Origin of the sequence: Streptomyces sp. NPDC001750 (assembly GCF_042892615.1) — a bacterium.
GTDB lineage: Bacteria > Actinomycetota > Actinomycetes > Streptomycetales > Streptomycetaceae > Streptomyces.
The window spans coordinates 345,234-389,540 of the sequence record NZ_JBIAUE010000005.1; the positions used below are offsets into that span (position 1 = coordinate 345,234).

General features: G+C 71.5%; 39 protein-coding genes, 1 tRNA gene and 3 pseudogenes (1 of these 43 cut by a window edge). 26 read left to right on the forward strand and 17 right to left on the reverse strand.

Annotated features, from left to right (window positions below):
- The 3 genes from ACFYY6_RS11765 to ACFYY6_RS11775 form a co-directional block, all read right to left on the reverse strand.
- Positions 1 to 299, reverse strand: partial view of an ankyrin repeat domain-containing protein gene (locus ACFYY6_RS11765; RefSeq protein ID WP_351628799.1) — the beginning only. Its footprint begins 1,477 nt before the window's first position; only the first 299 of its 1,776 coding nucleotides appear in the window; the start codon lies at positions 297 to 299; the stop codon falls past the left edge of the window.
- Positions 296 to 1,432, reverse strand: a complete 1,137-nt coding sequence (locus ACFYY6_RS11770; RefSeq protein WP_351628880.1) for a gala protein — start codon at positions 1,430 to 1,432, stop codon at positions 296 to 298. Before ACFYY6_RS11770 ends, ACFYY6_RS11765 begins: the two co-directional genes overlap by 4 nt.
- Before the next feature lie 102 nt (positions 1,433 to 1,534).
- Positions 1,535 to 1,610 (reverse strand) — tRNA-Arg (locus ACFYY6_RS11775).
- A 291-nt stretch (positions 1,611 to 1,901) separates the two neighbouring features.
- Between ACFYY6_RS11775 and ACFYY6_RS11780 the strand changes: the two genes are divergently transcribed.
- Positions 1,902 to 4,190: a glycosyl hydrolase family 18 protein gene (locus ACFYY6_RS11780; protein WP_389192844.1), complete on the forward strand. Its 2,289-nt coding sequence runs from the start codon at positions 1,902 to 1,904 to the stop codon at positions 4,188 to 4,190.
- Between the two features lie 92 nt (positions 4,191 to 4,282).
- Here ACFYY6_RS11780 and aceB read toward each other — a convergent pair whose 3' ends face one another.
- Positions 4,283 to 5,902, reverse strand: a complete 1,620-nt coding sequence (gene aceB, locus ACFYY6_RS11785) for a malate synthase A (protein ID WP_389192846.1) — start codon at positions 5,900 to 5,902, stop codon at positions 4,283 to 4,285.
- A gap of 282 nt (positions 5,903 to 6,184) precedes the next feature.
- On the reverse strand, positions 6,185 to 6,790 hold the full coding sequence (locus tag ACFYY6_RS11790; RefSeq protein ID WP_389192849.1) for an NTP transferase domain-containing protein: 606 nt from the start codon (positions 6,788 to 6,790) through the stop codon (positions 6,185 to 6,187).
- A gap of 282 nt (positions 6,791 to 7,072) precedes the next feature.
- Between ACFYY6_RS11790 and ACFYY6_RS11795 the strand changes: the two genes are divergently transcribed.
- Positions 7,073 to 7,375, forward strand: coding sequence for a DUF5955 family protein (locus ACFYY6_RS11795; protein WP_351518626.1), 303 nt, complete (start codon positions 7,073 to 7,075; stop codon positions 7,373 to 7,375).
- Positions 7,376 to 7,774: 399 nt separating this feature from the next.
- Here ACFYY6_RS11795 and ACFYY6_RS11800 read toward each other — a convergent pair whose 3' ends face one another.
- Positions 7,775 to 8,575, reverse strand: a complete 801-nt coding sequence (locus ACFYY6_RS11800) for an IclR family transcriptional regulator (RefSeq protein ID WP_386609203.1) — start codon at positions 8,573 to 8,575, stop codon at positions 7,775 to 7,777.
- A gap of 426 nt (positions 8,576 to 9,001) precedes the next feature.
- On the opposite strand from ACFYY6_RS11800, the gene allB reads away from it, so the two are divergent.
- On the forward strand, positions 9,002 to 10,393 hold the full coding sequence (allB, locus tag ACFYY6_RS11805; protein ID WP_389192852.1) for an allantoinase AllB: 1,392 nt from the start codon (positions 9,002 to 9,004) through the stop codon (positions 10,391 to 10,393).
- A gap of 158 nt (positions 10,394 to 10,551) precedes the next feature.
- Entirely contained in the window at positions 10,552 to 10,881 is a 330-nt protein-coding gene (locus ACFYY6_RS11810; protein ID WP_351523505.1) for a putative quinol monooxygenase, read from the forward strand.
- A 114-nt stretch (positions 10,882 to 10,995) separates the two neighbouring features.
- Here the strand turns inward: ACFYY6_RS11810 and ACFYY6_RS11815 are convergent.
- Positions 10,996 to 11,127, reverse strand: a pseudogene (locus tag ACFYY6_RS11815) (aldo/keto reductase); the annotation flags it as partial.
- Between ACFYY6_RS11815 and ACFYY6_RS11820 the strand changes: the two are divergent.
- Positions 11,126 to 11,639, forward strand: a pseudogene (locus ACFYY6_RS11820) (hypothetical protein); the annotation flags it as partial. The pseudogenes ACFYY6_RS11815 and ACFYY6_RS11820 overlap by 2 nt on opposite strands.
- A gap of 14 nt (positions 11,640 to 11,653) precedes the next feature.
- Positions 11,654 to 12,073, forward strand: a complete 420-nt coding sequence (locus ACFYY6_RS11825; RefSeq protein WP_389192855.1) for a PaaI family thioesterase — start codon at positions 11,654 to 11,656, stop codon at positions 12,071 to 12,073.
- Positions 12,074 to 12,127: 54 nt separating this feature from the next.
- Here the strand turns inward: ACFYY6_RS11825 and ACFYY6_RS11830 are convergent, their stop codons facing one another.
- The gene (locus tag ACFYY6_RS11830; protein WP_389192858.1) at positions 12,128 to 13,165 is read right to left on the reverse strand and encodes a Gfo/Idh/MocA family oxidoreductase; all 1,038 of its coding nucleotides are present in this window, start codon (positions 13,163 to 13,165) and stop codon (positions 12,128 to 12,130) included.
- Positions 13,166 to 13,354: 189 nt separating this feature from the next.
- Here ACFYY6_RS11830 and ACFYY6_RS11835 point away from each other — a divergent pair, with 189 nt between their 5' ends.
- The 16 genes from ACFYY6_RS11835 to ACFYY6_RS11910 all read left to right on the forward strand — a co-directional run bounded on the left by ACFYY6_RS11835 (position 13,355) and on the right by ACFYY6_RS11910 (position 27,909).
- Positions 13,355 to 14,113 (forward strand): GntR family transcriptional regulator, encoded by a 759-nt coding sequence (locus ACFYY6_RS11835; protein WP_351523501.1) that lies wholly within the window; start codon positions 13,355 to 13,357, stop codon positions 14,111 to 14,113.
- Positions 14,114 to 14,591: 478 nt separating this feature from the next.
- On the forward strand, positions 14,592 to 15,575 hold the full coding sequence (locus ACFYY6_RS11840; RefSeq protein WP_351628821.1) for a sugar ABC transporter substrate-binding protein: 984 nt from the start codon (positions 14,592 to 14,594) through the stop codon (positions 15,573 to 15,575).
- On the forward strand, positions 15,572 to 16,624 hold the full coding sequence (locus ACFYY6_RS11845) for an ABC transporter permease (protein ID WP_351523497.1): 1,053 nt from the start codon (positions 15,572 to 15,574) through the stop codon (positions 16,622 to 16,624). Before ACFYY6_RS11840 ends, ACFYY6_RS11845 begins: the two co-directional genes overlap by 4 nt.
- Entirely contained in the window at positions 16,621 to 17,469 is an 849-nt protein-coding gene (locus tag ACFYY6_RS11850; protein WP_351523495.1) for an ATP-binding cassette domain-containing protein, read from the forward strand. Before ACFYY6_RS11845 ends, ACFYY6_RS11850 begins: the two co-directional genes overlap by 4 nt.
- Before the next feature lie 145 nt (positions 17,470 to 17,614).
- Positions 17,615 to 18,778: an ROK family glucokinase gene (locus tag ACFYY6_RS11855; RefSeq protein WP_351523493.1), complete on the forward strand. Its 1,164-nt coding sequence runs from the start codon at positions 17,615 to 17,617 to the stop codon at positions 18,776 to 18,778.
- 14 nt (positions 18,779 to 18,792) lie between these two features.
- Complete coding sequence (locus ACFYY6_RS11860; protein ID WP_351523491.1) at positions 18,793 to 19,380, forward strand: hypothetical protein; 588 nt, start codon at positions 18,793 to 18,795, stop codon at positions 19,378 to 19,380.
- Between the two features lie 109 nt (positions 19,381 to 19,489).
- Positions 19,490 to 20,428: a GntR family transcriptional regulator YhfZ gene (gene yhfZ / locus ACFYY6_RS11865; protein WP_386609199.1), complete on the forward strand. Its 939-nt coding sequence runs from the start codon at positions 19,490 to 19,492 to the stop codon at positions 20,426 to 20,428.
- Positions 20,429 to 20,530: 102 nt separating this feature from the next.
- Positions 20,531 to 20,905, forward strand: coding sequence for a transcriptional antiterminator (locus tag ACFYY6_RS11870; protein WP_388652138.1), 375 nt, complete (start codon positions 20,531 to 20,533; stop codon positions 20,903 to 20,905).
- Positions 20,906 to 20,937: 32 nt separating this feature from the next.
- Positions 20,938 to 21,297, forward strand: a complete 360-nt coding sequence (locus ACFYY6_RS11875) for a DUF2620 domain-containing protein (protein ID WP_351523486.1) — start codon at positions 20,938 to 20,940, stop codon at positions 21,295 to 21,297.
- A gap of 39 nt (positions 21,298 to 21,336) precedes the next feature.
- A complete protein-coding gene (locus ACFYY6_RS11880) occupies positions 21,337 to 22,686 on the forward strand; it encodes a YhfT family protein (protein WP_351523484.1) in 1,350 nt (449 codons plus the stop codon).
- A gap of 23 nt (positions 22,687 to 22,709) precedes the next feature.
- A complete protein-coding gene (locus ACFYY6_RS11885) occupies positions 22,710 to 23,657 on the forward strand; it encodes a phosphotriesterase (protein ID WP_351523482.1) in 948 nt (315 codons plus the stop codon).
- Positions 23,650 to 24,774 (forward strand): aminotransferase class V-fold PLP-dependent enzyme, encoded by a 1,125-nt coding sequence (locus tag ACFYY6_RS11890; RefSeq protein ID WP_351523480.1) that lies wholly within the window; start codon positions 23,650 to 23,652, stop codon positions 24,772 to 24,774. Before ACFYY6_RS11885 ends, ACFYY6_RS11890 begins: the two co-directional genes overlap by 8 nt.
- A 2-nt stretch (positions 24,775 to 24,776) precedes the next feature.
- Entirely contained in the window at positions 24,777 to 25,943 is a 1,167-nt protein-coding gene (locus ACFYY6_RS11895; protein ID WP_389192863.1) for an alanine racemase, read from the forward strand.
- 12 nt (positions 25,944 to 25,955) lie between these two features.
- Positions 25,956 to 27,185 (forward strand): phosphopentomutase, encoded by a 1,230-nt coding sequence (locus ACFYY6_RS11900; RefSeq protein WP_386609194.1) that lies wholly within the window; start codon positions 25,956 to 25,958, stop codon positions 27,183 to 27,185.
- Between the two features lie 56 nt (positions 27,186 to 27,241).
- The gene (locus tag ACFYY6_RS11905) at positions 27,242 to 27,562 is read left to right on the forward strand and encodes a phosphoenolpyruvate-utilizing N-terminal domain-containing protein (RefSeq protein WP_389192866.1); all 321 of its coding nucleotides are present in this window, start codon (positions 27,242 to 27,244) and stop codon (positions 27,560 to 27,562) included.
- A 68-nt stretch (positions 27,563 to 27,630) separates the two neighbouring features.
- On the forward strand, positions 27,631 to 27,909 hold the full coding sequence (locus ACFYY6_RS11910; protein ID WP_386609192.1) for an HPr family phosphocarrier protein: 279 nt from the start codon (positions 27,631 to 27,633) through the stop codon (positions 27,907 to 27,909).
- Positions 27,910 to 28,061: 152 nt separating this feature from the next.
- On the opposite strand, the gene ACFYY6_RS11915 is transcribed toward ACFYY6_RS11910, so the two are convergent.
- The 6 genes and pseudogenes from ACFYY6_RS11915 to ACFYY6_RS11940 form a co-directional block, all read right to left on the reverse strand.
- Positions 28,062 to 28,472 carry a lasso peptide biosynthesis B2 protein gene (locus tag ACFYY6_RS11915; protein ID WP_351523470.1) on the reverse strand — a complete coding sequence of 137 codons (411 nt, stop codon included), beginning with the start codon at positions 28,470 to 28,472 and terminating at the stop codon, positions 28,062 to 28,064.
- The gene (locus ACFYY6_RS11920) at positions 28,469 to 28,729 is read right to left on the reverse strand and encodes a lasso peptide biosynthesis PqqD family chaperone (protein WP_351523468.1); all 261 of its coding nucleotides are present in this window, start codon (positions 28,727 to 28,729) and stop codon (positions 28,469 to 28,471) included. Before ACFYY6_RS11920 ends, ACFYY6_RS11915 begins: the two co-directional genes overlap by 4 nt.
- The gene (locus ACFYY6_RS11925) at positions 28,710 to 30,404 is read right to left on the reverse strand and encodes an asparagine synthase-related protein (RefSeq protein ID WP_389192870.1); all 1,695 of its coding nucleotides are present in this window, start codon (positions 30,402 to 30,404) and stop codon (positions 28,710 to 28,712) included. Before ACFYY6_RS11925 ends, ACFYY6_RS11920 begins: the two co-directional genes overlap by 20 nt.
- 374 nt (positions 30,405 to 30,778) lie before the next feature.
- Entirely contained in the window at positions 30,779 to 30,922 is a 144-nt protein-coding gene (locus tag ACFYY6_RS11930) for a lasso RiPP family leader peptide-containing protein (protein WP_351523464.1), read from the reverse strand.
- A 305-nt stretch (positions 30,923 to 31,227) separates the two neighbouring features.
- Positions 31,228 to 31,461 (reverse strand): annotated as a pseudogene (locus ACFYY6_RS11935) (MFS transporter); the annotation flags it as partial.
- Between the two features lie 735 nt (positions 31,462 to 32,196).
- Complete coding sequence (locus tag ACFYY6_RS11940) at positions 32,197 to 32,616, reverse strand: PCC domain-containing protein (RefSeq protein ID WP_351628851.1); 420 nt, start codon at positions 32,614 to 32,616, stop codon at positions 32,197 to 32,199.
- 179 nt (positions 32,617 to 32,795) lie between these two features.
- Between ACFYY6_RS11940 and ACFYY6_RS11945 the strand changes: the two genes are divergently transcribed.
- Positions 32,796 to 34,328 carry an FAD-dependent monooxygenase gene (locus tag ACFYY6_RS11945; RefSeq protein WP_351523462.1) on the forward strand — a complete coding sequence of 511 codons (1,533 nt, stop codon included), beginning with the start codon at positions 32,796 to 32,798 and terminating at the stop codon, positions 34,326 to 34,328.
- Between the two features lie 10 nt (positions 34,329 to 34,338).
- A complete protein-coding gene (locus ACFYY6_RS11950) occupies positions 34,339 to 35,022 on the forward strand; it encodes an FMN-binding negative transcriptional regulator (protein ID WP_351523460.1) in 684 nt (227 codons plus the stop codon).
- 100 nt (positions 35,023 to 35,122) lie between these two features.
- On the opposite strand, the gene ACFYY6_RS11955 is transcribed toward ACFYY6_RS11950, so the two are convergent.
- A complete protein-coding gene (locus tag ACFYY6_RS11955; protein ID WP_351524600.1) occupies positions 35,123 to 35,767 on the reverse strand; it encodes a TetR family transcriptional regulator in 645 nt (214 codons plus the stop codon).
- Between the two features lie 140 nt (positions 35,768 to 35,907).
- Between ACFYY6_RS11955 and ACFYY6_RS11960 the strand changes: the two genes are divergently transcribed.
- Together ACFYY6_RS11960 and ACFYY6_RS11965 are read left to right on the forward strand one after the other, a co-directional pair.
- Positions 35,908 to 37,398 carry an MFS transporter gene (locus ACFYY6_RS11960; RefSeq protein WP_351524599.1) on the forward strand — a complete coding sequence of 497 codons (1,491 nt, stop codon included), beginning with the start codon at positions 35,908 to 35,910 and terminating at the stop codon, positions 37,396 to 37,398.
- A gap of 215 nt (positions 37,399 to 37,613) precedes the next feature.
- On the forward strand, positions 37,614 to 38,849 hold the full coding sequence (locus tag ACFYY6_RS11965; RefSeq protein WP_351524598.1) for a cytochrome P450: 1,236 nt from the start codon (positions 37,614 to 37,616) through the stop codon (positions 38,847 to 38,849).
- Here ACFYY6_RS11965 and ACFYY6_RS11970 read toward each other — a convergent pair.
- Positions 38,803 to 41,673 carry an AAA family ATPase gene (locus ACFYY6_RS11970; protein WP_389192873.1) on the reverse strand — a complete coding sequence of 957 codons (2,871 nt, stop codon included), beginning with the start codon at positions 41,671 to 41,673 and terminating at the stop codon, positions 38,803 to 38,805. The two genes, ACFYY6_RS11965 and ACFYY6_RS11970, sit on opposite strands and share 47 nt — an antisense overlap.
- Positions 41,674 to 41,880: 207 nt before the next feature.
- The gene (locus tag ACFYY6_RS11975) at positions 41,881 to 43,974 is read right to left on the reverse strand and encodes a HelD family protein (RefSeq protein ID WP_388652125.1); all 2,094 of its coding nucleotides are present in this window, start codon (positions 43,972 to 43,974) and stop codon (positions 41,881 to 41,883) included.
- Between the last annotated feature and the right edge of the window lie 333 nt (positions 43,975 to 44,307).

Below are 44,307 nucleotides of genomic sequence, written 5' to 3' on the forward strand. Positions count from 1 at the left end.
CGCCCGCCCAGCACGCGCGGCAGATGCCAGCGCACCAGATCCGGCACCAGATGGCGCAGATCCTCTCCGAGCGCCGCGGCCACGTCGGGACCGTGCGTCGAGGCGACCTCCGACAGGTCGAAAGCCACGTCGAACAGGGCCGCCGCGCAGGCCCCCCGCCAGTCACCGGCAGCGCGCCGCTCGGCGGACGCCTCGATCATCCAGCGGGGCACCGCGTACCGGCGCACCTGCCGCAGGCTCGCCGTCTCCTCCGGATCGAAGAAATTCGTCCCCGCGTCCTGCTCCGCCTTCGGGCTCACCGGTAGACGCTCCTGACCGCGAGCAGGTCCGCGTGGGCGCCGCGCTCCGGGCGCAGTCGCGCCGCGAAGGAACGCTTCACCCGGCGGGGCAGACCGGGGCCCAGCCCCACGTACTCCAGGGAGGACCGGGAGTCGACGGCGGCCAGCAGGGTCTTCGCGCCCCGTCCGGTGAGCCCGGTGTGGCGCAGCTCCAGCCGTCGCAGCGGACTGCCGTGCAGCGCCCCTGCCAGCGCGTCGGCGCCGGCGTCACCGGTGAGGTTGGAGCTGGCCCCCAGGGTCCGTTCGGACAGCGGACGGCCCAGATCGAGCGCCTCGATCCCGTCGAGCGCTTCGGCCAGGGCGCGCGCCCCGTCGGGCCCGATCCCGTTGCCGCCGAGGCCGAGCCGGACGGGCCGGGCGGGGTCGGCGGCGGCGGCGAGCACGGCGGTACCGGTGTCACCGAGGTGGTTGGACGGCAGGTACAGCTCCCGCACCCCCGCGTCCCGGATCAGGGCGGCGAGCAGCGGCGCGGCGTCGGGGCCGAGCCCATTGCCGCCGAGGAACAACCGCTCGACCGGCCGGGACCGTTCGGTGAGTACGGAGAGGAGCGCGGCGAGGCCCTCCGTGGAGAGCCCGGTGTTGACCAGGTCCAGGGTGCGCAGCGTGGTGTTGCCGCGCAGCATCGCCGCGAGCGCCCGGACACCGGCGTCGCCCACGGGGTTGCGCTTCAGCCACAGCGCCCGCACGGTGTCGTCCCCGGCGAGCGCGTCGGCGAGCGCCGAGGCCCCGTCGGCTCCGATCCGGTTGCAGCCGAGGTAGACGGTGCGCAGTCCGTGCCCGTCGGCCGCGAGCGCGTCGGCGACGGCCCGCGCCCCCTCGTCGCCCAGCGAGTTGGTGCCGAGCAGCACGTGCGCGGCGTGCGGGGACCGCGCGGTGGCGGGCATCACCCGGGCCGCACCCGCCACACCGAGCCCCTGCTTGCACAGATCGACCCGTCCGTCCGCCCGCAAGGAACCGAGCGCGAAAGTCTCGTCCGCCTCGACCGGACGCGCCGAGCCCAGCCGCTCCAGCAACGGATCCAGCAGTGCCGGGTCGGCGAGCGGAATGTCCGGGTGCTCGATCGCGGGACAGCGCACGGGCATCGGCTGCAACATCACTACTCCCAGGTCCCCGTCGGCACCCGGTCCGGAGGGGACGACCGGGGTCTCCGCCCGCTCGGGACGAACCGACGCCATCGACTCCGCTCCACGAAAAGGTGGCAAGGCCGGTCGGATTCGAACCGACGTCCTCCAGCTCGATGCTAGGGCGCGACGACCTCTGCGCTACAGCCTTGCCATGCGTGATCATAGCGACTGCCGAGCCGAATTCGCACACCAGTCCTGTATTTGGTGCCGGCAGCTGCTGAAGCGCGGGCCGCGCACGGGCTCGGTCGGCCGTCGGACCGCCGTCTGTCGTCCGCTGCCGTCGCCCCCGTGCGGTGTCCGGCGCGCGCCCCCAAATGGTCTGTACCTATTGACGACTTGGTCCAGACCTTTTAGCTTCCCCCGTGCTCCATGGCACCAAGCACGTCTCCGCTCCCCTTCAGGACCGCCTCACCGGTCCCTGCCCCAAGGGAGATACACCATGTTCGAGCACCCGACCTCCAGAGGGAGAACGGCGACCGCCGCAGTCGCCGTCCTCGGACTCCTCCTCGCACTGCTGTCGTTGCAGGCCGCCCCCGCGCACGCGGCGGGCAAGCTGACGGCCACCTTCACCTCCGCCGACAACGGCTCGTGGTGGAAGGGGACGTACGTCCTGCACAACGACACCGACACCGCCGTCACCGGCTGGAGTCTCGAATTCGACCTGCCGGCCGGCGTCACGATCGACACCTCGTACAACGGCACCGTCACCACCCAGGGCAGCCACGTCACCGCGGGCAACGCCCACTACAACGGCACGGTCGCCGCGCACAACACGACCGAGCCGTACAGCTTCTGGTTCGTGGCCAAGGGCCCGGTCTCCGCGCCGACCGGGTGCCGGATCAACGGCGACAAGTGCGACGGGTCACCGGACGTGCCCCCGGGCACCCCCGGCGGGCTGAGGCAGACGGACGTCACCGCCCGCACCGCGTCGCTGTCCTGGACGGCTGCCGCGGCGGGCGACTTCCCCGTGGCCTCGTACGACGTCCTGGCGGGCGGCAAGGTGGTCGGCACCGCGACGGCGACGACCAGCACCACCGTCACCGGGCTCACCCCCGCCACCGCCTACTCCTTCACCGTCCGGGCCCGCGACACCCGCGGCAACACCTCCGCCGAGAGCGCGCCGCTGGCCGTCACCACCGTCGACCCGGCCACCGACACCTCCCCGCCGACCGCTCCGGGCTCGCTGCGCTCCACCACGGCCGACTCCTCCTCCGTCGCCCTGGCGTGGACCGCGTCGACCGACGACCAGCGGGTCGCCGCCTACGACGTCTACCGGGGCGGCGAACTCGCCACCACCGTCTCCGGCGCCACGACCACCGCCACCATCGGCGGGCTCTCGCCCTCGACCTCGTACTCCTTCACCGTCAAGGCCCGTGACGCCGCCGACAACGCCTCCCCGGCCAGCAACACCCTCACGGTGAAGACCGGCGACATCGTCGGCAAGGGCAAGTACGCCAAGGTCGGCTACTTCGTCCAGTGGGGCATCTACGGCCGCCAGTACTTCGTCAAGAACCTCCACGACTCCGGTGCCGCGGACAAGCTCGACATCATCAACTACTCCTTCGCCAACATCGATCCCACCAACCTCACCTGCCTGAACGGCGTCACCAAGGGCACCACCGCCGACCCCCAGGACCCCGACCAGGGCACCGGAGCCGGTGACGCCGACGCCGACTACGGCCGCCCGTTCAGCGCCGCCCAGTCCGTCGACGGTGTCGCGGACGACGGATGGGCCAAACTGCGGGGCAACTTCAACCAGTTGAAGAAGCTGAAGAAGCTCCACCCGAACCTCAAGATCGTGGTCTCGCTCGGAGGCTGGACGTACTCGAAGTACTTCTCCGACGTGGCGGCCACCGACGCCTCCCGCAAGAAGTTCGTCTCCTCCTGCGTCGATATGTATCTGAAGGGCAACCTGCCCGACTACAACGGCGCCGGCGGTCCGGGCACGGCCGCCGGGATCTTCGACGGCTTCGACATCGACTGGGAATGGCCGGGCACCGGCACCGGACACCCGGGCAACCACTACTCGCCGGACGACAAGGCCAACCTGACGCTGCTGCTCGCCGAGTTCCGCAAGCAGATGGACGCCCTCGGCGGCGGCCACCGGCTCCTCACCGCCTTCACGCCCGCCGACCCGCAGAAGATCGGCGAGGGCTGGGAGCTGGACAAGGTCTTCGACTCCCTCGACGTCGCCAATGTCCAGGGCTACGACTTCCACGGCTCCGGCAGCGACAACTCCTGGGAACCGAACCGCACCGGCCACCAGGCCAACCTCTACACCGACGAACAGGACCCGTACGACTTCCACTTCAGCGCCGACGCCGCCATCAAGGCGTACACGGACGCGGGAGTCGAACCCCGCAAACTGACCCTCGGCATCCCCTTCTACGGACGCGGCTGGCAGGGCGTCACGGACGGCGGGGTCGCGGGCGAATGGCAGTCCGCGGCAGGCGCGGCCCCCGGCCAGTTCGCGGAGGAGGCCGGAACGCGCGGCTACGCCAACCTCATCGGCGCCTACCCGGCGATGACGGTCCATCACGACGAACAGTCGGTCTCCACATACGGCTACACCGGCAGCCAGTGGTGGTCCTTCGACGACACCTGGTCCATCGGCAAGAAGACCGCGTACGTCAAGGACAAGGATCTGCTGGGCGTCATGATCTGGGAGATGTCCGGCGACACGCCGCAGGGCACGCTGCTCAACGCGGTCGACTCCGGGCTGAAGTAGCGGACGGACGCGACACGGTCTCCCGGATCCGACGGCTCCGGGAGACCGGTCCCTGCACACCGCCCGCGCCGCCGACGACGCGGCGGCGCGGCTCAGCGCAGCCGCTCGTACGCGGGCAGGGTCAGGAAGTCCGCGTAGTCCTGGTCCAGGGCGACCTGGAGCAGCAGGTCGTGGGCCTGCTGCCACTGCCCGGCGGCGAAGTCCTCCTCGCCGATCTCGGCGCGGATCGCGGCGAGTTCCTCGACGGCGACCCCGCGGGCCAGCTCCGCGGTGGCCCGCTCGCCGTTCTCGAAGACCACGCCCGCGTTGATCCACTGCCAGATCTGCGAGCGCGAGATCTCCGCGGTGGCCGCGTCCTCCATCAGGTTGAAGATGGCGACCGCGCCCAGGCCGCGCAGCCACGCCTCGATGTAGCGGATGCCGACCGCGACGGCGTTGCGCAGGCCGTCGTAGGTGGGCCTGGCGTCCAGGGTGCCGATGGCGATCAGGTCGCCCGCGGCCACCGACACGTCCTCGCGCAACCGGTCCTTCTGGTTCGGCCTCTCGCCGAGGACCGCGTCGAAGGAGGCCATGGCGATCGGGACCAGGTCCGGGTGGGCGACCCAGGAGCCGTCGAAGCCGTCGCGGGCCTCACGGTCCTTGTCCGCCTTGACCTTTTCGAAGGCCACCTTGTTGACCTCCGTGTCCCGGCGCGACGGAATGAACGCCGCCATGCCGCCGATGGCGTGCGCACCGCGCTTGTGGCAGGTGCGGACGAGGAGTTCGGTGTACGCGCGCATGAACGGGGCCGTCATCGTCACCGCGTTGCGGTCGGGGAGGACGAACTCGGCCCCTGCGTCACGGAAGTTCTTGACGATGGAGAAGAGGTAGTCCCAACGGCCCGCGTTCAGCCCGGAGGCGTGGTCGCGCAGTTCGTACAGGATCTCCTCCATTTCGTACGCGGCGGTGATCGTCTCGATGAGGACGGTGGCGCGGACCGTGCCCTGCGGGATGCCGACGTAGTCCTGGGCGAAGACGAAGACGTCGTTCCAGAGGCGCGCCTCCAGATGGGACTCGGTCTTCGGGAGGTAGAAGTACGGACCCTTGCCGAGGTCGACGAGGCGGCGGGCGTTGTGGAAGAAGTAGAGGCCGAAGTCGACCAGCGCGCCCGGCACCGGGGTGCCGTCCAGCTGGAGGTGACGCTCGTTCAGGTGCCAGCCGCGCGGGCGGGTGACGACGGTGGCGAGTTCGTCGGCGGGCTTCAGCGCGTACGACTTGCCGGTGCTCGGGTCCGTGAAGTCGATGGAGCGGGTGTAGGCGTCGATCAGATTGAGCTGGCCGAGGATCACGTTCTCCCACGTCGGGGCGGACGCGTCCTCGAAGTCCGCGAGCCAGACCCGGGCGCCGGAGTTCAGGGCGTTGATGGTCATCTTGCGGTCGGTCGGACCAGTGATCTCCACACGGCGGTCCTCCAGCGCGGCGGGGGCCGGTGCGACCCGCCAGGTGTCGTCCCCGCGGATCGCCGCCGTCTCGGGCAGGAAGTCCAGCGTGGAGGTGCGGGCGATCTCGGCCCGGCGCTCGGCGCGGCGGGCGAGCAGCTCGTCGCGGCGGGGCGTGAACCGGCGGTGCAGCTCCGCCACGAACGCGAGGGCCGCGTCGGTCAGGACCTCGGACTGCCTGGGCAGGGGCTCGGCGTCGACGATGGCCAGCGGTGACGGCGCTGGTGTGGACATGAGCTGTCACTCCTTCAGCGGGCGGTGCGGACGGCGCCACGGTCGCCGGTCGGCCGGCACGGCATGGCGTGCCGGGGTTCCGGGACGTGAGTGCGGGGTGCCTTGCGGAAAGCAGATGGCTTCTGGTCTATGGATATTAGATTCCTCATAGTGGAAGTTCAATGGCTTGTTGATGTCGAGTGTCCGGCGCGGCAGAAGTCGCCGGGCGGTGACGCGGAGTGCCGCCGTCGCCCAGTCCCTCACGCCTCGGCGTTCACTTTCGTGTGCCTCAGGGGTGATTTCTCACGCGAGATGTCTCAGGTCCTCCGGGCCGTCGATGTCGTACGCCTCGGCGACGTCGGAACACTCGACGAGCCCGAGTGCGTCGCGGTGCGCCCGCAGGTACGAGCGCGCGCCCCGGTCGCCCGCCGCCTCCGCCGAGACATCCGTCCATCGGTCGGCCCCGATCAGCACCGGATGACCGCGCTCGCCGCCGTACGCGGCCGCGACGAGACCGGCGCGGGAGCGGCAGGCGGACCGCACCCGGGCCACCGCCTCCGGGCCGATGCCCGGCTGGTCGACCAGGAGCACCAGGGCCGCGTCGGCGTCCGTGGCGGCGAGGGCCCCGAGCCCCGCCCGCAGCGACGAGCCCATGCCCTCCGTCCACCCGGGGTTGACGGTCACCGTGCACCCGGTGAGGTCGGCCCGCTCGCGTACCTCGTCGGCCGCGGCGCCCAGCACCACGTGCACGCGGTCGCAGCCGCCCGCCCGCAGCACCCGCACCATGTGCTCCACCAGGGGACGGCCGCGGTGTTCGAGCAATGCCTTGGGGCGCCCGCCGAGTCGGCGCCCGCCGCCCGCGGCGAGCAGCAGCCCCGCGACCACCGGGGCCCGATCTGTTCGATTCATGCCGAGTTCCTACCCCGGACGCGGTGCCTCGGACGCGCCGGGACGCGCGAGTGGCGGGTGGGGCGGGCAGGGTGGAACAGGAGTGCGATGACCTGGTGCGGCGGGGTCTACACCGCGCCGCGCGGATCACCCGTACGGGACCCCTGGATTCTGTCCGCGGAGTGGCGCACGACACCTTTCATGGCGTTAACTTGCGGGAACCCCCGGAGACTTGGCCGCGATCCGGGACCCGGTCGGACACTGGCACACGGACGTGCGAGGGGGAGTGCTTTGTTGCGAAGCGTGGGACAGGCGCGGGTGACGAGCAGCGGTGAGGACCCGAGGGTGACGGAGCTGCGTACGGCCGTCTCCCGACTCCGCAGGGAGCTGGCGGGACACCCCGCGGAATTCCCCGACCGGGGGATCGCCGAGGACGAGCTGGCGGCCCTGGATGCGATGGCGATCAGTGGTGAGCCCGAGATCCCGCGGCTGCGGCGTTCGCTGCTGCTGATCGCGGGGGCGATCGGATCGGTCAGCGCGCTGGCCTCCGCTCTCCGGGACGTGCGCGTCGCCGTGGACCTCTTCGGCGAACCCCCGCGGGGCTGATCGCACGAGCGGAGCCCCGGCCGATGCGGAGCGTCGGCCGGCCGGGCGGAACGCGTGCCGAGCGAGGGGCGGGCGACGGGGGCGGGGTCGGCCGACGCCCGGCCCCTGGTCGCGTACTCGGCCCGGCCGCCGTGCTGGACCTCCTGGTCACGCCGCCCCGGTGGAGGTCGACGGCGACCGTGCTGGTGACGCACGATCGCACCCCTCTGGATCGCGCGGACCGCACCGGCGAAATGCACGACGGGCGGCTGACGGTTCCCGCGCCGGCCTGAGGGGACGGTTGTCCGTACGACCGTGGGGCTCCGAAACCATCGGGCCCCACCGCCTCTTCGCCATCCGGCCACGACTGGAACCGGGCCCCGGGCCTCCCTCGTGGCCCCGCCCGCTCCGGCGTCCCGCTCAGCCCGAGGAACCGGTGCCCGCCAGGGCGTCGGACAGATCCCTCGCGGCCTGCTGGAGGACCGGCACGATCCGCTCCGTCGCCGCCTCCGTCACCCGGCCCGCCGGACCCGAGATCGAGAGCGCGGCGGCGGTGGGGGAGTCGGGGACGGACACCGCCAGGCAACGCACCCCGATCTCCTGCTCGTTGTCGTCCATCGCGTAGCCGACCCGGCGGACCTGGTCCAGCGCCTCCAGGAAGGCCTCCGGAGAGGTGATCGTCTTCTCGGTGGCGGCCGGCATCCCGGTACGGGCGAGCAGCGCCCGTACCTCCTCCGGGGACGTGTGCGCCAGCAGCGCCTTGCCGACGCCCGTGGAGTGAGGGAGCACACGTCGGCCGACCTCGGTGAACATACGCATCGAGTGCTTGGACGGCACCTGTGCCACGTACACGACCTCGTCGCCGTCGAGCATCGCCATGTTCGCGGTCTCGCCGGTCTCCTCGACCAGCCGGGCGAGATACGGGCGGGCCCAGGTGCCGAGCAGCCGGGACGCGGACTCGCCGAGCCGGATCAGCCGGGGGCCGAGCGCGTACCGCCGGTTCGGCTGCTGGCGCACGTATCCGCAGAGGACCAGTGTGCGGACCAGCCGGTGGATCGTCGGCAGCGGCAGTCCGCTGCTCGCGGAGAGCTCGCTCAGCCCGACCTCGCCCCCGGCGTCGGCCATCCGCTCCAGCAGATCGAAGGCGCGTTCGAGGGACTGCACACCGCCGCTGGAGGCGGCAGGCTTGGAGTCGGATGTGCTGGCGTGGGACGGCGGCACGTCAACGGTCCTTTCGGGACGGAAAAGCGGGTGCCTCGCCTGGGCGAGGCACCCCGCAGCCTACCGGGCGGCCCCCGATCGGCCCACCGCTCCCGGTACGGCGTCCTGGCCGGTCAGAGGCCGTTTGCCCCGGTCTCGTGATCACGGTGGGGCGGTGGTGCGGTCGTTCCGTTCGCGTCGCGAGGTGTTCCGCTTTCCGGGACGCCAGTTTCGAACTGCGGAAATTTTCGGGGGTTGCGGGCGTGCGGGCGATGGTCGGTGCGCGCGGCGGGGCATGGTCTTGACGGGGTCGGATCCCGCATGAAGACTCCTTCAACAGTTCGTTGAATTTCTTGGTGGCCGCGGGATCGGAGCCGAGCCGGAGCCGGGCGTGACCGAGCCGGAGCCGGGCCGACGCCGGGCCGGAGCGAGAAGCGAGGAGCACGGGTGTCCGGTGCGGACGTGAAGGCGGACGTGAATCTGGTGCTGCGCTCGACGCGCGTCGTGACCCCGGACGGGACGCGTCCCGCGTCGGTCGCCGTCTCCGGCGGGACCATCGACGCCGTCCTGCCTCACGATGGCGAGGTGCCCGTCGGCGCCCGGCTGGAGGACCTCGGCGACGACGTCCTGCTGCCTGGCCTGGTCGACACACACGTCCACGTGAACGATCCCGGCCGTACCGAGTGGGAGGGCTTTCGCGCAGCCACCCGGGCCGCGGCGGCGGGCGGCATCACCACCCTGATCGACATGCCGCTCAACTCCCTCCCGCCGACCACCACCGTCGGGCACCTGCGCACCAAACGGCGGGTGGCCGCGCCCGAGGTGCACGTCGACACCGGGTTCTGGGGCGGGGCCGTCCCGTCCAACGTGCGGGACCTGCGTCCGCTGCACGAAGCCGGGGTCTTCGGGTTCAAGTGCTTCCTCTCGCCCTCCGGCGTCGACGAGTTCCCGGAGCTCGACCAGGAGCAGCTGGCCCGCTCCCTGGCCGAGATCGCCGGATTCGGCGGCCTGCTCATCGTGCACGCCGAGGACCCGCGCCACCTGGATGCCGCCCCGATGCGCGGGGGACCCGCGTACGCCGACTTCCTGGCCTCGCGGCCCCGCGACGCCGAGAACACCGCGATCGAGGCGCTCATCACCTTCGCGCGGCGGTTCGACGCCCGGGTCCATGTCCTTCATCTGTCCTCCGCCGACGCGCTGCCGATGATCGCCGCCGCCCGGCGCGACGGGGTGCGGGTCACCGTCGAGTCGTGCCCGCACTTCCTCACCCTCACCGCCGAGGAGGTCCCGGACGGTGCGACGGAGTTCAAGTGCTGCCCCCCGATCCGGGAGGCCGCCAACCAGGACGCGCTGTGGGCGGGGCTGGCCGACGGGACGATCGACTGCGTGGTGTCCGACCACTCCCCGTGCACCGCCGACCTCAAGACCCCGGACTTCGCCTCCGCGTGGGGCGGCATCTCCTCCCTCCAGCTGGGCCTCCCCGTCATCTGGACCGAGGCCCGCAGACGGGGCCACTCGCTCGACGACGTGGCCCGCTGGATGTCGGCCGCCCCCGCCGAGTTGGCCGGGCTGACCCGCAAGGGCGCGATCGAGCCGGGCCGCGACGCGGACTTCGCGGTGCTCGCCCCGGACGAGACCTTCACCGTCGACCCCGCCCGGCTGTTCCACCGCAACCAGGTCACCGCCTACGCCGGCAGGACCCTGTGCGGTGTCGTGCGGTCGACCTGGCTGCGCGGTGCGCGGATCGCGGCGAACGGCGTTCTCGCCGAACCCACGGGCCGCCTCCTGGAAAGGGAGGGCAGGCAGGACCGGCAGGGCAGGCCGGAAGGGAACGGCTGACCACGACGGCGGATGCCGGGCGGGACGTCGCCCCGCCCGGCCGTGGCGCCTGCTGGACCGTGACGCCTCGTCCGGTCGTCACGCGTTGCCCGGCCGTGACGCCTCGTCCGGCCGCGCCTGACGAGTCGATGCTGATTAACGTATGCGAACATGACGTCATGATCTTTATCGCCGTGAAATTCACCGTGCGCAGCGACGAGCGCGACAACTGGCTGCCCGCTGTCGAGGACTTCACCCGCGCCACCCGGGCGGAGCCGGGCAATGTGTTCTTCGAGTGGTCGACCAGCGTCGAGAACCCGGACCAGTTCGTCCTGCTGGAGGCGTTCGCCTCTCCCGAGGCCGGGGAGGCCCATGTGAAGTCGGAGCACTTCACGGCCGCGATGGACCGGATGGCGGATCTCGTCGCAGCGACCCCGGAGATCATCAATGTCGAGGTGCCGGGCGAGGGCTGGTCCCGGATGGCGGAAGTCACCCCGCGCTCGCGGTGAGCCGATGCCGGTGATCCGGCCTCGGTGAACCGGCGCCGGCGCGCCCGCCGGGAGTTCCCCCGGGCCTCTCGACGTACCGCGCCGCCGCCGCCCGGTCCGGTTCCCGGCTCCTCGGAACTCCTCGTGGACCTCGGGGTCCCCTCCGTAGCGTCGCTGCGGCCCGGCGGAGACGCGGGCCGGCTCGTCTGCGGTGAGTTCGAATCCGAACAGGTCCAGGTTCTCGTGCTGCCGTCCCGGATCTGCCGACGAACTCCTCGACGCGATGGTTCCCGCGGGGCGCGCCGATCTCGTGGACGCGCACGCCTTCCCGCTGCCGATGACCGTGATCTGCGAGCTGATCGGTGTGCCGGACCTGGACCGCAACGTCTTCCGTCGGCTGTCGAACGCCATCGTGACCCCGGCCACGCCCGATCAGGAGCGCCAACGACCTGATGAGTGCGCTCGTCAGGGACCCGCGACGAGGAGGGGGACGCGCTGTCGCCCGAGGAACTCTTCGGTATGGCCTTCCTGTTGTTGGTCGCCGGGCACGAGACGACCGTCAACCTCATCTGCTGTCCCGAGCCGGACCGTTTCGACTTCTGTCGTAGACCCAGGGGTATCTGGCCTTCGGCCACGGCTCCCCGTTCTGTCCGGCGGCGTCACTGGCCCGGACGGAGGGTCGGATCGCGATCCGTACGCTGCTGCAACATGCCCCGGCCTCGCGCTGGCTTCTCGGCATGTTGATCCGCGGGATCCGGTCCCCGCTCGTCCGCTGGTGAGAGAGGATTCCGTCATGACCGAACTCGATCTGAACATGGCGCGCAAGGTTCTCGAGAGTCAGCCGTTCAGCGGGCTCGTGGGGGCAAGGATCACCGCCTTCGGGTCCGGCGCCGCCACGCTCGAAGTGGACATGCGCCAGGAACTCCGGCAGCAGAACGGCTTTCTGCACGGTGGCGTCCTGGCCTACGCGGCCGACAACTCGATCACCTTCGCCGCCGGGACGACCCTCGGCCCGGCCGTACTGACCGGCGGCTTCTCCATCCAGTACGTGCGGCCCGCCACCGGTCGCACCCTGGTCGCCAGCGCGGAGGTCGTGCACACCGGACGGCGGCAGGCCGTGGTCCGGTGCGAACTGCTCGCGGTGGGGGAGGACGGGGCGGCGACGCTCTGCGCGGTCGCCCAGGGCACGGTACTCTCCGCCAAGCAGGGGTGACTGCGCGTCACATAGGCGTATGAAAGAGGAGAGTTGGCGCCCCGGGGCGGCGTTTCACCTGGGGGCGCCGCCCTCGGTCCGGTCGGCCGTCCTGTCGGACACCTCCGCGATCGCCACGGGGCGCCGCTCCCTGCGGGACACCTCGCACGCCTCCGCGATCAGCAGCGCGTGCCATGCCTCCCTGCCGTCGCACGGGTTGGGCAGCTCGCCGCGCACCAGCCGTACGAACGCGTCCAGTTCCGCCTCGTACGCCGGGGCGAACCGCTCCAGAAAGCCCGGCCAGGGGTTCGGTGGCGCGGCGGGGCCCAGCGGTTCCGCCGACGTGACCGGTGTGCGGTCGTCCAGCCCGACCGTGATCTGCCCCTTTTCACCCGCCAGTTCCATGCGTACGTCGTAGCCGGCGCCGTTGCAGCGGGTGGCCGTCGCCGTGGCCAGGGTGCCGTCGTCGAGGGTCAGCAGCGCCGCCGCCGTGTCCACGTCACCGGCCGCCCGGAACATCGCGGGCCCGGCGTCCGACCCGACGGCGTACACCTCCGTCACCTCACGGCCCGTCACCCAGCGCAGCATGTCGAAGTCGTGCACCAGGCAGTCCCGGTACAGCCCGCCGGAGAGCGGCAGATACCCGGCGGGAGGCGGTGCCGGGTCCATGGTCGTCGCCCGCACGGTGTGCAGCCGGCCCAGCGCCCCCGAGCGCACCGCCTCGCGCGCCGTGCCGTACCCCGCGTCGAACCTGCGCATGAAGCCCATCTGGAGGACGCTCCCCGCCCGCTCCACCTCGCGCAGCGCGCCGAGCGTCCCCGGCAGACCGAGTGCGATCGGCTTCTCGCAGAACGCGGGGAGCCCCGCCCGCGCGGCCCGCCCGATCAGCTCCGCGTGCGACGACGTGGCCGAGGCGATCACCACGGCGTCCACCCCCGCGCCGAACACCTCGTCGGCGCCGTCCGCGCGCTTCGCGCCGAGGTGGTCGGCGACCCGTGCGGCGCGCGCCTCGTCGGTGTCGGTCACCACCAGGGCGTCCACCCCCGGGTGGCGGGCCAGCACACCCGCGTGGAAGGAGCCGATCCGGCCGGTGCCGATGAGTCCCATGCGCATGGACCCAACGTGCCGCCCACCCGTGACGCTGTCAACCGTATGTCAGGACAACAGCACAACAGCGTGACAGGGCGACAGGGCACCGGGGCAGCAGGACGCCACGACGACCGGATGCCACGACGACAGAACGACGTGACGACAGAACGACATGACTACCGGAGGTTCTGACGTCGGCGTTACCCTCCACGCGTGTCCAAACCCACCGCCGACCCCGCCGCACTCGAACTCGGCGTGGACCGCACGAGCCCGGTCCCCCTGTACCACCAACTGGCCCAGCAGCTGGAAGCGGCCGTCGAGGAGGGCCGACTCGCCCCCGGCACCCTTCTCGGCAACGAGATCGACCTGGCCTCCCGGCTCGGCCTGTCCCGGCCCACCGTCCGCCAGGCCATCCAGTCACTCGTCGACAAGGGGATCATGGTCCGCCGCCGGGGCGTCGGCACACAGGTCGTGCACAGCGAGGTCGGGCGCCCGCTCGAACCGAGCAGCCTGTACGACGACCTGGAGGCCGCGGGCGGACACCCCACGACCCGCGTGCTGCGCAACACGGTGGAGCCCGCCGGTCCCCGGGTCGCCGACGTCCTCGGCGTCGCGGAGGGCAGCGACGTCCACCTCGTCGAGCGGATCCGGTACGCGTACGACGAACCGCTGGCCCTCCTGCGTAACCACCTGCCGCCCGGAACCGTCGACCTGGACACCGCGCGGCTGGAGAGCACCGGCCTCTACCGGATGCTGCGCGGCGCCGGCATCGCCATGCACAGCGCCCGCCAGTCCATCGGCGCCCGCCCGGCCACCGCGGAGGAGGCCGCCGTGCTCGCCGAGACCGAAGGGGCTGTCCTGCTCACGATGGAACGCACCACCTTCGACGACACCGGGCGGGCGATCGAATGCGGGTCCCACCTCTACCGGGCTTCGCGGCACTCCTTCGACTTCCAGCTGCTCGTACGGTGACGGCGTCCCCCGGTTCGCCCGTCCGGTGACAGCTGCTCCCGGCCGGCTCGTACGGTGACGACCGTCACGCCGGGGGCGCCGCCCGCGGGCGCCAGGCCGGCCTCCCGGCAACGGCCGATCGCCGTCGGGCGGATCACCGACGACCGTCACGCGGACCGTTGACGCCGGGGCGGCCCGCCGCTACAACTGCCCTCAGGGCGACCGGACACCCGCGCCTTCCGGCCCGTCCGCCGCCGGTACCACGTACCACCGCGGGAGAGAGCCCACCGAGCACCGCACCCGAAGATCCTCTCGCGGCCCGCACCGCACACCCCGCGCCGACGCCCGTCCCCCGCCCTGCCGGGCGGTCCCGTCGTCGACTCGGGGATACTTGGCCAGCCGGGCCGGGGGCGACATGCCTCCGGCCGACCACAGGGCACAGCGAGCAGCACAAGAAGGGCACGGCGTCGTGGCAAGGGTTCGGACAGGGGTACGTGCGATGGGCGCCGTGCTTGCGGCGGTGCTCGCGGCCTCCCTCGCGGGATGCAGCAGCACCGGTGGCAAGCGGGCGGAGGAGCGCGCGGCCCGGGCCGCCGCCGAGGGCCGCGCCGCGGTGGACACGCCCCGCTGGACCTTCGCCATGGTCACCCACTCCGGTGACGGCGACACCTTCTGGGACATCGTCCAGAGAGGCGCCGAGCAGGCGGCCGTCAAGGACAACATCAAGTTCCTGTACTCGCACCACGACGAGGCCCAGCAGCAGGCTCAGCTGGTCCAGGCCGCCATCGACCAGAAGGTCGACGGGCTGATCGTCACGCTCGCCAAGCCCGATGCGATGAAGGACGTCGTCGCCAAGGCCACCCGGGCCGGGATCCCGGTGATCACGGTGAACTCGGGCTCCGCCGAGTCCAAGCGGTTCGGCGCCCTCACCCACGTCGGCCAGGACGAGTCCATCGCGGGCGAGGCGGTCGGCGACGAGCTGAACGCGCGCGGTCGCAAGAAGGCCCTGTGCATCCTGCACGAGCAGGGCAACGTCGGCCACGAACAGCGCTGTGCCGGGGCGAAGAAGACCTTCGACGGACAGATGCAGAACCTGTACGTCGAGGGCACCAACATGCCCGACGTCCAGGCGTCCATCGAGGCCAAGCTCCAGGCCGACAAGAGCATCGACGCGGTCGTCACCCTCGGGGCGCCGTTCGCGGACGCCGCAGTGAAGGCGAAGAAGACCGCGGGCAGCGCGGCCGAGATCGACACGTTCGACCTCAACGCCAAGGTCGCCACCGCCCTGGAGGACAAGACCCTCGGCTTCGCCGTCGACCAGCAGCCCTACCTCCAGGGGTATGAGGCCGTGGACCTGCTCTGGCTGTACCGCTACAACGGCGACGTGCTCGGCGGCGGGCGCCCGGTCCTCACCGGTCCGCAGATCATCACCGAGAAGGACGCCGCCGCGCTCGCCCCGTACACGAAGCGGGGGACCCGATGAGCGTCGCCGCGGATCCGGCCGCCCCGGCGGGCCCCGACGAACGGCTGCTGCGCACCTCCCCGCTGCGCAGGCTCCTCGGCCGTCCCGAACTCGGCTCGGTCGTCGGCGCCGCTGCCGTGTTCGTCTTCTTCGCGCTCGTCGCCGACAGCTTCCTGCGCGCCTCCAGCCTCGGCACGGTGCTGTACGCGGCCTCCACCATCGGGATCATGGCCGCCCCGGTGGCGCTGCTCATGATCGGCGGCGAGTTCGACCTGTCCGCCGGGGTGCTGGTCACCAGCTCCGCGCTGGTCTCGTCGATGTTCAGCTACCAGATGACCGCCAACGTCTGGGTCGGCGTCCTCGTGTCGTTGCTGGTCACGCTCGCCATCGGTGCGTTCAACGGCTTCATGCTGACCCGTACGAAACTGCCGAGCTTCATCATCACGCTCGGCACGTTCCTGATGCTGACCGGCCTGAACCTCGGCTTCACCAAGCTGATCAGCGGAACCGTGTCGACGAAGACCATCGGAGACATGGAGGGCTTCGATTCGGCCCGCCGGGTCTTCGCCTCGCAGTGGACCATCGGCGGCGTCGAGTTCAAGGTCACGATCCTGTGGTGGGCCGTGCTCGTCGCGATCGCCACCTGGATCCTGCTACGCACCCGTTTCGGGAACTGGATCTTCGCCGTCGGCGGCGAGGCGGACGCGGCCCGCGCGGTCGGCGTCCCGGTGATCCGCACCAAGATCGGGCTCTACCTCGGGGTCGCCTTCGCCGCCTGGGTCTCCGGGCAGCACCTGCTGTTCTCGTACGACGTGGTGCAGTCCGGCGAGGGCGTCGGCAACGAACTGATCTACATCATCGCCGCGGTCATCGGCGGCTGCCTGATCACCGGCGGCTACGGCTCCGCGATCGGCTCCGCGGTCGGCGCCGTCATCTTCGGCATGACCAGCAAGGGCATCGTGTACGCGGAGTGGAACCCGGACTGGTTCAAGTTCTTCCTCGGAGCCATGCTGCTCCTGGCCACCCTGCTCAACGCATGGGTACGCAAGCGAGCGGAGGCGACGAAATGACGGCCCCCCTGGCACCGGCTGGCCGGGAGACGACCCGCCGGGCACTCGTCGAGCTGGACCACGTCAGCAAGTTCTACGGCAACATCAAGGCGCTCACCGACGTCTCGCTGGAGGTCCACGCGGGGGAGATCTCCTGCGTGCTCGGTGACAACGGCGCCGGCAAGTCCACCCTGATCAAGATCATCGCGGGGCTGCACCGGCACGACGCGGGCAGCTTCCTGATCGACGGCGAACAGACCGTCCTCGTCAACCCGCGCGACGCCCTCGACCGCGGCATCGCCACCGTCTACCAGGACCTGGCCGTCGTCCCGCTCATGCCGGTCTGGCGGAACTTCTTCCTCGGCTCCGAGCCGACGACCGGCGCGGGCCCCTTCAAACGCCTCGACGTACGGCTGATGCGCGAGACGACCCGCACCGCACTGCTGCGCATGGGCATCGACCTGCGCGACGTCGACCAGCCGATCGGCACCCTCTCCGGCGGCGAGCGCCAGTGCGTCGCCATCGCGCGGGCCGTCCACTTCGGCGCCAAGGTCCTCGTCCTGGACGAGCCCACCGCCGCGCTCGGCGTCAAGCAGTCCGGGGTCGTCCTCAAGTACGTCGCGGCCGCCCGTGACGCCGGTCTCGGCGTGGTCCTCATCACGCACAACCCGCATCACGCGTACCTCGTCGGCGACCGTTTCGTCCTGCTCAAGCGGGGCGCCATGGCCGGCAGCCACACCCGGGAGAGCATCACGCTGGACGAGCTGACCCGCCAAATGGCAGGCGGCAGCGAGCTGGAGGAGCTCAGCCACGAGCTGGAACGGGCGACGGAACCGGGCCGTCCGCAGGGGCCGGACCAGCCGTAGGACCGCGTCCGCGGTGGACGGACCCCCGGCGGGCGCGCCGTCCGGCGCCGTCCCGGGGGTCCGGGCAGTGGCAGAATCGAGGCCGACGGGCGCAGTCCGCCGCCGGGGGAGCACCCGCCCCCGGCCCCCCGACCCCGCAGGGACGATGAGCACGTACCGCGACTTCACCCACCGCGGCTCCGCCCGCGCCACCGTCCTGCGGACCGTGGGCACCCGCGAGCGCCGCTCGCACCTCACCGCGCCGAGAGTGCCCACCGTCGGCATCGACATCGGCGGTACGAAGGTGATGGCCGGCGTCGTCGACGCCGACGGCAACATCCTGGAGCAGCTGCGCGCCGAGACGCCGGACAAGTCCAAGAGCCCCAAGGTCGTCGAGGACACCATCGTCGAGCTGGTCCTGGACCTCTCCGACCGGCACGACGTGCACGCCGTCGGCATCGGGGCGGCCGGCTGGGTCGACGCGGACCGTTCCAAGGTGCTGTTCGCCCCCCACCTCGCCTGGCGCGACGAACCGCTGCGCGACGCCCTCGCCTCCCGCCTCGTCGTCCCCGTCATGGTCGACAACGACGCCAACACGGCCGCCTGGGCGGAGTGGCGCTTCGGAGCGGGCCGGGGCGAGGACCACCTCGTCATGATCACGCTCGGCACCGGCATCGGCGGCGCGATCCTGGAGGAGGGGCGGGTCAAGCGCGGCAGGTTCGGGGTCGCCGGGGAATTCGGTCACATGCAGGTGGTGCCCGGCGGACACCGCTGCCCGTGCGGGAACCGCGGCTGCTGGGAGCAGTACAGTTCCGGCAATGCCCTCGTCCGCGAGGCCAAGGAGCTGGCCGCCGCAGACTCACCGGTGGCGCACGGCCTCATCGAGCGCGTCAAGGGCAACATCCCCGACATCACCGGACCGCTCATCACCGAACTGGCCCGCGAGGGCGACGCGATGTGCGTCGAGCTCCTCCAGGACATCGGCCAGTGGCTCGGCGTCGGCATCGCCAACCTGGCCGCCGCGCTCGACCCCTCCTGCTTCGTCATCGGGGGCGGCGTCAGCGCCGCCGACGACCTGTTGATCGGCCCCGCCCGGGACGCCTTCAAGCGACACCTCACCGGCCGCGGCTACCGCCCCGAGGCCCGCATCGCCAAGGCACAGCTCGGCCCGGAGGCGGGTATGGTCGGCGCCGCCGACCTCGCCCGGCTGGTGGCCCGCAGATTCCGCCGCACCAACCGGCGCCGGGTCGAACGGTACGAGCGGTACGCACAGATCTACGACCAGGCCGCGAGCACCATCCGAAACACCCGCAGCACCCGCACCTCCTAGGGATCGCCACAGACATGACCGCAGCCGAACACGTCGTCCTGCCGCGCCAGTCCCCGCCTCCCGACGACAAGCCGCCGCAGGACCGGCGCCGGACGATCCGACGTCGTCTGATCACCGCGACCATCATCGTGCTGCTCATCGGCATCCCGGCCGGCTATCTGCTGATCTCCGCCGGGCAGAGCCGCCGAGCGGGCCAGAACAAGGAGGCCGAGGCGGCGGCGCAGGGGCTCCAGGAGGGCTGGCCGTCCCGGTTGCAGCGCCGGATCTACGAGCTGCCGATGCCGGGCAATTCGCTGGACGTCCAGTACTACGAGACCAACAACTGGAAGGTCAGCCGGCTGTACGTGGAGTTCCGCACCACCTCCGCCGGACTCGACCGGTTCCTGAGCCGGCTGGGCAGCGGCCGCGCCGCGCTGGAGCCGGGCAAGGTGACCATCGACGCGCGCGACCAGCAGATCTCCGGGTGGAGCTTCGGCCCCGGCGTCCAGTGGGCGGGCACCACGCACACCAACGAGGGCCCGCGGCCCACCCAGGACATCACCGTGAACATGGCCGACCCGATGAACCCCGTCGTCTACGTCGTGTCCGCGGCGATCCCCTGATCCGGCCCAGCCCGGCCCCGCCTGCCGACGCGCCGCCGGGCGGACCTCGACTCGCACAGGTCCCGGGCCCCTCTAGGCAAAAATCAGAATACTGGTTACTGTCCTGTTCGTGAACGGTATCGACGAGCGCCTCCTGACGCGGAACGGCCTGGCTGCCCGGCAGCTCGCGGTGTCACTGCTCGATCACGAGGAGGACACCCGGCTGCCGCGCCTGCGCGACCTGGCGGATGAGCTGGGAGTGGGCAACGGCACGGTCCAGGCGGCCTTCCATCTGCTGGAGGAAGCGGGCGCGATCAAGACGGTCGCCCGTGGACACCTGGGCACCTTCCTCGTGCATGCCGATCGTGCCGTCCTGTGGCGGCTGGCCGGGCTCGGTACCCTGCTGGCCGCGATGCCGCTGCCGTACTCGCGCCGCTACGAGGGGCTGGCCACGGGCTTGCGCGCGGCGTTCGAACAGGCCGGAGCGCCGTTCGCGGTCACCTTCATGCGCGGCGCTCACTCCCGTGTCTCCGCGCTGTTGGAGGGCAAGGTCGACCTGGTGGTGCTTTCGCGTTTCGCAGCGGACCGGCTGATGTCCGAGCACTCGCTCGAGCTGGTCGCCGACCTGGGGTCGGCCACCTACGTCGGCGCGCATGGTGTCCTGGTGCGCGGTGGCGTCGACCTTGCCTCTCCGGGGCTGCGGGTCGCGGTCGACCGCAGTTCCGAGGACCTCGAGCTGCTCGCTGAGCGCATGTTCGCCGGACGCGCGGACGTGCGCTGGGTGGAGGCTTCCTACATGCAGCTGCGGGACCTGTTCGCCCGTGGCGAGGTGGACGCCAGCGTGTGGAACCTCGACGAGGTGCAGGGCCGGATGGGTGACGGGGTCGACGCCCTGCCGTTGGACGGCGAGATCACCCGCGAGCTGTCCCTGCGTAACTCCTGTGCGGCGATCGTCGGCCGGGCCGGCGTGACCCGGACCCTGAGTGTGGTGCGCAAGGCCCTCGACATCGGCCTGGTGACGACGATTCAGGACGAGGTGCTGCGCGGCGAGCGCATCCCCTCCTACTGACCGCGTCAGACTCCCGCATCACGGGGAACCGACGCATGCACCGATGATCCAGAATCCCGGTTACTGCTGAATGGGCAGTGGTCATGAAAGGACCAAGCGCAGATGGAAGAACGGCTTGCACTGCGGTTGCAGTTGTTCCGCGACGGTGGCCAGGTCGAGTCGCGAGTCGTCGACTTCGTCGCCGGCGAACTCGACGTGTTGGCGGCCGGCGGACAGGTTGTCACCGAGGGCACCGCCGGGATGCTGACCAGCCATCTCGTGATGGCGCTCACCCGCCTGTTGAACGGCGAGGCCATCGAGCAGTTCCTCACCGACGAGCAGGTGGCGGCCGAGCTGGCCGGACACCCCGAGGCCGTGGCCGGGGCCCGCGCCATGGCCGAGCGGGCCCGGGCGGTGCTGGGCGCGGCCCTGCCCGAGTCCGAGATCAACTTCCTCGGCATGCACCTCGCCGCTCTGGCGCAGCGCTCACACGTCTGACCCACCCCGAGCACGGAAGGCAACAAAAGATCATGAAGAAGATCCTCACCGGCGGCGTCGGCAAGGCCGAGGTCGCGCGGACCATCACCGCGATGGCCGTCGACGGCGTCGAGGTCGCCGTCTCCAACGACATGGACGCCGCGATGAAGCTGCGCGCGGGCCAGGCCGACTACTTCCTGGGAACTTGCCACACCGGTGCCGGCGCATCGCTCGGCGTGCTGGTCGGCCTGATGGGCAGGAAGGCCTGTCACACCTTCGGGCGTTCCGTGCCCAGCGAGGACGAGGTCGCCGCGCTGCTGGCGGGTGGCACCAAGGTCTTCGGTTTCAGCATGGACCAGATCGACACCGTCGCCCCGGTGATCACCCGTGCCATCGCCGCGCACTCCGGCTGACCGGCCCCACTTCAGAGCGGTAGGACAAGGGAGTCACCGTTGAGTTCGTATCTCGCCGCGGACAGCACCAGCCTCAGCTTCTCGCTGCCGCAGGAACTCGTCGTCATCGTCCTGTGCGCGCTGACGGCCTTCATCGCCCACCAGGCGCTGGCAGTCTTCAATGACGGGGTCCGGCCCTTCCTCCTCGACTTCATTCGCGGTGAGAGCACGCGCAGCGCCACGACCGCGGTCTCGTTCGGACTGTCCGCCGGGTTCATCTTCGGCCTCGGCGCGCCGATGGCGCTGTCCACCGGCGTGCTCAACCCGTGGCTGCTCTTCCTGCCCACCGACATCCTCGGCATCCTCGCGCCGAGGAAGTGGCTGGCGCCGATCCTCGGCGCGGCTTGGGGCGCCGTCGTGGTCTTCGGGCTCGGCGGGGCCAACACTCTCGCGCACCGTCTGCCGGTCGACTTCCTGACGGCCTTGCAGCAGATGTCGACGCCGATCCTGTTCCTGTTCGCGCTGTTTCCCGTGCTCGCCATCACCAAGCAGTTCGGCAGGCTGCGCGGCGGCATAGCGGGCGTGGTCGAACTGGCCCTGGTCGTCGCCACCATGAAGCTGTGGCCGAAGGTGTTCGCGGGCTCGATCGCGATGGCGGTCGGCGTGCTGATGCTGATCGGCTTCGCCGCCTCCCGCGACATCCGGCAGCGCCGGGCCGAGAAGGCCGACCGTGCCGCCGTCGCCGCGGCCGGTCCGGCCGCCGACGACGATCCGATGGCGTCGCTGTTCGGTGCGAGCGCGGCCCGGCTGCGCAGGCACCTGCCGTTGTTCATGGTGCTTGGCGCGGGCGTGTGCCTGCTGGCCCAGATGCACGTCTTCGGCGGCGGCGAGGCCACCAGCTTCCTGATCGCCAAGCACGACTACAGCGCGGCGGCCCAGGTCGACTTCTATCGCGTCTTCGGCTTCATCCCGCTGATCGCGACGACCGCCCTGGCCTCCGGCGCATACGGCATCGCGGGCTTCACCCTGGTCTACCCGATCGGCTACCTGATGCCGAATCCGTGGCTGGCCTTGATCTGCGGCGCGCTCGTCTTCGCCGCCGAGGTGCTGCTGCTTTCACGGCTGGGCCGGCTGCTGAGCGCGTTCCCGTCGGTCCGAGACAGCTCGGAGCACCTGCGCAGCGCGATCAGCGACACCCTCGGCCTGGCGATCCTCTTCGGCTCCCTCATGGCCGCCAACACCATGGGCGGCGGGCTCGGCATCCTCGTCGTCGGCGGGCTGTACCTGCTGAACGAGGCCATGGGCCGGCCGGTGGTCCGCATGGCCGCCGCACCCGCCGCGGTGGTCGTCGGCGGCATCGTCCTCAACGTCCTGTACTGGCTGCACCTGTTCACCCCGATCAAGGCCTGAACGGGCATCTGGAAGGCACCTGCATGCACACCATTCGGACCGTCACCGGTCCACTCGACCCCTCCAGCATCACCGGCCCCGTCCTCGCCCACGAGCACATCGCCCTCGACCTGCGCCGCGACAGCGACCACGAGGCCGTGCTCGACGCCCGGCACACCGAACCGGTCACCGGCGAACTCACCGCTCTGCGTGAGGAGTTCGGACTGTCGCTGGTGATCGAGCAGACCTGCCGGGGCATGGGCCGCGACACGGACGCGCTGGCCCGTATCTCCGCGGCGTCCCGGGTCGCGGTGGTCGCGGCCACCGGCTGGTACTACGAGCCGTTTCACCCGGACGAGGTGGGCGGGGCCGGTGTCGAGCAGCTCACCGACTCACTCGTGCGGGACATCGAGCAGGGCGTTGGCACCACCGGGATCCGCCCCGGCGTGATCGGCGAGGTCGGCAGCCACGGGGAGCACCCGAGCGAGCCGGAACGGCGGACACTCGCCGCCGCCGCCCGCGCCGCCGTCCGCACCGGGCTGTCCCTGGCCACCCACGCCCACCTCGGCGTGGGCGGCCCGGCCCAGCTCGACCTGCTCACCGCCGAGGGCCTGGCCCCGCACCGGGTGGCCGTCGGCCATCAGGACCTGCTCGACGACCCGGCCGTGCACCGCCGTCTCGCGGCCGAGGGCGCGTACGTCTCCTTCGACACCGTCGGCAAGAACAGCTACCAGAGCGACGCGACCCGGCTGCGGCTGCTGCTGGCGCTGATCGAGTCCGGGCACGCCGACCGGGTGTTGCTCTCCTGCGACGTCTCCCGCCACGGCTACCTGACCGGCGAGGGCGGCACCGGCTACGGCCACCTGTTCCGCTCCTTCCTGCCCGGGCTGCGCGCGGCAGGCATCGACGCGGACCTGATCGACCTGATGACCCGTCGCAACCCGTTGCGCTTTCTGACCGGCGCCGACACGCAGGAGAAGCCCGATGCCTAGCCCGGGGCGGCGGCTGCCGCAGACCTTCCCGCTGCCGACCGTGCCGTTGGCCGACGCCGTCGCCAAGCAGTTCCGGCTGCTGGAGTGCACCGCCCGCCACTTCGAGGGCGAGCAGCTGTTCGCAGCCGATGCGGGCGTCGTGCCCGGGCTGGGCCGTCCGCGTACGACCGCGCGCGTGGAGGCCGTCCTCGCCGACTTCCTCGGCTCCGAGGCCGCCGCCCTCGTCCAGGGCGCGGGCACCGGCGCGATCCGGGCCGGGCTGACCGCCGCGCTCGACGCCGACACCGAGCTGCTGATCCACAGCGCGCCCGTCTACCGCACCACCCAGGTGACATTGCGCGGCCTCGGCGTGCGCACCGTCGCCGTCGACTTCAACGACCCGCACGCCCTGGAGGACGCGTTGGCGTCCGGACGGTTCGCCTGGGCGTATGTCCAGCACACCCGGCAGCGGCTGGCCGACCGCTACGACCCGGGCGAGGTCCTGGCGGCCTGCCGGGCGCACGGGGTGCGGACCGTCGTCGACGACAACTACGCGGTGATGCGCGTTCCGGCGTGCGGGGTCGAGCTGGGCGCGGACGCCTCCTGCTTCTCGCTGTTCAAGCTGCACGGCCCCGAAGGCGTCGGCGTAGTGGCCGGATCCCGGGATCTGGTGGACCGGGTCCACGCCGACAACTACTCGGGCGGCGGCCAGGTCCAGGGCCACCAGGCACTGGACGCGCTGCGCGCTCTCACCCACGTGCCGGTGCTGTGGTCCGTCCAGTCCCAGGTGAGCACGGAGGTCGCCGAGCGGCTGGCCTGCGGCGAGGTGGACGGCGTCGCCGAGGTCCGGATCGCCAACGCCCAGGACCGCTGCCTGCTGGTCCGTCTGGCCCGGCCCGTGGCCCGGGAACTGCCCGCCGTCGCGGCCCGGTACGGTGCCGCGCCCTATCCCGTGGGCTCCAACTCCCGCTACGAGATCGCCCCGCTCTTCTACCGGATGTCCAGTTCGAGCCTCGACGACGTCCCCGAGCTCGCCGACTGGACGATCCGCATCAACCCCATGCGCGCCGGCGCGGACCTGGTGCTGGACATCCTGCGCCGCTCGCTCGCCGACCTGCACCAGCCCAAGGACGACTGACCGTGTTCCTCGACACCGTGCTGGCTCGTAACCCGGAACTGGTGGAAACGGCCGCCGTGTTGCACCGGAGCGGCGCGATCCCGCCCGACACCTACGTCATGGACCTCGACACCGTCGAGGCCAACGCGCGGCTGCTCGCGGCCGAAGCCGAACGGCTGGGCCTGACGCTGTGGTTCGTGGCCAAGCAGTTCGGCCGCAATCCCGAGCTGATCCGGGCGATCGCCCGGCACATCCCGAAGTTCGCAGCCATCGACGCGCCGGAGGCGCGGATCCTGCACGCGGCCGGTGCGCAGGCCGGAAATCTGGGACACCTGGTGCAGATCCCCGGCCGGTCGCTTCAGGAGATGCTCGCCTGGCGTCCGGAGACCGTGACCGTCTACGACGTGGCCAACGCGGAGGCGGTGAGCCGGGCGGCGCAGCGGCTCGGATTCGTCCAGCACCTGCTGGTCCGGCTCCAGGGCGCGCCGGGCGCGGTCTACCCGGGGCAGGAGGGCGGCGTCCCGCTGGAGAGGCTGGACGATTTCGCGGAGCGGGTGGAGCGGCTGCCGGGCGTACGGATCGCGGGTGTCACGGCCTTCCCGTGCGTGCTGTGCGCCCCGGACACCGGCGAGCCGGAACCCACCGCGAACCTGCCGCTGGCCCTGGCCGCGCGCGACCGGCTCGCCGCGCGCGGACACCGCGACCTGAAGCTGAGCGCGCCGAGCGCCAGCTCGGTGGCCACGCTGCCGCTGCTGGCGCGGCACGGCGCCACCCACGCCGAGCCCGGCCACGCGCTGACCGGTACCACTCCGCTGCATGCGGTCGACCCGCGCCAGAGCGAGCGCCCGGGCTACGTCTACATCAGCGAGGTGGCGCACACCCTCGCCGACGGCCGGCCGGCCGTCCACGGCGGCGGCTTCTACCCCCGTGCCAGGATCAAGGACGCGTTCCTGCCGCGCTCCGGGGTGCGGCTGGCCGTGCACGACGCGCCCGCCGAGAACATCGACTACTACCGGCTGCTGGAAGCGCCCGCGACGCCGAGCGACGCCGGGCTCGGCGACACGGCGGTCTTCGCCTTCCGCACCCAGATCTTCGTCACCCGCAGCAACGTCGCCGTCGTCGCCGGACTGTCGTCCGGCACGCCCCGGCTGTGCGGCCTGTACGACGCCCTGGGCCGGGCCCTCGACTAAGGAACGGCACCCATGAGCAAAACCGTCATCGTAGTCCTCGACGGCTTCGGCGTCGGCGCCATGCCGGACGCCGGAGCCCTGCGGCCCGGCGACGCCGCCGCCGACACGTGCGGCCATCTCCTCGACCACTGCCGCCGCATCCGGGGCCGGGCGCTGCACCTGCCCGCGCTGTCAGCACTCGGCCTGGGCCTGGTCCACCCGCATCCGGACCTGGCCGCGCGTACCGCGCTGCCGGTGGCGGTGGGCCGGGCCGCCCTCGGATACCCGGGAGCGGACACCTACGCGGGCCACCAGACCATGATGGGAGCCGACTTCAGCACGGTGACCGTGGCCCGGCTCGCCGACCACCTCGACGCTGCGGCCGCGGCGCTGCGTGCCGCCGGGCACGAGGCGGAGCCGCTGGACGATCTGCCGGTGCTGCTCGTGGACGGCGTGGTGCTGGTGCACGACAACCTGGAAGCCGACCCGGGCATCAACTGGAACGTCTCCGGCCGGCTCGACGACCTGCCGTTCAAGCAGATCCTCTCCATCGCCGCGGCCGTCCGCTCGGTCGCACCGGTCGCCCGCGTCATCGCGGTCGGCGGCCACGCGGACGCGCCGTTGGCCGAGTTCGTCCGCCCCGGCGACGGCGGCACCGTCGGGCTCGACACACCCGCCAGCGGCTTCTACCGCAACGGCGGCCTGCAGGTACAGCACCTGGGCGCGCCGCTGGACCACACCCGGCAGCTGCCGGATCTCGCGGCCCGCGCCGGAATCCCGGTCACGCTCGTCGGCAAGGCCGCCGACATTCTCGCCTGCGATGCCGCGGTGCGCCGCCCGGCGGTGGCGACCGCGGACGTCCTCGCGCACACCCTGGACGCCGTCCGCGCCGACAGGGAGGCCCTGGTCGTCGCCAACGTCCAGGAGACCGACCTGGCCGGGCACCAGCAGGACGCCGACCGCTACGGCTCCGTGCTGGAACGCGCCGACCAGGGGCTGGGTGAACTGATCGCCCTGCTCGACACCCCCGGCGACTGCCTGATCGTCACCGGCGACCACGGCAACGACCCCACCATCGGCCACGCGTTCCACACCCGCGAGTTCGTACCGGTCCTGATGCATCGGCCGGGCGCGGTCCCGGAGCACCTGCCCGATACCGGCAGCCTGGCCGACCTGGGCGCGACCGCGGCCGCGGGCCTCGGCATCGCCCCCGACGGGCTGGCCAACGGGACCGCCCTACGCCCTCCGCGACAGGCCGGCTGACGCCGCGCCGTCGACGCACTGGACATCCCTGACCGCACACCCAGGAGATCTCTGACATGGACAAAACGCTCAAGGGGCTCGGCGTGAGCCCGGGGACGGCGATGGGGCCGGTCCGCCGGATGGGAACGGCCGTGCTGGGGCCCGGATCCGAGCAGATCCCGACCGACCGGGCGCCCCACGAGCAGGAGCGCGCCCGCGATGCGGCCCGGACGGTCGCCGCGGAGCTGACGGCGCGCGGCGCGCGGGCGCCCCACGTCCGCGCAGCTCTCGCCGCCCACAGCCTCGACCAGTGCCGCATGGCCGCCGCAGCGGCACGCGGCGAGGACACCCCCGACCAGGCCCGCGACGCGGCCGCGGCTGTCCTGCACGCCACCTGACCGCCCGTCACAACGCTCCGACCACCGGCCCCTCGCCCTCGCAGCACGGAGATCCGGAAGGACATCCCATGCCCAGCATCCAGGTCACCGTCGGCGCAGCCGACGGCCTGCACGCCCGCCCCGCCTCCCTGTTCGTGCAGGCCGCTGCTCGCCAGCCGGTCAGGGTCACCGTCGCCCGCCCGGGCGCCACGCCCGTCGACGCACGCAGCTTCCTCGCCGTCCTCACCCTGGCCGCCGGCCACGGCGAGACCCTCGAACTCACAGCGGAGGGCGACGCGGCGCCCGCCGTGCTGGACGAGCTTGCCGCCCTCCTCGCCTCCGACCCCGACACCACCCCCGTGCCGTAACGAGCAACCCCGCGCTCGCCTCAGCTCCCGCCCGACTGGACTCCTCAGCACCTGGAACGGGGGAACGCCCCCGCGATCACCCATGCCGACGAGGCCGTCCTCCGCAGGTGGTGCCCGACGGCCCGCCCGGTCGCCCCGCTCGAACGGGCACGTCAGCGCGGGGGGACGGTGAGCAGGGTGCGGTAGGCAGCCGTGTCGTCGGGTTCGCCGACGCGGCGGCCTTCGGCTTCGACCCAGGCGTGGGCGGCGAAGGGCGGAGTGCGCACTCCGGTGGACCAGGTCGGCCAGGTGCCGCCGATTCGGCACAACATCACTGTGGCAAGGGAGCGTTGGAGGCAGTAGCGCCCGGAGCACAGGACACTGACGGCCGTGACGTCCTGCCGGGCCCGCAGGGCCGTGGCGTGGTCGGCGGGCCGTGCTCCTCGGCGCGCGGCCCGCAGGAGGGTTTGCAAACGCTTGGGCGGCAGGTGGGCCAGTAGCCGTGCGGCGGCGACGGCGGTGTGGGCGGCGATGCGGCGGCCGAGCGAGGGACGGTCGTGGCCGGTGTCGAGGATCTGGCTCACGGGGCATCGACCACCAGGCCGCAGCGGGTGAGGCGGTCGAGCAGGGCGGTGACGTCGGCCGCAGCGCGCTCGCGGAGGACGGGGCGGGTGGCGGCGAGTCGGTCGGTGATCTGTTGGGGGCTGGCGCCATCGAGGAGTGCCTGGAGGACGGTTGCGCCGGTGGCGTTGAGTTGCCAGTAGCGGCCGTTGCGTTCGTCGAGCAGGACCATGCCTTCGCTGGTGGGGCAGCAGGCGATGTCAGTGCGCAGCCGTGTCAACAGGGGGCTCCTCGTGTGAGTGGTGGCGAGGGACGAGGTGGGCGGGGTCGGGGTGGGCGGCCAGGTCGCGCAGCCATGCCTCGACGCCCAGCGTGTGCTCCAGTTCCGGGGCGCTGCCGATGTTCAGGCCGGGGCTGATCAGGGCGCGGCGCAGGAGTTCCCGGTCGGCGAGGCCGGCGGCGGCGAGATGTGAGGTGTCGGCGATGTCGGACAGGTGGCCGCGGTGGGTGCGCAGGCCGAGGTACCAGTCGGGGCCGCAGTGGTCCTTGGTGGTGCGGTGCAGGATGTGTTCGGGCACCAGGCCGTGCATCGCGGCGGCCAGCAGAGGTTTGTAGGCCCAGGGGTGGCCTGCTTCGTGGGGGCGGGCGGTCAGGCAGACGGTCAGGACGGCGTCGTCGCAGAAGGGGCTGTCCGTCGGCAGTTCATGGCTGGTGGATGCCTCGTGGAGGAGGGCGGCGCCGCGTCCGGCCTCACGCATCTGGTGGAGCCAGGCGTGTCGGCCGGGGTCGGGGTCCAGCGGCTCGGTGTGTTCGGTTGCGCGGCCCAGGACCGCGGCGACCAGGTCTACGGCTCGGTCGCTGGCCCAAGGCGGCAGGGCTGGCCGGGGCCCCCACGGGGCGGGGCCCGGGCTCGTCCCGGTGCCTTCGCGCAGGTGTGAGGAGGCGCCAGTGAGCCAGGCGGGGTAGGAGCCGGTGCCCAGCAGCATCCGCCTGGTGGCCGACAAGCTCCAACGGCCTCGGGCCCTGAAACCGTTCGTGACCCGCAGCGCGGTGAGGGGCCTACGGCGCCAGAGGGTGTGCAGGTAGGCGTCGGGGGGCACGACGGCGTGGTCGCCTCCGTGCCCCGACAGGCGCAGCTCGGCCCCCCGGGCGCGCAGCGCGTCGGCTGTGTGGCAGTGCCGTGCTCGGTCGCGCAGGAGCCCCGAGGGCTCCTCCAGGGGCTCGCGTCGGTCGTCGAGACCGGCGAAGCACGCAGGCAGGTCGGTGGAGGTGAAGACCAGGGGTTCGACGCGGGGCAGGCAGTCGGCGGCAAAGCGGGCGTAGTGGTGGTCCTGGTTGCCGGGCCTGTTCCAGTGCTGTGTCGAGGTGACCAGATGAGCGCCGGCTTCGGCAGCCAGGAAGCACAGCGAAGTGGAATCCAGGCCGCCGGACAGATCCGCGGCCAGCACCCGGCCCGGACGCACGCGCAGGGCCACGGCTGCTCGCAAGGCCTCACGCAACAGGCCGGCGGCATCCGCCATGGGCAGGTGCGCCGGCGGTGGGCGCCACCAAGCGATGGTGCACGCGCGTCCGTCGGGAGCGACGCGCAGAGCGTGGCCGGGGTCGACGATTTCCACCCCGGTCCACATCGCGACATCGGCCAGCGGGTACGGCAGGCAGGGCGCGGCAAGGCGGGCGGCGACTCGGGCCGGATCAAGGTCGGCACCGGTGAGGTGGGCCAGCGTGCGAGCCCGGTCCGCGCACACCGTCACTCCGTCGACCGTCGCCCGGTACAGGCGCCGGGCCCCGAAGGCGCTCCCGCGCACGTACATGTGGCCGTCCACGGACGCGGCCACGTGGAAGCTGCCGTGCACTCCGTGCAGCGCGGATTCGACATCCGCGACCGTGCGGACCCTCTTCAATCGGGCCGTCAGGTCCACAGGTGTCGTCGACGAGGTGCCCACGACCGCCAGCATCCGCCCGCCCTCCGAAGCCAGAACCGTCCGACCCGGCGGCCAGGAACCCATCAGCCACGGCCGGCCCGACGGATGACACACCACATCGACGGCCCCCTCCCGCACCCGTGCCGCAAACCCCGGCCGCGTCTCCCGATCCGGGAACGCCACGAACCAACACGCCACCATGTCATTCACTCAGCAGCCCACCCCTCGTGCCGCGCGCCAACCCGCTGCCTGGCACTCCTGCCCTGAACTGAGGACGGGTTCCGGCCCGGCCAGCCGGACTCCGGATTCCTCCCGCCGGCGGCTGTCCTGCGAGGACCGGCAGCGGGAATGTGCGGGTGCCGGCCCCGTACCGCATGATGGCCACGCACCAGCACCCGCACAGCGGGTCACGACCAGACGTACCAGGTAGCGCCCGCCTCGGGGTACAGACCGGTATTGCCCTGGGTGAGGTCGGCGAAGTCGCCGACCTCGACCAGCAGCGGGGCCTCGTAGACGTCGGCGGTCTCGATGTTCAGTGTCTCGTTCATCATGGTGACCTCCAGATCACGCAGACGGACAGTGCACCTTCAGCAGGTATCGGTGCCCGCACCGAACACCGCTCATCCTTGCAGGCCGTCATCTTGTGTCCCATGGTGTGGGACGCGCTCCGCGGAACGCGTGTGGGTGACGGCCCTGGTTCCCGCCGGGCGTCGTCCGGAACCGGACAGCGAAAACTGACCGCACCGCGCCCGAACGGTCGAGCCGCCGTCGCGCCCGCCAGGGGCAGGCCCCAAGTACTTCAACACTCCCCGGTCGCCGCCCCATGTGTTCGGGCTGCGTCAGAGGATGTTCCATGTCCGGCTGCGACCTCCCGCACTCCGGCCCGGCGGGTGGACCGCAAGCCCAGTGGCGGCAGCGCGGGAAGCTGGAAGACGGCCCACACGGTGACGCGCAGGGCCACTGCGTCGATCAGGTACAGCTCGGGCAGGCCGATTGTCGGGATCAGTACGCCGGCCGGCAGCGGGCCCGCCACCAAGCCGGCCTGGCCGACCGTTCAGCCGAGGGTGTGGGCTGCGGGCAGTTCCTCGGCCCTGGGCCCCCCGAGGTTCCGGCAGCGCCGGTCCTGTCGTGGCGAGCGGCACAAGAGCCGTTAGGTTGGGACCGGTCATGTGGGATTTTGTGACAGATGAAGGTGTGAACCCGTGAGCGAAGCCAAGACCGAAACGCTGCCATACCGCTTTGACGGGCCAGAAGACGCACCAGTCCTGATCCTGGGACCGTCCCTCGGCACTACATGGCACAGGTTGTAGAAACCGTCTCTGGGCGCCCAAGTCAGTCCGGTGCGGGCGCCTCATAGCAGGTCAGGGCATCGCGGTCCGGGGGAGACACGTAGTTGGTGACAGACATGTGAGAGCGCCGGTGAGAGGTGCGTTCGAAGGTAAGCCCCTACAGGCGCGGCCGGCGGGGGCTTCCGGGCGGGTGTGCTGCAGCTCCGGCGTCGGCACCGTTGCCCTCGGGTTCTCCGCCCTGCGCCCTCGCATCGAGTGCTCGGCACATCGGGCCGGGGCCCTCGGCGACCAACAGTCATGGCCGTCACCCCTGCAAAGTCGAACGCTCTCCGGGAGGTGTCCGAGGCTATGCCTGCCCCCTGTCGAGGGGCGCACGGGCTCCTCGTCCGCAGGCTGTTCAGGGTCGCGGAAGCTGCGACCTGTTCCGCCTGATGGATGCTGCCGACCGACTGCGACACGTGAAGACCCCCGCCGTCTTGCTTCGGCGGGGGGCCTGCGTGGACAGGGATCGCGTCGGCACGCTGATGGCAGGTCGATCAGTGCCGGGCCCAGCTCGGGGCCGTGGACCTCGGCCAAGGCGACCGGGCTGTCCTTGATGACGACCTCCAGCTTCGGCCAGACCCGGCCCTCCAGCAGATGCCCGCCGTGGGGCGTGCCGTCCGCCAGACCCAGTACGGCATGCAGATGCGGAGTCGCCCGTCCTGGCCGACGGCGATGTCGCCCAGCAGGGACAGCACCTCGCACTGCTCGTCCACCGCGAGCCGGTAGTCCTTGGCCACCCGGTCGAACCAGCCCACGGTGGCCCGCGAGAACGCCCCCACCGCGGCCACCTGCAACGCCCCGAGCCCCTGTCGCCGGGCGAACCCGCTGGTCTCCGCGACGGCGTCGTGCCTTCGTCGAGGACCAGCACGAAGACGGCCTCCGGGCACTGCTGCACCTGCTGCCACTTCATGCACGCCGGGTACCCGGGCCGGCCGGTGTCATCCCGGGAACCCCTACGCACGGCGTAGGGCGTCGGGCGGCGGGATCACCTGGCCGTAGGGGATCGCTAGGGGTTAGCCGGAGTCTCGCCTCCTCCATAGTGTGCAGCCCTGACCTGGGCAATCGCCCGACCGACGAGGAATGACAGGGTTGTATGGACAGCGTCAGCGTGCTGATCAGTGGGGCCGGGCCGACCGGGTTGACCCTCGGGCTCGAGCTGGCCCGCCGGGGCGTACCGGTGCGGATCATCGACAAGGAGGAGGGCTTCACGACCGCCTCGCGCGGCAAGGCCGGTATCCAGCCCCGCACCCTGGAGGTGTTCTACGACCTCGGGGCCATCGACGAGGTCCTGGCGTCCGGTACGCAGCGGCTGCCGTTCCGGCGCTACCGCCGTGACCGGCCGATCAACGAGACCATCCCGTACCTCGACAACGCGCCGACCCAGGGCGAGCCATTCCGCCGACTGCACTTCATGCCGCAGTCGCGGGTCGAGGAAATCCTGCGGGAGCGGCTCGCCGAGTACGGGGTCGCGGTGGAACTGGGCACCGAGCTGGTCGAGTTCGAGCAGACGGACGCGGACCGCGTGACGGCCACAGTGGCGACCGCGCAGGGCACGGAGCAGGTATCGGCCGCGTATCTCGTCGGCTGCGACGGCGGCCGCAGCCTGGTCCGCAAGCGACTCGGCATCTCCTTCGAGGGGTTCACCGAGGAGGACAAGCAACTGATCGTTGGGGACGTGCAGGTCGACGGGCTGGCTCCCGACGCCTGGTATCAGTGGCTGGACCTCGACCTCGGTGTGGTCATGCTGTGCCCGCTCAGCGGCACGCGCTCCTGGCAGATCCAGGCCACACCTCCCTTGGACGCGGGCGGCCGGCCCATGGAGCCGTCGGTGGAGGCCCTTCAGCAGGCCGTCGACCGGGCCACCGGGATGCCGATCCGGGTCCATGACGCGACCTGGCTGTCGGCCTCGCGGATCAACGTACGGATGGCCGACCGGCTGCGGGTGGGCCGGGTGTTCCTGGCCGGAGACGCTGCGCACGTCCACCCCGTGCTCGGTGCGCTGGGCGCCAACACCGGTGTCCAGGACGCCTACAACCTCGGCTGGAAGCTCGCGCTGGTTCTCGCCGGGGCGGCGCAGGAGCTGCTGGACACCTATCAGGAGGAGCGGCTGCCCGTGGCGCGCTGGACGCTGGACACCAGCGTCGCCAGCACCAGGGCCGTGTTCGAGGAGATGACCGGCGGCATCGGCGGCGCCGAGGCCGGTCTGACCCAGGAGACCCTGCAGCTCGGTCTGGAGTACCGGGCCAGTTCGCTCAGCCGCGCGATGCTCGGAGAGACCGGTGGTGGCGTACAGGCGGGCGACCGTGCCCCGGACTCGGTGTGTCTGGACATGGCCGGTCAGCTCGTCCGGCTGTTCGACGTGTTCCGTGGCCCGCATTTCACGCTGCTCGGCTTCGGCGCCGGCTGCGGGACGGCCTTGCGCGAGGTGGCGGCCGCGGGCCCGGACGACCTCAGGACCTGCCTGCTCGGCGAACGGCCGGCGGCGTACGGACTCGGCGCCGACACGCTGGTCCTCGTCCGCCCGGACGGATACATCGGGCTCACCGCGCCGTCGGGGGACAGCGCGGCGGTGCTCGGCTACCTCGGCTCGCTGCTCGGCGGCACGGTGTCCGCCGCCACCGCCTGATCAGGCGCAGATGGTCTACCGCCCCGACTACTTCCGGCCGCCGGACCTGGAGACGCAGTGGGACCTCATCGAGGAGTACCCGCTGGGCCTGATGGCGCTGTCGGTGGAGGGCCGGCCCGCCGCCGTCCATGTCCCCTTCGTCCTCGACCGGCACGCCTGGCCGTACGGCAAGCTGCGCGGGCATCTCTCGCGGGGCAACCCGATCTGTGAGGCGCTCGCCGGAAATGTCGAGGTGGTGGTGGCGTTCCTGGGCCCCAGCGCCTATGTCTCGCCCGACCACTACGCCTCCCAGCCGCACTTCCCGACCTGGGCCTACGCCGCCGTGCATGTCATGGGCCGGCCGCGGCTGCTGGACGAGGTGCGCACCATGCGCCAGCTCGACGATCTGATCGAGGACCAGGAGAGCCGGCTCGCGCCCAAGCAGCCCTGGTCCCTGCCGCGCAGGGCGAGTGCGCTGTTTGACGAGTATCTGCGGCTCATCCAGGGCTTCGAGATCCCGATCGGGCGCATCGACGGTGTGTACAAGCTCGGCCAGAACAAGTCCCCGGCCGACATGGCCTCCCAGGCGCGGGCCTTCCGGGAGCGCGGCACGGACAGCATGGAGCGGCTCGCCGACTACATCGAGCGCCACAACGACCTGCCCGGGCAGGAGCCCGGCCACGGTTCAGATCAGCCCGCGGAGGGGGCGGACTGATCCGGCGTAGGACGGGAGCACGGCGAAGGCGCCGCCTCTTCGGAGGCGGCGCCTTCGCCGTGCTTCACTTCTCGTGCCGGTTCTTGTGCTGCTTCTCAGGTCACTTCTGCGGCGCGACGCCCGCCAGGCCGTGGCGCAGCAGGGCGTAGGCGTGGTCGGCGTCGGCGACCGCCTCGGCGTGGACCTCGTCCGCGGACCGGCCGGCGACGATGCGCTGCCAGTTCACCGACGCCAGGATGCGCTCGGTGGCGATCACCTGGCCGGCCAGCAGGGCGGCGGTGATCTCGCGGTCCGAGTCGAGCGCGCTGGCCAAGGTCTCGGCCAGCGCCTCCTCGGCCTGGGCCAGGTACTTGCTGACGCGCGCCACGAGGCTGGGCGTGGAGTACACGAGATGGTGAAAGGCCAGGACGCCCTCGTCGTCGTTGAGCCCCGTGATGGGGTCCCGGGCCGCCAGCCCGTCTAGGAAGTGTTGGTGCAGCGCGTCGATCGCGGACACTCCGGGCGGCCGCTCGGCCACGACGCTGCTGGTCACCGTCTGGTGGTCGGCGAAGCGGTGGACGACCAGGTCTTCCTTGGTCGGGAAGTACCTGAACAGCGTGGGTTTGGAGACCTCGGCGACCGCCGCGATGTCGACGACCGAGACCTGGTCGAACCCGTGCTCGAGGAAGAGCGTGATCGCCGTGTCGGAGATCGTCTCTCGCGTTCGCTGTTTCTTGCGCTCTCGCAAGCCCATCGGCGCATTCACCGGGCCATCCTAGCACATCTCTTACCGGGGCAATCAGGTGACCGAGTCTGTGAATTGACTTGGTTAAGTAATTCGCTGTAGTGTCCGCCGGCGGAAGACGGACGGGCTGCCGCCCGCGCTGACGGAAGGACGAGCAGGACATGGCACAGGCAACAGCGGCCGTGAGGTCGGTGCGCTACCGGTGGTGGGGGCTGGGGGTGATCGCCCTGACCCAGCTGATGGTCATGCTGGACATGACCATCGTGAACATCGCCCTGCCCTGGGCCCAGCAGGACACCGGGATGTCGGACGCGAGCCGGCAGTGGGTGGTGACCGCCTACACCCTCGCCTTCGGCGCGCTGCTGCTGCTTGGCGGACGCGTCGGCGATCTCGTCGGCCGCAAGCGCGCCTTCATGGCCGGGGCCATCGGCTTCGCCGCCGCGTCGGTGGCGGGCGGCGCCGCTCCGAACGCGGAGGTGCTCGTCGCCGCCCGCGCTGCACAGGGCGTGTTCGCCGCGCTGCTCGTCCCCTCGACCCTGGCCATGCTCGCCACCACCTTCACCGAACCGCGTGAACGGGCCAAGGCGTTCGGTGTCTTCAGCTCGGTCGCCAGCGCGGGCGGCGCCATCGGACTGCTCGGCGGTGGTGTGATCACCGAGTGGCTCGACTGGCGCTGGTGCTTCTACGTCAATGTCCCGATCGGCGCGGCCGTGGTGGCAGGGGCCTGGCTGCTGCTGCCGGCCATACCCGCCAACCGCCAGCGCGTCGACGTACCCGGCGCGGTGCTCTCCGCCCTCGGGATGCTCTCCCTCGTTTACGCCTTCGACCAGGCGGCCACCCACAGCTGGACCTCGGCCCGCGTCCTCGGCTGCCTCGCGGCCGCGCTCGTCCTGCTCGCGGCGTTCGGCCTGGCCCAGGCCAAGGGGTCGGCTCCGCTGCTGCCGCTGCGGCTGGTCGCCGACCGCAACCGGGCGGGAGCGAGCCTGACCATCGCCCTGGCCATGGTCAGCCTGTTCGGGCTGTTCCTGATCCTCACCTACCAGCTCCAGGTCGTCATGGACTTCTCGCCACTGCGCACGGGCCTCGCGATCCTGCCGGCGACCGTGGCGACGGTGCTCACCTCCACTCAGATCGCCGCCCGGCTGGTGCCCCGCGTACCGCTGCGCATGCTGGTGGTACCGGGCCTGCTCATCGCGATGCTGGGCCTGCTGAACCTCGGCCGGCTCACCCCCGACAGCTCCTACGCCTCGACCCTGATGCCCACCCAGATCCTGCTCGGCATCGGAGTCGGGCTGGTGATCTCGCCCTGCATCAGCGCCGCCACCTATCGGGTGCCGCCGCAGGAGGTAGGTGTGGTGTCGGCGTTCGTCAGCACCTCTCAGCAACTGGGCGGCTCCATCGGCACGGCGCTCCTCAACGCCATCGCCACCGGCGTCACCGCCGACCAGATCGCGTCCGGCGGCCGCGGCAAGCGGGCCGTCACCGAGGCGACCGTGCACGGCTACGCCGTCGCCAGCCTGTGGGCCGCAGGCATCACCGGTGTCGCCGCGCTCCTCGCGGGCCTGCTGATCACCATCGATCTGCGCAAGCCCGCACAGGCCCCCGCCGAGCAGGCCCGGGCCGCGGAAGGCGATCTGGCGCCCAGCAGCTGACCCGCCCCGAAGACCAGCAGCCGCCGGGTGACATCCCCCGGCCCGGTGGCTGCTCAGGCCGCCCGCCGAGACTGACCGTCAGACCCGGTGGGCGGCCCCTATCAGGCCCCTACACCCCCTCTTCCGACCGTGGATCACCGCCACCGGGGCGGGGCGTACGTAGGCTCAGCGCGATCCGCGAACGGTCCGTAGCCGTCATTTCCGAGGAAGTGCCCATGATTCAGGATTCAGCCCCGCTGGAACTCGACGACGCGTTCATGCAGGACCCCCACTCCGTGTACACGCGCCTGAACGCCGAAGGCTCGGCGCATCGGGTGATGATGCCTCCCGGGGTTCCCGTGTGCGGCGGCCTGCCGGTCTGGCTGATCACCGGATACGAGGAGGTGCGCTCCGCGCTCGCCGACCCCCGGTTGAGCACCGACCTGAACAGGACGGACCGGCTGTTCGCGCAGAACGAGCCCGACCGCAACAAGCGCGGCGCCTTCTCCTCCGCCCTCGCCACCCACATGCTGCACTCGGACCCGCCGGACCACACCCGGCTGCGCAAGCTCGTGAACAAGGCCTTCACCAGCCGCGCCATCGAGAAGCTCCGGCCGGCGATCGAGCAGATCACCGGCGAGCTGCTCGCCGCGCTCCCGGACGACGACACGGTCGACCTGCTGGACACGTTCGCGTTTCCGCTGCCGATCCGGGTGATCTGCCTGCTGCTGGGCGTACCGCTGGAGGAGCAGGAGAACTTCAAGTCCTGGTCCAAGGCACTCGTCTCCGGCGACTCGCCGGCCGCCACCGCCGCCGCCTCGACCGCGATGATCGAGTACCTCGGCGAGCTGATCGAGCGCAAGCGCCGCACGCCCACCGACGACGTCCTCGCCGCCCTGGTCTCGGCCCGTGACGTCGACGACCGGCTCACCGAGACAGAATTGGTCTCGATGGCCTTCCTGTTGTTCATCGGCGGCCACGAGACCACCGTCAACACCCTCGGCAACGGCACGCTGCACCTGATGCGGAACCTGGACCAGTGGGAGGCGCTGCGCCAGGACCGCTCCCTGCTGCCCGGCGCCGTGGAGGAGTTCCTGCGGCTGGAGAGCCCGCTGAAGCACGCCACCTTCCGCTGCGCCACCGAGGACATGCGCGTCGGCGACACCGAGATCCCGGCCGGCGACTTCGTGCTGCTGGCACTGGCGTCCGCCAACCGGGACCCGGAGCGCTTCGGCGATCCGCACACACTGGACGTCCGCAGGCCCACCGGCGGCCATGTCGCCTTCGGGCACGGCATCCACTACTGTCTCGGCGCGCCGCTGGCGAGGATGGAGGCGCAGGTGGCGTTCGGCGCCCTGCTCGACACATACCCCGCCATGCGTCTCGCGATCGACCTCGACGATGTGCGCTGGCGCACCAGCACGCTTATCCGCGGGCTCCACTCACTGCCGGTGCGGCTGAACCGCCCATAGTGTCCAGTCCCTGCGGCAGTTCGTCACGGCGGGACAGGTTGAGCTTGCGCAGGACACGCGTCATGTGCTGCTCGACCGTGCTGACCGTGATGAACAGCCGGCGCGCGATCTCCCGGTTGGTGTGCCCCCTCGCAGCGAGCGCGGCGACCCGCAACTCGGCCTCGGACAGCACGTCGTGCGCCTGCTCGGACGCCTCGTGCCCGGCCGCGCTGGCCCGGCCGTCGGCCGCCCGCTCCGCGTCGGGCAGCAGGTTCTTCGCGAGCGGCTCGGCATGGCATTTCTTCGCCATCCGGTAGGCGCGCCGTACGATCACCCGGGCCCGGTCGGACTGCCCGAGCAGATGGTAGACGCGGCCCAGATCACCGAGGGCGTGCGCCAGCAGCAAGTCGCTGCCCGAGTCCTGGAGTTCGTCCACGGCCTCTCGCAGCGCCCGCAGCCGCTGCCGGGGCTCCATCGTCGACGCCAGCAGCCGCAGGGCGTTGCCGTGCACCCGCGGGCAGCCCTTGTGCCGGGCCAGTTCCTCCCGCAGATGGCTGACGGCCTGGTCCGGCTCGCCCAGCCGCAGCCGGGCCTCAGCCACCCCGGTGCGCCACGGGATGAGCGTGGCGTCGCCCACCCCCCAGCTCTCCAGCGCCTTGCCGCAGGCCAGGAAGTCACCGAGAGCCGCCTGAAGACGCCCCGTGGCCAGATGGAAGCGGCCCCGGGCGTACAGATAATGCTGGCCGAACAGGGTCTGGAACACAGCCTCGGGCACCGGTCGGCTCAGTCGGGCCCGCGCCTCGTCGTAGCGGCCCATCGCGGTCAACGCGAACACCGAACTCGCCAGCGGCATAACGATGCTGAGTCCCCAGCCCCGCGACGACATCCGGGACAGCGCCAGATCGCTGTGCTTCTCGGCCTCCAGCAGTCGGCCCCGCCTGATCAGGTTCGCCGCACGCAGCGAGGACAGCAGCGCCTCCCACGTCGGGATGTTCCGCTCCCGGGCCGCCTCCAGCAGCGTGGTGCACCAGGCGTCGACCTGCTCCGTGCGGTCGGCGTAGTACAGCGTCATCAGCGCCAGCGGGATGGTCTCCAGCGTTGGCGTCAGACTGGACATCTCCAGCATATGTGTGGCCCCGACCACCGCGGGCTCCGCGTCACCGCCCCGCAGGACGAGGGACAGGGCAGTGGCCGAGTGCAGAAGCGGCTGCGCGGCGATCGCCGCGGGCGCGATCTCGTCGGCGACGTCCAAGGACACATTGCCGAACATGCGCCGGTGGAACGGCGGGCACAGTACCGAAAGCCACCGTTGCAGCGCCCTGACCTCCTCCGCGCCTTGCTCGCCCGGATCGTCGGCCAGTTGCCGGTCGACCAGGCGCAGCACGTCCGCGGCCTCGTCCACATAGCCGTGCCACACCAGGTTCTTGATCAGGGACATCGCCCCCGAGGTAGCCGTCAGATGCCCGGCCTCCAGAGCCTCCTTGAGTTCCGGAAGCCGGCGCATGGCCTTGGCCGGGGCGACCTGCCAGGCGGACAGCGTCCGCTGGAATAGGATCGACGCCCGCAGCGGCCCGTCCGGGCATATGGTGTGGGCCAGGTCGAACAGCTGCATCGCCTTCGGGAACTCGTCGTGGGCGAGTGCTTCGGCCGCTGCCTCCCGGAGCAGTGGGGGCACCCAGGATTCCGCGATACCTCCCGCCGCCACAATGTGCTCGGCCACCGTGGCCGGATGCGCACCGTTGTCGTGCAGCAGCACCGCCACACGCCTGTGCAGCCGGGCCCGTTCCTCGGCGGAGACCTCGCCGCCCAGCACCGTGCGCATCCTCGGATGGCGCAGCTCCGGACCCGCCAGCAGGCCCGCCTGGGCCAGCTCCTGGAAGAGCCGGGTGGGCGGATTGGTGCTGTTCCGGTCGAGCAGCACCGTCAGGGCGTCCGGCCCCAGCACCGCCAGATGCCGGGCGAGATCGGCCGCAGGGGCGCTGACCCGGTGCACACAGTCGGCGACCGCCGAATCGAACATCTCGCCGGCGACAGGCCGTAAAGCGGCTGCCTCCGCGCCCTGCAAGGCGTTGCGGGTGTCCTCGATCAGCGCCTGCGCCAGCAGCGGGCTGCCGCCGCTCGCCGCACGGAATTCCTCGGCGCCGGCCTCGTCCACCGGCACGCCCAGCCGGTCGGTGAGCAGCAACCGGAGGTCGTCCGTGGTCAGCGGAGACACCCGCAGCTGATGGAAGCCGGGCTGCCGGGCGAACTCGGCGCGCACAGCGGAGTACGGAGGCAGGGCCCCCGGCCGGTCGGAGAACACCGCCAGGACACGCGAGGTGACCATGCGGCGGGCCAGATGCCCGAGGCAGCCCAGCGACTCGGGGTCCGCCTCGTGGATGTCGTCCACGGCGAGGACGAGGGGCTGCTCGTCGGCCAATTCCATGACGACCGCGCAGAATTCGTCCATGGACTTGTCGGGTTCGCCCTCCGGGGACCGGGATACCGCCGCGAGGCTGCGGCCGACGGCCGCGAGAGTGTCACTCGTATGCTGTGAGGCTCCTTTGAATCGCCCTGTGTGCCACAGGAGTTGCTGGACCACGCCCCATGCGTTGGAGCGTTCCCTCGGTGAGCAGACCGCCCTCAGGACGAGCGATCCGGATTTCTCCGCTTGCTGGGTGAATTCATGCAGGAGGGCCGTCTTGCCGACCCCCGCAGGGCCACTGACCAGGGCGATTGGACCCGCTCCGCAGTCGCGTGCGGTCAGCAGGTCATGCAATTGAGTGAGTTGTACGGTCCGTCCGGAGATGGACATCCGCAAGATTCCCCCCCTGTGGTGCCGAAGCTTCGGTATGGCTTCAGCCATCCTGCAACTCCAGGGAGTCCACAGTGCGATCAGTGACTATCGCCACAGCGATTTGGCGCAAGTGCGACCGTCGTGGGCGGAAATCCGGCCAACTTCCAAACAACGGCGACCAAGGGCCCTTATCCGCCGTGGAGTTCGTCAGGCGGCCCTGAAGAAAACGCGGCCCAGGGGAGTCCCGGGCCGCACATCTCGGCCACATCAGCGCCGTCAGGCGGCGAGCGGTTCCGGCAGGGGCCTGGCGTGCAGGACCTCCAGCCGGGACACCGCACGCGTCACCACCACGTACAGCCGGTGCAGTCCGCGCGGCTCGGACTCGACGATCGCCGCCGGCTCCACCACCACGACGTGGTCGTACTCCAGGCCCTTAACGACCGTCGCGGGCAGCACCGTCACCCGGGCGGCCGTGCCGACCTCCTCGGCGGTCGCCGTCTCGATGCCCGCCTTGCGCAGGGCCGCCGAGGCCGCGGCCACCGCGTCGTCGGCGGCGATCACGGCGACCGACCCCTCACGGTCGAGCGCCGCACGGACCGCGGACACCGTGGCGGCCGCCACGTCGTCGACCTCACTGACCGTCAACTTGCCGTCGTGGCGCAGCGAACGGGCCGGCGGCACGTCCACACCGAGGGCCCCCACCAGCCGGTTGGCCAGCTCCATCACCGCGGCCGGGACACGGAAGCCGGTGGTCAGCGGGACGACCGTGGCCTGCGCCTTGCCCAGATACGTCAGCTGCTCCCGCCAGGACCGCGCCGACCAGGGCGCCGTCGCCTGCGCCAGATCACCCAGCACCGTGATGGAACCGAACACGCTGCGCCGGGCGATCGCCCGGCACTGCATCGGCGACAGGTCCTGTGCCTCGTCCACGACCACATGGCCGAAGCCCTCGGGGCGCTCGATGAGCCCCGCTACCTCGTCGAGCAGCAGCATGTCCTCGACCGACCAGGAAGCGCTCTTCTCCGACCTCGGCGGCTTGGCCCACAACAGCGCCCGCTGCTCGGCCGCGTCGAACACGCCGTCCGCCGCCTCCTCCATCACCGCCGGGTCGCTCAGCAGCGCGGCCACGACCTCCTCCGGCCGCGCCACCGGCCACGCGACCTCCAGCAGCGCGGCCACCGGCTTCGAACGGCCGATCTTCCGCGCCCAGGTAACACTCTTCGGTCCGGCCCGCCGCTCGGCCTGCTGCTGGATCAGCGTCACCACCCGCGACCGCACATGCTCACGCCCGACCCCGTACGGCACTCCCATGCCCCGCACCTCGTCGATGACCCGGGCCAGGTCGTAGGAGTCGACCCGCCAGCGGTACGAGCCGTCGGTGACCGCGATGGACTCCTCAGGGTGCCTCACCCTGGCGTACAGGGCCCGCTCCAGGACGGCCGCCATTCGGTCGCTGTGCTTCAGGACGCTGACACCCTCCCCGTCCACCCGCTTGACAGGGTGCCGGGCCACCACGTCCTCCACCGTGAGCTGCGCGATGTCGATCTCGCCGAGCGATGGCAGCACCTCGGAGATATAGCGCAGGAAGGTCCGGTTCGGGCCGATGATCAGCAGACCGCTGCGCTGCAGCCGCTCCGGGAACGTATAGAGGAGATAGGCCGCGCGGTGCAGGCCCACGGCGGTCTTGCCGCTGCCTGGCGCGCCCTGCACACACACCGACTCGTTCAGCTCGCTGCGGACCAGGTTGTCCTGTTCCGGCTGGATGGTGGCGACGATGTCACGCATCGGGCCGAGCCGGGGCCGCTCGATCTCCGCCGCGACGATCGCGCTCGCCGCGTCGCCGTCGCCCTCGGCCCGCGCGTGGTCGAGATGCTCGTCCTCCAGGCCGGTGAGGTCCTCCGGAGCGCCGTGGCTCCAGGGAGCCCAGCCGAAGCGCCGTCGCACCGCGACGCCGCGCGGTTCCAGGGCGCTCGCCTGGTAGTAGGTGCGGGAGACCGGCGCACGCCAGTCGATCACCAGGGGCGGTGCGGCCGGGTGTTCCGAGACCCGCCTGCGCCCGATGTAGTACCGCTGCCGCCGGTGGTCCCCCGCGTCTTCGGTGTCCTCGAAGTCGAGTCGGCCGAAGAACAGCGGGCTGTCGGGCTCCTCCGCCATCTGCCGTGCGCGGGTCCGCAGATAGCGGCCGAGCGCCTCGGCGCTCGCGCCGTCGCCCGACACGTCCTCGCCCGCGACGACCTGGTACTGGGCATCGTCCACCTGGCGGGTCATCGCCTCGCGGCACATCGCAACGTAGGCACGCTCCAGGGCCAGCTCGTCGTCGAGTCCGACGGCCTCCTGGGTGCCGTACGTGTCCTGGACGTGTGACGTCATCGATCGACCTTTCCGAAGTGACGGCCTTGCGCTCCGCCCGGCGGGACCGGACGGCGAATTCCCGGCCACAGCATAACTGAACCGGGTTAATAGACTGGCTTGGTTGTGTTATTGGCGGGCAGGGGGAGGGCTGGGTGGCGATGGGGTCTCCCGCGCACGCCGACCTGGGTCAGCGTCAGGCCGCGGCCTGCGTCTGCGCTGGGCGGCGGCCCGGGGCGCTGAGGGGCCGCGACCTGAGTAACGACCTCGTCCACGATTGGCAGTGGAGGAAGGAGCGGCGTCTGGGGCCTTCGAATCCAAGGCGGAGGAGGGAGTCGGATGGGGTCTCCCCTG

Excerpts from the sequence above, each read along its gene's own strand:
- ACFYY6_RS11960 (WP_351524599.1), top strand. The coding sequence starts at position 35,908 with ATGGCACAGGCAACAGCGGCCGTGAGGTCGGTGCGCTACCGGTGGTGG.
- ACFYY6_RS11845 (WP_351523497.1), top strand. The coding sequence starts at position 15,572 with ATGAGCGTCGCCGCGGATCCGGCCGCCCCGGCGGGCCCCGACGAACGG.
- ACFYY6_RS11885 (WP_351523482.1), top strand. The coding sequence starts at position 22,710 with ATGCACACCATTCGGACCGTCACCGGTCCACTCGACCCCTCCAGCATC.
- ACFYY6_RS11830 (WP_389192858.1), bottom strand. The coding sequence starts at position 13,165 with ATGCGCATGGGACTCATCGGCACCGGCCGGATCGGCTCCTTCCACGCG.
- ACFYY6_RS11930 (WP_351523464.1), bottom strand. The coding sequence starts at position 30,922 with ATGATGAACGAGACACTGAACATCGAGACCGCCGACGTCTACGAGGCC.
- ACFYY6_RS11770 (WP_351628880.1), bottom strand. The coding sequence starts at position 1,432 with ATGTTGCAGCCGATGCCCGTGCGCTGTCCCGCGATCGAGCACCCGGAC.
- ACFYY6_RS11790 (WP_389192849.1), bottom strand. The coding sequence starts at position 6,790 with ATGAATCGAACAGATCGGGCCCCGGTGGTCGCGGGGCTGCTGCTCGCC.
- ACFYY6_RS11840 (WP_351628821.1), top strand. The coding sequence starts at position 14,592 with ATGGGCGCCGTGCTTGCGGCGGTGCTCGCGGCCTCCCTCGCGGGATGC.
- ACFYY6_RS11970 (WP_389192873.1), bottom strand. The coding sequence starts at position 41,673 with ATGGCTGAAGCCATACCGAAGCTTCGGCACCACAGGGGGGGAATCTTG.
- ACFYY6_RS11945 (WP_351523462.1), top strand. The coding sequence starts at position 32,796 with ATGGACAGCGTCAGCGTGCTGATCAGTGGGGCCGGGCCGACCGGGTTG.
- ACFYY6_RS11870 (WP_388652138.1), top strand. The coding sequence starts at position 20,531 with ATGGAAGAACGGCTTGCACTGCGGTTGCAGTTGTTCCGCGACGGTGGC.
- aceB (WP_389192846.1), bottom strand. The coding sequence starts at position 5,902 with ATGTCCACACCAGCGCCGTCACCGCTGGCCATCGTCGACGCCGAGCCC.
- ACFYY6_RS11910 (WP_386609192.1), top strand. The coding sequence starts at position 27,631 with ATGCCCAGCATCCAGGTCACCGTCGGCGCAGCCGACGGCCTGCACGCC.
- ACFYY6_RS11890 (WP_351523480.1), top strand. The coding sequence starts at position 23,650 with ATGCCTAGCCCGGGGCGGCGGCTGCCGCAGACCTTCCCGCTGCCGACC.
- ACFYY6_RS11855 (WP_351523493.1), top strand. The coding sequence starts at position 17,615 with ATGAGCACGTACCGCGACTTCACCCACCGCGGCTCCGCCCGCGCCACC.
- ACFYY6_RS11900 (WP_386609194.1), top strand. The coding sequence starts at position 25,956 with ATGAGCAAAACCGTCATCGTAGTCCTCGACGGCTTCGGCGTCGGCGCC.
- ACFYY6_RS11780 (WP_389192844.1), top strand. The coding sequence starts at position 1,902 with ATGTTCGAGCACCCGACCTCCAGAGGGAGAACGGCGACCGCCGCAGTC.
- ACFYY6_RS11925 (WP_389192870.1), bottom strand. The coding sequence starts at position 30,404 with ATGCTGGCGGTCGTGGGCACCTCGTCGACGACACCTGTGGACCTGACG.
- ACFYY6_RS11850 (WP_351523495.1), top strand. The coding sequence starts at position 16,621 with ATGACGGCCCCCCTGGCACCGGCTGGCCGGGAGACGACCCGCCGGGCA.
- ACFYY6_RS11965 (WP_351524598.1), top strand. The coding sequence starts at position 37,614 with ATGATTCAGGATTCAGCCCCGCTGGAACTCGACGACGCGTTCATGCAG.
- ACFYY6_RS11860 (WP_351523491.1), top strand. The coding sequence starts at position 18,793 with ATGACCGCAGCCGAACACGTCGTCCTGCCGCGCCAGTCCCCGCCTCCC.
- ACFYY6_RS11975 (WP_388652125.1), bottom strand. The coding sequence starts at position 43,974 with ATGACGTCACACGTCCAGGACACGTACGGCACCCAGGAGGCCGTCGGA.
- ACFYY6_RS11810 (WP_351523505.1), top strand. The coding sequence starts at position 10,552 with ATGATCTTTATCGCCGTGAAATTCACCGTGCGCAGCGACGAGCGCGAC.
- ACFYY6_RS11905 (WP_389192866.1), top strand. The coding sequence starts at position 27,242 with ATGGACAAAACGCTCAAGGGGCTCGGCGTGAGCCCGGGGACGGCGATG.
- ACFYY6_RS11825 (WP_389192855.1), top strand. The coding sequence starts at position 11,654 with ATGACCGAACTCGATCTGAACATGGCGCGCAAGGTTCTCGAGAGTCAG.
- ACFYY6_RS11950 (WP_351523460.1), top strand. The coding sequence starts at position 34,339 with ATGGTCTACCGCCCCGACTACTTCCGGCCGCCGGACCTGGAGACGCAG.
- ACFYY6_RS11875 (WP_351523486.1), top strand. The coding sequence starts at position 20,938 with ATGAAGAAGATCCTCACCGGCGGCGTCGGCAAGGCCGAGGTCGCGCGG.